The organism is Collinsella sp. HCP28S3_E9 (assembly GCF_052065455.1).
GTDB lineage: Bacteria > Actinomycetota > Coriobacteriia > Coriobacteriales > Coriobacteriaceae > Collinsella.
The window spans coordinates 1-57,430 of record NZ_JBQHTZ010000009.1; the positions used below are offsets into that span (position 1 = coordinate 1).

General features: G+C 59.4%; 51 protein-coding genes and 6 tRNA genes (1 of these 57 cut by a window edge). 43 read left to right on the forward strand and 14 right to left on the reverse strand.

Annotation, left to right across the window (positions count from 1 at the left end):
* The first annotated feature begins 395 nt into the window (after positions 1–395).
* The 16 genes from ACTNA2_RS05585 to ACTNA2_RS05660 all read left to right on the forward strand — a co-directional run bounded on the left by ACTNA2_RS05585 (position 396) and on the right by ACTNA2_RS05660 (position 17,747).
* On the forward strand, positions 396–1,913 hold the full coding sequence (locus ACTNA2_RS05585; RefSeq protein ID WP_441048838.1) for a Mur ligase family protein: 1,518 nt from the start codon (positions 396–398) through the stop codon (positions 1,911–1,913).
* 130 nt (positions 1,914–2,043) lie between these two features.
* On the forward strand, positions 2,044–2,955 hold the full coding sequence (locus ACTNA2_RS05590) for an HAD family hydrolase (RefSeq protein WP_427747684.1): 912 nt from the start codon (positions 2,044–2,046) through the stop codon (positions 2,953–2,955).
* Positions 2,956–3,008: 53 nt separating this feature from the next.
* Complete coding sequence (gene murI, locus ACTNA2_RS05595; protein WP_117769301.1) at positions 3,009–3,893, forward strand: glutamate racemase; 885 nt, start codon at positions 3,009–3,011, stop codon at positions 3,891–3,893.
* A 53-nt stretch (positions 3,894–3,946) separates the two neighbouring features.
* Positions 3,947–4,672: a ribonuclease PH gene (gene rph, locus ACTNA2_RS05600; RefSeq protein ID WP_441048839.1), complete on the forward strand. Its 726-nt coding sequence runs from the start codon at positions 3,947–3,949 to the stop codon at positions 4,670–4,672.
* Positions 4,673–4,814: 142 nt separating this feature from the next.
* On the forward strand, positions 4,815–5,456 hold the full coding sequence (gene rdgB / locus ACTNA2_RS05605) for an RdgB/HAM1 family non-canonical purine NTP pyrophosphatase (protein WP_118206636.1): 642 nt from the start codon (positions 4,815–4,817) through the stop codon (positions 5,454–5,456).
* Between the two features lie 3 nt (positions 5,457–5,459).
* The gene (dtd, locus tag ACTNA2_RS05610; protein ID WP_117797049.1) at positions 5,460–5,906 is read left to right on the forward strand and encodes a D-aminoacyl-tRNA deacylase; all 447 of its coding nucleotides are present in this window, start codon (positions 5,460–5,462) and stop codon (positions 5,904–5,906) included.
* Between the two features lie 114 nt (positions 5,907–6,020).
* Positions 6,021–6,317, forward strand: a complete 297-nt coding sequence (locus tag ACTNA2_RS05615; RefSeq protein ID WP_118206416.1) for a Veg family protein — start codon at positions 6,021–6,023, stop codon at positions 6,315–6,317.
* 2 nt (positions 6,318–6,319) lie between these two features.
* Positions 6,320–7,216, forward strand: a complete 897-nt coding sequence (gene ispE / locus ACTNA2_RS05620) for a 4-(cytidine 5'-diphospho)-2-C-methyl-D-erythritol kinase (protein ID WP_441048840.1) — start codon at positions 6,320–6,322, stop codon at positions 7,214–7,216.
* 49 nt (positions 7,217–7,265) lie between these two features.
* Positions 7,266–7,342, forward strand: a tRNA-Pro gene (locus ACTNA2_RS05625).
* Between the two features lie 112 nt (positions 7,343–7,454).
* Positions 7,455–7,730 (forward strand): twin-arginine translocase TatA/TatE family subunit, encoded by a 276-nt coding sequence (gene tatA, locus ACTNA2_RS05630; RefSeq protein WP_195838497.1) that lies wholly within the window; start codon positions 7,455–7,457, stop codon positions 7,728–7,730.
* A 106-nt stretch (positions 7,731–7,836) separates the two neighbouring features.
* On the forward strand, positions 7,837–8,307 hold the full coding sequence (gene greA, locus ACTNA2_RS05635) for a transcription elongation factor GreA (protein WP_006234960.1): 471 nt from the start codon (positions 7,837–7,839) through the stop codon (positions 8,305–8,307).
* Between the two features lie 79 nt (positions 8,308–8,386).
* A complete protein-coding gene (gene lysS / locus ACTNA2_RS05640) occupies positions 8,387–10,351 on the forward strand; it encodes a lysine--tRNA ligase (protein WP_441048841.1) in 1,965 nt (654 codons plus the stop codon).
* A 314-nt stretch (positions 10,352–10,665) separates the two neighbouring features.
* Positions 10,666–12,234, forward strand: coding sequence for a threonine/serine ThrE exporter family protein (locus ACTNA2_RS05645; protein WP_441048842.1), 1,569 nt, complete (start codon positions 10,666–10,668; stop codon positions 12,232–12,234).
* A gap of 312 nt (positions 12,235–12,546) precedes the next feature.
* Positions 12,547–13,140, forward strand: a complete 594-nt coding sequence (locus tag ACTNA2_RS05650; RefSeq protein ID WP_441048843.1) for a DUF2798 domain-containing protein — start codon at positions 12,547–12,549, stop codon at positions 13,138–13,140.
* Between the two features lie 184 nt (positions 13,141–13,324).
* On the forward strand, positions 13,325–15,967 hold the full coding sequence (locus tag ACTNA2_RS05655; protein ID WP_441048844.1) for an ATP-dependent Clp protease ATP-binding subunit: 2,643 nt from the start codon (positions 13,325–13,327) through the stop codon (positions 15,965–15,967).
* A gap of 322 nt (positions 15,968–16,289) precedes the next feature.
* Positions 16,290–17,747: an aminoacyl-histidine dipeptidase gene (locus tag ACTNA2_RS05660; protein ID WP_441048845.1), complete on the forward strand. Its 1,458-nt coding sequence runs from the start codon at positions 16,290–16,292 to the stop codon at positions 17,745–17,747.
* A gap of 80 nt (positions 17,748–17,827) precedes the next feature.
* On the opposite strand, the gene ACTNA2_RS05665 is transcribed toward ACTNA2_RS05660, so the two are convergent.
* Positions 17,828–18,412 carry a manganese efflux pump MntP gene (locus tag ACTNA2_RS05665; protein ID WP_441048846.1) on the reverse strand — a complete coding sequence of 195 codons (585 nt, stop codon included), beginning with the start codon at positions 18,410–18,412 and terminating at the stop codon, positions 17,828–17,830.
* 248 nt (positions 18,413–18,660) lie between these two features.
* Between ACTNA2_RS05665 and disA the strand changes: the two genes are divergently transcribed.
* From disA to leuB, 22 genes are all read left to right on the forward strand, one after another.
* Positions 18,661–19,701 (forward strand): DNA integrity scanning diadenylate cyclase DisA, encoded by a 1,041-nt coding sequence (disA, locus tag ACTNA2_RS05670; RefSeq protein ID WP_370450554.1) that lies wholly within the window; start codon positions 18,661–18,663, stop codon positions 19,699–19,701.
* The gene (gene ispD, locus ACTNA2_RS05675) at positions 19,701–20,429 is read left to right on the forward strand and encodes a 2-C-methyl-D-erythritol 4-phosphate cytidylyltransferase (protein WP_441048847.1); all 729 of its coding nucleotides are present in this window, start codon (positions 19,701–19,703) and stop codon (positions 20,427–20,429) included. The genes disA and ispD overlap by 1 nt, the downstream gene beginning before the upstream one ends.
* A complete protein-coding gene (gene ispF, locus ACTNA2_RS05680; RefSeq protein WP_006234975.1) occupies positions 20,419–20,913 on the forward strand; it encodes a 2-C-methyl-D-erythritol 2,4-cyclodiphosphate synthase in 495 nt (164 codons plus the stop codon). The genes ispD and ispF overlap by 11 nt, the downstream gene beginning before the upstream one ends.
* Positions 20,914–20,916: 3 nt before the next feature.
* Positions 20,917–22,383, forward strand: a complete 1,467-nt coding sequence (gene cysS, locus ACTNA2_RS05685; protein ID WP_441048848.1) for a cysteine--tRNA ligase — start codon at positions 20,917–20,919, stop codon at positions 22,381–22,383.
* A 167-nt stretch (positions 22,384–22,550) separates the two neighbouring features.
* Positions 22,551–23,465, forward strand: a complete 915-nt coding sequence (rlmB, locus tag ACTNA2_RS05690; RefSeq protein WP_441048849.1) for a 23S rRNA (guanosine(2251)-2'-O)-methyltransferase RlmB — start codon at positions 22,551–22,553, stop codon at positions 23,463–23,465.
* Between the two features lie 3 nt (positions 23,466–23,468).
* Positions 23,469–24,146 (forward strand): NYN domain-containing protein, encoded by a 678-nt coding sequence (locus ACTNA2_RS05695; protein WP_154514764.1) that lies wholly within the window; start codon positions 23,469–23,471, stop codon positions 24,144–24,146.
* A 225-nt stretch (positions 24,147–24,371) separates the two neighbouring features.
* Positions 24,372–24,446 (forward strand) — tRNA-Thr (locus ACTNA2_RS05700).
* Positions 24,447–25,411: 965 nt separating this feature from the next.
* On the forward strand, positions 25,412–26,104 hold the full coding sequence (locus ACTNA2_RS05705) for a hypothetical protein (RefSeq protein ID WP_441048850.1): 693 nt from the start codon (positions 25,412–25,414) through the stop codon (positions 26,102–26,104).
* 637 nt (positions 26,105–26,741) lie between these two features.
* Positions 26,742–26,823 (forward strand) — tRNA-Tyr (locus ACTNA2_RS05710).
* Between the two features lie 10 nt (positions 26,824–26,833).
* Positions 26,834–26,909 (forward strand) — tRNA-Thr (locus ACTNA2_RS05715).
* A gap of 3 nt (positions 26,910–26,912) precedes the next feature.
* Positions 26,913–26,989 (forward strand) — tRNA-Met (locus ACTNA2_RS05720).
* A gap of 96 nt (positions 26,990–27,085) precedes the next feature.
* Positions 27,086–28,276: an elongation factor Tu gene (gene tuf / locus ACTNA2_RS05725; RefSeq protein WP_154514756.1), complete on the forward strand. Its 1,191-nt coding sequence runs from the start codon at positions 27,086–27,088 to the stop codon at positions 28,274–28,276.
* Between the two features lie 278 nt (positions 28,277–28,554).
* Complete coding sequence (rpmG, locus tag ACTNA2_RS05730) at positions 28,555–28,704, forward strand: 50S ribosomal protein L33 (protein ID WP_102372646.1); 150 nt, start codon at positions 28,555–28,557, stop codon at positions 28,702–28,704.
* 13 nt (positions 28,705–28,717) lie between these two features.
* Positions 28,718–28,793: transfer RNA gene (locus ACTNA2_RS05735), tRNA-Trp, on the forward strand.
* A 76-nt stretch (positions 28,794–28,869) separates the two neighbouring features.
* On the forward strand, positions 28,870–29,208 hold the full coding sequence (secE, locus tag ACTNA2_RS05740; RefSeq protein ID WP_154514754.1) for a preprotein translocase subunit SecE: 339 nt from the start codon (positions 28,870–28,872) through the stop codon (positions 29,206–29,208).
* A gap of 3 nt (positions 29,209–29,211) precedes the next feature.
* A complete protein-coding gene (gene nusG, locus ACTNA2_RS05745; RefSeq protein ID WP_427718370.1) occupies positions 29,212–29,748 on the forward strand; it encodes a transcription termination/antitermination protein NusG in 537 nt (178 codons plus the stop codon).
* Between the two features lie 120 nt (positions 29,749–29,868).
* Positions 29,869–30,297 (forward strand): 50S ribosomal protein L11, encoded by a 429-nt coding sequence (rplK, locus tag ACTNA2_RS05750; RefSeq protein WP_022093893.1) that lies wholly within the window; start codon positions 29,869–29,871, stop codon positions 30,295–30,297.
* Between the two features lie 116 nt (positions 30,298–30,413).
* Positions 30,414–31,121, forward strand: a complete 708-nt coding sequence (rplA, locus tag ACTNA2_RS05755; RefSeq protein ID WP_441048851.1) for a 50S ribosomal protein L1 — start codon at positions 30,414–30,416, stop codon at positions 31,119–31,121.
* Positions 31,122–31,547: 426 nt separating this feature from the next.
* Entirely contained in the window at positions 31,548–33,083 is a 1,536-nt protein-coding gene (locus tag ACTNA2_RS05760; protein WP_441048852.1) for a 2-isopropylmalate synthase, read from the forward strand.
* A 41-nt stretch (positions 33,084–33,124) separates the two neighbouring features.
* A complete protein-coding gene (leuC, locus tag ACTNA2_RS05765) occupies positions 33,125–34,390 on the forward strand; it encodes a 3-isopropylmalate dehydratase large subunit (RefSeq protein WP_441048853.1) in 1,266 nt (421 codons plus the stop codon).
* A gap of 251 nt (positions 34,391–34,641) precedes the next feature.
* Positions 34,642–35,154, forward strand: coding sequence for a 3-isopropylmalate dehydratase small subunit (locus ACTNA2_RS05770; RefSeq protein WP_427727054.1), 513 nt, complete (start codon positions 34,642–34,644; stop codon positions 35,152–35,154).
* Between the two features lie 69 nt (positions 35,155–35,223).
* Entirely contained in the window at positions 35,224–36,333 is a 1,110-nt protein-coding gene (leuB, locus tag ACTNA2_RS05775) for a 3-isopropylmalate dehydrogenase (RefSeq protein WP_441048854.1), read from the forward strand.
* Positions 36,334–36,383: 50 nt separating this feature from the next.
* Here leuB and ACTNA2_RS05780 read toward each other — a convergent pair whose 3' ends face one another.
* From ACTNA2_RS05780 to ACTNA2_RS05820, 9 genes are all read right to left on the reverse strand, one after another.
* On the reverse strand, positions 36,384–37,094 hold the full coding sequence (locus tag ACTNA2_RS05780; RefSeq protein ID WP_441048855.1) for a metallophosphoesterase family protein: 711 nt from the start codon (positions 37,092–37,094) through the stop codon (positions 36,384–36,386).
* The gene (locus ACTNA2_RS05785) at positions 37,091–39,007 is read right to left on the reverse strand and encodes a BMP family ABC transporter substrate-binding protein (protein ID WP_441048856.1); all 1,917 of its coding nucleotides are present in this window, start codon (positions 39,005–39,007) and stop codon (positions 37,091–37,093) included. Before ACTNA2_RS05785 ends, ACTNA2_RS05780 begins: the two co-directional genes overlap by 4 nt.
* 116 nt (positions 39,008–39,123) lie before the next feature.
* Positions 39,124–39,891, reverse strand: coding sequence for a mechanosensitive ion channel family protein (locus ACTNA2_RS05790; RefSeq protein ID WP_441048857.1), 768 nt, complete (start codon positions 39,889–39,891; stop codon positions 39,124–39,126).
* Between the two features lie 334 nt (positions 39,892–40,225).
* Positions 40,226–41,020, reverse strand: coding sequence for an ABC transporter ATP-binding protein (locus ACTNA2_RS05795; RefSeq protein WP_441048858.1), 795 nt, complete (start codon positions 41,018–41,020; stop codon positions 40,226–40,228).
* Positions 41,013–41,936 carry an ABC transporter permease gene (locus ACTNA2_RS05800; RefSeq protein ID WP_427718394.1) on the reverse strand — a complete coding sequence of 308 codons (924 nt, stop codon included), beginning with the start codon at positions 41,934–41,936 and terminating at the stop codon, positions 41,013–41,015. Before ACTNA2_RS05800 ends, ACTNA2_RS05795 begins: the two co-directional genes overlap by 8 nt.
* Before the next feature lie 203 nt (positions 41,937–42,139).
* Positions 42,140–43,120 carry an ABC transporter substrate-binding protein gene (locus tag ACTNA2_RS05805; protein WP_427747699.1) on the reverse strand — a complete coding sequence of 327 codons (981 nt, stop codon included), beginning with the start codon at positions 43,118–43,120 and terminating at the stop codon, positions 42,140–42,142.
* A gap of 158 nt (positions 43,121–43,278) precedes the next feature.
* Positions 43,279–44,067: a hypothetical protein gene (locus ACTNA2_RS05810; RefSeq protein ID WP_441048859.1), complete on the reverse strand. Its 789-nt coding sequence runs from the start codon at positions 44,065–44,067 to the stop codon at positions 43,279–43,281.
* A 250-nt stretch (positions 44,068–44,317) separates the two neighbouring features.
* On the reverse strand, positions 44,318–45,721 hold the full coding sequence (asnS, locus tag ACTNA2_RS05815) for an asparagine--tRNA ligase (protein ID WP_441048860.1): 1,404 nt from the start codon (positions 45,719–45,721) through the stop codon (positions 44,318–44,320).
* 179 nt (positions 45,722–45,900) lie between these two features.
* Complete coding sequence (locus ACTNA2_RS05820) at positions 45,901–46,464, reverse strand: PTS sugar transporter subunit IIA (protein ID WP_441032162.1); 564 nt, start codon at positions 46,462–46,464, stop codon at positions 45,901–45,903.
* 247 nt (positions 46,465–46,711) lie between these two features.
* Between ACTNA2_RS05820 and ACTNA2_RS05825 the strand changes: the two genes are divergently transcribed.
* The gene (locus ACTNA2_RS05825; RefSeq protein WP_441048861.1) at positions 46,712–47,611 is read left to right on the forward strand and encodes an alpha/beta hydrolase; all 900 of its coding nucleotides are present in this window, start codon (positions 46,712–46,714) and stop codon (positions 47,609–47,611) included.
* Between the two features lie 530 nt (positions 47,612–48,141).
* Here the strand turns inward: ACTNA2_RS05825 and ACTNA2_RS05830 are convergent.
* Positions 48,142–48,771, reverse strand: a complete 630-nt coding sequence (locus ACTNA2_RS05830; protein ID WP_441048862.1) for a GntR family transcriptional regulator — start codon at positions 48,769–48,771, stop codon at positions 48,142–48,144.
* A 276-nt stretch (positions 48,772–49,047) separates the two neighbouring features.
* Here ACTNA2_RS05830 and ACTNA2_RS05835 point away from each other — a divergent pair, with 276 nt between their 5' ends.
* The 4 genes from ACTNA2_RS05835 to ACTNA2_RS05850 all read left to right on the forward strand — a co-directional run bounded on the left by ACTNA2_RS05835 (position 49,048) and on the right by ACTNA2_RS05850 (position 55,830).
* Positions 49,048–49,824, forward strand: coding sequence for a dimethylarginine dimethylaminohydrolase family protein (locus ACTNA2_RS05835; RefSeq protein WP_117583089.1), 777 nt, complete (start codon positions 49,048–49,050; stop codon positions 49,822–49,824).
* A 109-nt stretch (positions 49,825–49,933) separates the two neighbouring features.
* Complete coding sequence (locus ACTNA2_RS05840; RefSeq protein WP_441048863.1) at positions 49,934–51,397, forward strand: basic amino acid/polyamine antiporter; 1,464 nt, start codon at positions 49,934–49,936, stop codon at positions 51,395–51,397.
* A gap of 701 nt (positions 51,398–52,098) precedes the next feature.
* Positions 52,099–54,510, forward strand: a complete 2,412-nt coding sequence (feoB, locus tag ACTNA2_RS05845) for a ferrous iron transport protein B (RefSeq protein WP_441042017.1) — start codon at positions 52,099–52,101, stop codon at positions 54,508–54,510.
* A gap of 123 nt (positions 54,511–54,633) precedes the next feature.
* Positions 54,634–55,830 carry an MFS transporter gene (locus tag ACTNA2_RS05850; RefSeq protein ID WP_441048864.1) on the forward strand — a complete coding sequence of 399 codons (1,197 nt, stop codon included), beginning with the start codon at positions 54,634–54,636 and terminating at the stop codon, positions 55,828–55,830.
* Between the two features lie 220 nt (positions 55,831–56,050).
* On the opposite strand, the gene ACTNA2_RS05855 is transcribed toward ACTNA2_RS05850, so the two are convergent.
* The 3 genes in view from ACTNA2_RS05855 to ACTNA2_RS05865 are tightly spaced (each overlapping or abutting the next) and all read right to left on the reverse strand, a layout consistent with a single transcriptional unit that may run on beyond the window.
* Positions 56,051–56,419, reverse strand: coding sequence for a DUF6985 domain-containing protein (locus ACTNA2_RS05855; RefSeq protein WP_441048865.1), 369 nt, complete (start codon positions 56,417–56,419; stop codon positions 56,051–56,053).
* Complete coding sequence (locus ACTNA2_RS05860; RefSeq protein WP_441048866.1) at positions 56,412–57,116, reverse strand: HNH endonuclease signature motif containing protein; 705 nt, start codon at positions 57,114–57,116, stop codon at positions 56,412–56,414. The genes ACTNA2_RS05855 and ACTNA2_RS05860 overlap by 8 nt, the downstream gene beginning before the upstream one ends.
* Positions 57,116–57,430, reverse strand: the 3' portion of a protein-coding gene (locus tag ACTNA2_RS05865; RefSeq protein ID WP_441048867.1) for an ATP-binding protein. The gene runs 3,201 nt beyond the window's last position; only the last 315 of its 3,516 coding nucleotides appear in the window; the start codon falls outside the window, past its right edge — the gene reads right to left on this strand; it ends in the stop codon at positions 57,116–57,118. The genes ACTNA2_RS05860 and ACTNA2_RS05865 overlap by 1 nt, the downstream gene beginning before the upstream one ends.

Genomic DNA, 57,430 nt, shown 5'->3' on the forward strand with positions numbered 1-57,430 from the left:
CTGCGGCTTCTACGAGCATACGAGGCGCCAGATGATCGATCGTCCCCAGCCCTTCTGGGACTATTGGCAACGGCAGGGAGCGGCTACGTCAATGCTGGTCTAACAGAGAGTTGGAGAACAGCATGAGTTCCATGACGCCGACGCTCGAAAGCAGCGACGTGTCCTTGTAGAGCATGACAAACTCACTGGTCATCCCCGCATCGCGCGCATTTGTAGGGCGGGGGTTTTGTTATTTCGAATTAACCGTGCGCTGGTCCTTGCAAGTTTTTAGGGTGCTGAGACACTCGCAAGGTCAGGTGGCATATTAGGATGGTTGATAATACAGGGGCGCGACCGGATTCATCTGGGACGGTTTTTGCTCTTTTAAGGTTAGGTTTAGCGAGAAAGGTCGTTATATGTCGGGTACGACGAAGGAGAAGCTGGCTTTGATGCGCTATGTGGAGCTGCTCGAGGCCGAGGCCCTTGTTGTTTCCAAGCCGGATACTCTTTGCGACCAGCGCATCGAGTTTGCGACCGACGACTCGCGCCAGGTACGTCCGGGCACATTGTTTGTCTGCAAGGGCCGTGCGTTCAAGCCCGAGTATCTGGTCTCGGCGATTGCCGAAGGCGCCGTGGCGTACGTGTCCGAGGTTGATTACGACGTCGATATTCCCGCTGTGATCGTCAACGATATCCGCCGTACGCTCGCTGTGGTGGCGGACGCCTATTACGGTCATCCCTCGGGCAAGGTGAAGGTCTGCGCTTTTACGGGCACCAAGGGCAAGTCGACCTGCAGCTTTTATCTGCGTGGCATTCTCGCCAACGAGGCTAAGCTCACGGGCCGTCATCGACCAGCCCTCAACACGGGTATCGAGTTCGATGACGGTATCGAGGCCGGTCCTTCTAAGCTAACGACCCCCGAGTCCTTCCTTTTGCAGTCGCGTATCGCACATGCCGCCGAGGCGGGCGCTCCGTGGCTGGTCATGGAGGCGTCGAGCCAGGGCCTCAAATACGAGCGTACGGGCAAGATTGACTTTGAAGTGGGCGCCTTTACCAATATCGGTGAGGACCATATCTCGCCGATCGAGCACCCCACGCTCGAGGATTACTTTGCCAGCAAGCTCAAGATTTTTTCGCAGAGCCGCTTTGCCGTGGTCAACCTCGATATGGACCACGTCGACCGCGTGCTCGAGGCGGCGTCCCGCTGCGAGCGCACGGTGACGTTCTCGCTGACCGATGGACGCGCCGACGTGCGTGCGTTGGCCATTCGCAACGGCGATTGCGGCGTGATCGCCACGGTCCGCACGCCGCGCTTTACGCGTGACATCGTGATCCCCACGCCCGTCAAGTTCAACGTGTCCAATGCGCTTGCCGCTATTGCCTGCGCCGAGGCCCTCGGCATTTCCGAAGAGGGCATCGTCCATGGCTTTGAGGGCGTCTTTGTTCCCGGTCGCATGGAGCTCTATCCGTCTGCATCGGGCAAGATTTTGGGCGTCGTTGACTATGCGCACAACGGCATGAGCCTCGAGACGCTTTTGCGCGACCTGCGCGAGAACTATCCCGAGCGCGAGCTGGCGGTTGTCTTTGGTGCAACGGGAGGCAAGGGTGTCGATCGCCGTACTACGATGGGTATCGCTGCCGGCAAGTACGCCGATCGCATCGTGATTACCGAGGATGACCCGGGCCCCGAGGACGTCGAGGACATCTGCGCCGAGATCGCGCGCAATGTCCAGGCGCAGGGAAACGATAGCTGGCAGATCGTGTGCGACCGCGCCGCCGCTATCGAGACGGCCGTGCGCGAGACCGACCGCCCCGCTGTGGTTATCGTGACCGGCAAGGGCGAGGAGGAGTGCATGCTGCGCAAGAACGGACCCGAGCCCTGCGAGCGTGATGGCTCGGTTCTCAAGCGCATCCTTGCGGCGTACGACGCCTAAGCGCTGCTGCCTTTAGGATGGCGTCTACGGATCCTCGACGCCCGATGATGCGGTGCCTCCCAAGCGTGTTCACCTTAGGGAAAACGCGGTACCAAGATTAAGTCTTTTCTACGTAATAAATGGAGTGACCATGTCCCACAACACCCTGCCGACCGTTGCCGAGCTTTCGGGCGAGATGCGCGAGCGCCTTGCCAAGGTCAAGTACGTCTTTACCGATCTGGACGCCACGATGCTCGCGCCCGGCTCGTGCGTGCTGCGCGACAACGACGGCAATCCCTCGACCAAGCTCGTCGAGGCCGTCGTGGCGCTTGCCCGCGCTGGCATCCAGGTAATTCCCACCTCGGGTCGCAACCGCACCATGATCCACGAAGATGCCCGCGTGCTCGGCCTCAACTCCTACATTGGCGAGATGGGTGGCCTGGTCATGTACGACCTCAAGGCCAACGACTGGGAGTATCTGACCGGCGACATGCCTTACGACCCCGCCTGCGGCCTTACGCCGCACCAGGTGATTGAGCAGACCGGCGTGTGCGAGAAGATTCTCGCTCGCTGGCCGCACAAGATCGAGTACCACAACGACATGTCGACTGGCTATAAGTACCGCGAGGTCACCGTCGGCATGCGCGGCGATATTCCCGATGACGAGGCGCAGGCCATCCTCGACGAGGCCGGCTGCGGTCTGGTCTGGGCCTGCAACGGCCACTTGACTCATCTGTCCAAGCCGACGACCCTCGAGCTCGATCGCGTCGAGGACGGTCGTGCCTTTAACATCAATCCGTCGGGTCTCGACAAGGGCGTGGCGGTCGCGCGTTTCTGCGAGCGTCTGGGCATCGAGCGCGACGAGACGCTGGCACTCGGCGATTCCGAGTCTGATTTCTACATGGCCGACCACGTGGGCACGTTCTGCCTGGTCGAGAACGGTCTGACCAGCGCCGGCGCGTCCGAGTTTCTTGCGTCCTGCGATAACGCCTTTGTCACGCGTGGCAGGATCGTTGACGGCTGGGCGGCGACGGCGGAGCTGCTCGTCGCGGCCCGTTCATAGCGCAGTGCCGTTACGCTTGGCCATATCTTTTCGAGAGAGAATCTGGTGAGGTAATGTCCGATATCGAGAATCTGGCCGGTGATACGCGCCCCATCGGCGTGTTCGACTCGGGTCTGGGCGGCTTGACGGTTGCGCGCGCGATTGCGACGGCGCTTCCGCACGAGTCCGTCTACTACTTTGGCGATACCAAGCGCTGCCCTTACGGCACCCGCACCGAGGACGAGGTGCGCTCGTTTGCGCTACAGGCGGGGCGCTGGCTTTCGAGACACGACGTCAAGATCATGGTCATCGCCTGCAATACGGCGACGGCAGCGGCGCTTCGCCTGGCTCAGCAGGTGCTCGATGTCCCCGTGATTGGCGTAATCGCGCCGGGCGCGCGTGCCGCCATCAACAGCACCCGCACGCGCCGTGTGGGCGTGCTCGCCACCAACCTCACCATCCGCTCGGGCGCCTACACGCGCGCCATCCAGGACTTGGATGCCGGCGTGGACGTGTATGGCTGCCCTGCCTCGAGCTTTGTCGAGGTTGTCGAGCACGAGCTCGCCTCGGGCGCGCATCTGCAGGAGCAGTGGCTCGAGAACGAGGATATTTTTGATACGCCAGCCGTTCGCGCGCTGGTCAACGCCACAGTCGAGCCACTGCACGATCGTGGCATCGATACCGTGGTGCTCGGCTGTACGCACTTTCCGCTGCTGGTGGGCCCCATCCGTCATGCGTTGGGGCCCGGGGTGCGCGTGGTGAGCTCCGCCGAGGAGACCACCCGCGAGCTGACCGATATCCTCACGCGCCGTGAGCAGCTGGCGGGCAACACCGCCGAGCCGCAGCATCGCTTTGCCACCACGTCCGACAACATTGCCGAGTTTGCGGTGGCGGGCAGCTTTATCTTTGGCCAGCCGCTCAAAAGCATCGAGCATGTCGATATCGACGAACTCGGTTAGGCACGCAATGTCGCCGGAGTCCTCGCCACATCTTTTGCCGAAAGGATAGTTCCATGGAATACATGCAAGTCAACCGCGCCAACGGCCGCGCCGCAAACGAGCTGCGTCCCGTTAAGCTCACCCGCGGCGTCATGAAGCACGCCCACGGCTCGTGCCTGGCAGAGTTTGGCGACACGCGCGTGCTGTGCGCCGCCACCATCGAGGAGGGCGTTCCGGGCTGGCGCAAGGGCGCCAAGGCCGGTTGGGTAACGGCGGAATATGCGATGCTGCCGGCGTCGACCGGCAAGCGCTGCAAGCGCGAACATGCCAACCGCAAGGGCCGTTCCATGGAGATCGAGCGCTTGATCGGCCGCAGCCTGCGCACCGTCGTCAATATGAAGGCGCTCGGTGAGTACACCGTTACCGTTGACTGCGATGTGATCCAGGCCGATGGCGGCACGCGTACGGCGAGCATCACCGGCGCCTGGGTGGCGTTGCACGACGCCCTTGCCATGTGGGCCGAGGCGGGCAAGCTCGAGCGCATTCCGCTTACCGGTCAGGTTGCCGCTATCTCCATGGGCGTCGTCGACGGCAACACCCTGCTCGACTTGGATTATTCCGAGGACAGCCACGCCGAGGTCGACATGAACCTCGTTGCCACCGACTCCGGCGAGATGATCGAGCTCCAGGGTACCGGCGAGCAGGCGCCCTTCGACCGCAAGCGCCTCAACGCCCTGCTCGATCTGGGCGACAAGGGCATCGCCGAGCTCATCGAGCTTCAGCGTCAAGCCCTCGCCTAACCTGCCAAAAGGGGATGTTGATTTTGGCAGGTTTAATCTGCGAAAACGCCGAAGTATAAGACTGCCGTTGATTGAGAGGGGAGAGGCCGAGGCCCTCGTCGTCCTCTACACGGCATTGCTATAAGAGACAAGGAGGCCAGCTATGGCACTTGAGAAGATTGACATCGACACCCTCGACCCGGCGGCGACCATTGTTGTGGCCACGGGTAACGCCCATAAGCTCACCGAGATCGAGGCCATTTTGGGCAAGGTCATGCCCGAGGTGCGCTTTGTGGCGCTCGGCCAGCTGGGCGATTTTGAGGACCCCGAGGAAAACGGCACGACGTTTTTGGAGAACGCCATCATCAAGGCGCAGGCTGCAGTCGAGGAGACGGGCCTTATGGCCATCGCCGACGATTCCGGCTTGGTCGTCGACGCGCTGGACGGCGAGCCGGGTGTGTATAGCGCGCGTTATGCGGGCGTACACGGCGATGATGCCGCCAACAATGCCAAACTTCTCGTTAATCTGGAAGGCGTGGCAGACGAGGATCGCACCGCACGCTTTATGAGTGTCGTTGCGCTCATCGACCAAGACGGCCTGGTCACCTATGGCGAGGGCGCCTGCGAGGGCGTTATCGCACACGAGGGCCGCGGCGACCACGGCTTTGGCTACGACCCGCTGTTCCTGCCGGTCGATACGCCGGGCAAAACTATGGCCGAGCTCACAGCGGACGAGAAGAACGCCATCAGCCATCGTTTCCATGCACTCGAGCACCTGTCCGCCAAACTCACGGGCGAGGAGTAGGCCGTGCGTGCGGTGGTGCAGCGCGTGCTCAACGCCGGTGTGACGGTCGACGGCGAGTGCGTGGGCCGCATTGGGCGCGGCTATCTGGTATTGCTGGGCGTGGGCCATGGCGATACGCGTGCCGAGGCCGATAAACTATGGGGCAAGCTCCGCGGGCTGCGTATCAACGAGGACGAGAACGGCAAGACTAACTTGGCGCTTGCCGATGTCGACGGCGAGGTGCTCGTGGTGTCGCAGTTTACGCTGTTTGCCGATTGCCGCCACGGCCGTCGTCCGTCGTTTACGGATGCTGGCGCGCCCGATGTTGCCAACGAGCTTTACGAGTACTTTCTGACGCTCGTCGCCCAGGACGTCGACCACGTGGCGCACGGCATCTTTGGCGCCGACATGAAAGTCGACCTGGTCAACGACGGCCCGTTCACCATTGTCCTCGATACCGACAATCTGTAAGTAGTCTAATTAGCTACTTGCGTGGGGTTGTAACAGGGTGCTATAGTATTAGAGTTTTGTCTATCTTAGGGGTATTATCCCCTTTTTGAATTGCACCTTCTGGAGGCCCTGTTCATGGAAGAGATGGAAGTCAATTACGTCGACGACATCCACGAGAAGCTGACCGATATGGTGGGCGATCGCGTCAAGGTGAAGGCCAACATGGGCCGTACCCGCGTTGTCGAGCGCATGGGTACCATCAAGAGCGTCCACCCGGCTGTCTTTATCGTCGAGGTTGACGAGCGCCGCGGCCGCAAGTCGCGTCAGTCCTACCAGTACATCGACGTCCTTACCGGTCAGGTTGAACTGTTCGACCCCGAGAGCGGCGAGCACATCTTTACTCCGCTCGGCAACCAGCTCGAGGAGCATTAACGGTGACCGATCGGTCCCTCATCCTTACTGCGCCGGCAAAGATTAACCTCTACCTGGGGGTTCATACCGAGCGCGATGCCCGCGGCTACCACAAAGTCGATTCCCTGATGGCAGCTGTCGGCCTAGCCGATACCGTGACGGTCACGCCGGCGCAGGCGTTGACCGTCCAGACGGTTCCGGCATCAGATTTTCCCATGCAAAAGAATACTGCCTACCGCGCCGCCGTCGCCATGGCCGATCATTTCGGGCGCGAGGCAAACGTGTGCGTGACGATTGAGAAGCGCATTCCGCTGTGCGCCGGCCTGGGCGGCCCCTCGACGGATGCCGCGGCGGTTATCGTTGCCCTGGCTGAGCTGTGGGGCATCGACCGCACTGATCCTGCGCTGGACGAGATTGCGCGTGGCATCGGCGCCGACGTGCCGTTCTTTTTGCATGCGAGCCCCGCATTCTACGTGGGTGGGGGAGACGTTCTGGCAACTGAGTACCCCGCGCTTCCTGTGACGCCCGTTGTGCTGGTCAAGCCGCGGGAGGCGAGCGTTTCGACAATTGAGGCCTATCGACGTTTTGACGAGGCCCCGGTGTCCGCGACTGCGCCCGGTGCCATTGCATCGGCTCTTAGCGTGAGTGATGCGAAGATGGCGTATTCGCTCATCCATAACAACTTGGGCGTCATTTCTGCTTTGATGGAGCCGCAGATCCAGGCGGTTCTCGACTGGCTGCGCGCACAGGAGGGAACCGTTGCCGTGGACGTGTGCGGGTCGGGTGCCTGCTCGTTTGCCATTTGCGACACCGCCGCCACGGCCGAAAGGCTTGCCGGGGCTGCCCAGCAAAATGGCTGGTGGTCCTGCGCGACTGAGCTTATTCCCAACACGGTACAAATCGACGCGCCAAAGAAATAAAAATTTCTCTAGCACGCGGCGAAAAACTTTGTTACTATAGTCGAGCTAACGGGTTGTGGCTCAGTTTGGTAGAGCACTGCGTTCGGGACGCAGGGGTCGCTGGTTCAAATCCAGTCAACCCGACCAGAGCATGAGAAGGGACCGCTTCTTGCGGTCCCTTTTTTTAGCTATTGTTGTGATACCGCGATACCCGCGGTATACTCATTCGAGCTTGTCTCGCTGTTTTGTGGAGGTCTACATGTTTGGACTGAGGGCTCCTGAGCTCATCATCATTCTCGTCGTTGTCCTGATTATCTTCGGGCCCAAGAACCTGCCGAAGCTCGGCAAGTCCCTCGGCTCTACCGTCAAGAATATCCGCGAGGGTATGGAGGGCGACGATAAGGACGAGACCAAGCAGGCCGAGGACGTTGTGGTCGAGGAGTCCGAGGAGGACAAGAAGATCGCAGAGCTCGAGGCCCAGCTCGCCGCCGCCAAGAAAAAGAAGGCAGAGGACGGCGACGCGGACGCAGAGTAGTCCCATCCCTTTGGGGTGAGCACCTGACCGGCTTGCCCGCAGGCTAGCCGGTCTTTTTCGTTATGTTGACAGTTGATTGTTACATCATAGTTGGGGAGATATCCGTATGGACGCAAGCCAGATCGTACTGACCGCTGAGGGCCGCCAGAAGCTCGTCGAGGAGCTCGCTTGGCGTGAGGGCGATTACGCCAAGGAGATCGTCGAGGACATCAAGGAAGCCCGCGCGTTTGGCGACCTTTCGGAGAACTCCGAGTACGATGCCGCCAAGGACAAGCAGGCTCAGAATGCTGCTCGCATTGCCGAGATCCAGGCTATTCTCGCCAACGCTCAGGTTGCTGCCACCACGGGCGATCTGACCGTCTCTATCGGTTCCACCGTTTCGCTGATTGATCCCAACGGTGAGGTCATGGAAGTCACGCTCGTCGGTACCACCGAGACCAACTCGCTCGAGCACAAGATCTCCAACGAGTCCCCGGTCGGCCACGCCATCATCGGCCACGGCGAGGGCGACTCCGTCGAGGTCGTTACGCCTTCCGGCAAGACTCGCGTCTACACCATCGCCAAGATCGCACGCTAGACCACGGTCCCGCGTAAAGGTATGTTTTCGCTCCCTGGGACCGAATCCTGGGGAGCGTTTTAGTTTGAGGAGCTAACTTATGGCAGAGAACCAAAACGCCGCCGAGCAGGCATCGACGCTCAACGACGAGCGCGCCACGCGCCTGGCCAAGCGCGCCGCCCTGTTCGAGGCGGGCCAGAACCCCTATCCCGAGCACTCCGAGATCGAGGGCTACGTTGCCGACATCGAGGCTAAGTATGCCGATCTTGCCGATGGCGAAGACACCGAGGACGTCGTGAAGATCGGCGGCCGCGTGGTCGCCAAGCGTGGTCAGGGCAAGATCATGTTCATCGTCGTGCGCGACGCAACGGCCGAGATTCAGCTGTTCTGCCGCATCAACGACATGGATGAGGCAGCCTGGAATACGCTCAAGGCCCTCGACCTTGGCGATATCCTGGGTGTGACCGGTGTGGTTGTGCGTACTCAGCGCGGCCAGCTCTCCGTCGCCCCTAAGAGCGCGACCCTGCTCTCCAAGGCCGTTCGCCCGCTGCCCGAGAAGTTCCACGGTCTCTCCGACAAGGAGACCCGCTATCGTCAGCGCTATGTCGACCTGATCGCCAACGACGATGTCCGCGAGACCTTCCGCAAGCGCTCGCAGATCCTCTCCACCTTCCGTCGCTTTATGGAGTCCGACGGCTACATGGAGGTCGAGACCCCCATCCTGCAGACCATTCAGGGTGGCGCTACGGCTAAGCCGTTCATCACGCACTTTAACGCTCTCGATCAGGAGTGCTACCTGCGCATTGCTACCGAGCTGCACCTCAAGCGCTGCATCGTCGGTGGCTTTGAGCGCGTCTTCGAGATCGGCCGTATCTTCCGTAACGAGGGCATGGACCTCACCCACAACCCCGAGTTCACCACGATGGAGGCCTACCGTGCCTTCTCCGATCTCGAGGGTATGAAGGCGCTCGCCCAGGGCGTCATCAAGGCTGCCAACAAGGCCATCGGCAACCCCGAGGTCATCGAGTACCAGGGCCAGACCATCGATCTTTCCGGTGAGTGGGCAAGCCGCCCCATGACTGATATTGTCTCTGACGTGCTCGGCAAGAAGGTCACCATCGACACGCCTGTCGAGGAGCTTGCTGCCGCCGCGCGCGAGAAGGGCCTGGAGATCAAGCCCGAGTGGACTGCCGGCAAGATCATCGCCGAGATTTACGATGAGCTGGGCGAAGACACCATCGTCAACCCGACCTTCGTGTGCGATTACCCCATCGAGGTCAGCCCGCTCGCCAAGCGTTTTGAGGACGACCCGCGTCTGACCCACCGCTTTGAGCTGGTCATCGCCGGCCACGAGTACGCCAACGCATTCTCCGAGCTCAACGACCCGGTCGACCAGGCTGAGCGCTTTGCCGCCCAGATGGCCGAGAAGGCCGGCGGCGACGATGAGGCCATGGAGTATGACGAGGACTACGTGCGCGCCCTCGAGTACGGTATGCCTCCCGCGGGCGGCATTGGCATCGGTATCGACCGTGTGGTCATGCTGCTCACCAACCAGGCTTCCATCCGCGATGTCCTGCTGTTCCCGCACATGAAGCCCGAGAAGGGTTTCCAGTCCGGTGCCGCTGCCGCCAAGGCTGCCGAGGCCGACAACGCCGCGAGCCCGTTCGTTAAGTCGCTCAAGCCCACGCTCGATTACTCCAAGATCGCCGTTGAGCCGCTGTTTGAGGAGTTCGTCGATTTCGATACCTTCTCCAAGAGCGATTTCCGCGCTGTGAAGGTCAAGGCATGCGAGGCCGTCAAGAAGTCCAAGAAGCTGCTGAACTTTACGCTCGACGACGGTACCGGTGCCGACCGCACCATCCTCTCCGGCATCCACGAATACTATGAGCCCGAGGACCTGGTCGGCAAGACCCTGCTTGCCATCACCAACCTGCCTCCGCGCAAGATGATGGGCATCCCCAGCTGCGGCATGCTCATCAGTGCCATCCACGAGGAGGAGGGCGAGGAGCGCCTCAACCTGATCCAGCTCGACGCCTCCATTCCCGCCGGCGCAAAGATGTACTAATTGGTTCCGCCGTTCTACCGAACGGCGGACCAGCCGACGCTGCGCGCCGCCCAGGGCGACAATTTGTCATTCAAAAGGCAAGGCATGACCAGAAGGTCTATGCCTTGCCTTTTTCATGCCAACTTGTTCGCCCTGGACGTCGCTCGCTGTCGTTGCCAAAACATCGGCGTTGCCGGAGTAGTCGTTGGGGACGTTCTTAAACGACTACCCAATGGCTATTGCACGCATGGCTCGCATGACAGCCGTCTCTTTTATGTTTCCTTTAGCCGTCGCTGTCTAGGATGGGGGTTAGTCGGCAGGAAGGGAGCGCCTATATGGACGATGCGAGCGAGCGCGCAATCGAAGAGGACATGCTCGATCAGTTCAATTACTTTGATGATGAGGACGAGGAGCTGATCGACCGTCGCGAGCCAGCGCCGCTTGATTCCTTTGATCTGGTCGATGAAGAGACTGATGAGGTTGAGGGCGAATCAACGGAGTCCCCACAGTCTTCGCGCCTTAACTCGCTGCTTTCGAGAGCCCCCATGCACCACGGCGTTCGTGCCGGCGCGCTCCATATGAAAACTGACTGGCACCAGATCGTGACGGCAGGCGATGAGCTTGCCGTCGATGCACCGCTTACCGACAAATCATCCATCGTCTGCCGCACCGGTATGCTTATGCTCGCGAGTGGAACGGGTGCCTGGCGCGTACGCGATACCATGAATCGCGTCGCCGCCGTACTCGGTGTCACCATCCATGTTGACTTAAGTCTCCTGTCGTTTGAGTGTACTTGCATCGAAGATGGCCACTGCTTTAACGAGGTCGTCAGTCTGCCGACAACCGGCGTCAACACCCATCGCATTTGGATGATGGAGAGTTTCCTCAAGGAAATCGAGACCTATGGTCGTCGCTTCACGGTGCACGAGTATCACGAGATGCTCAAGACCGTTGAGAGTTCAAAACCTGATTACGCGCCCTGGCAACAGGGCCTTGCGGCAGCCTGCGCCTGTGGCGCCTTTGTCTTTTTACTTGGTGGCGGTCCCATTGAGATGGCATGCGCGTTCGTGGGCGCGGGTGTCGGCAACTTTGCCCGCTCCCATATTCTCAAGCAAGGCCTTGGTCAGTTCAGCGCTTTGACGCTCGGTGTCGCACTGGCCTGTATCTCATATTTGCTGGCATTGCTCGGCCTCGCCCAGGTTGTTCCGGGTGCAATGTCGCACCAAGAAGGCTATATCGGCGCCATGCTCTTTGTGATTCCTGGCTTTCCGCTCATTACGGCAGGTCTCGACATCGCTAAGCTCGACATGCGAAGCGGTATCGAGCGTCTTTCGTATGCTGTGTCGATTATTGTGATGGCGACCCTCGTAGGTTGGATGGTTGCCGAGTGTGTGGGACTGGCGCCGGACGACTTTGCCCCATTGGGCCTTTCGCCGCTTGCCCTTACGCTCCTGCGCGTGGTGATGAGCTTCGTTGGCGTATTCGGCTTCTCGGTGATGTTCAACAGCCCGGTAAAGATGGCCGCGGCAGCTGGGTTGATCGGCGCCGTGTCCAATACCCTGCGTCTGACCCTTGTCGATGCGCCGACGATGATTCCCTTCCTGGGCCTCAGCACGGGAATGCCTCCCGAGGCAGCAGCGTTTATCGGCGCGCTGGTATCGGGTCTGCTGGCAAGCTTGGCCGAAGTCAAGCTCACCTACCCGCGCATCGCCCTCACGGTGCCTTCGATTGTCATTATGGTGCCCGGCCTGTATCTCTATCGCTCTATGTATTACATGTGCACCTTCGACACAGTCAATATGCTCGGCTGGTTTGTGCGCGCAGTGCTCATCGTAGCGTTTCTGCCCGTTGGGCTGGGTGTGGCGCGTACGCTCACCGACCCTCGCTGGCGCTACACCAGCTAATTGGTACAAGGGGGACAGGTTACTTTGCACCAAATGAGTTGCGGTGAAATAGGGACTGAATTGCTGCTTAAAGGGTCAAAACAGTCCGTATTCCACTGCAACTTATGGGGTCGGGGGATTATCGGTGCCCTGCATCTTCATAAACTCAACGCTTACGAAGCGCGCGCCGTTCGTGTTAGGGTAGTTCCACCACATAAGTAGTCGCAGACGCACGTACCACGGGCGGGCGAGATGAAGCCCCAGTAGCTCCATCTCGCCCGCCCGTTTTTGTTGGCGGCGCCGCGACGCAACACAGAAAGGACCATGCCCTTTATGCCTATCAATAAACGAGAGAGCTTGCTGTTCACCTGTATCATGTGCTTTTGCATGGTGCTCTGGATGAGCATCTACAACGTTGCCCTGCAGCATGGGGCCATCAACGGCGAGGTCATTGCCGCCGCGTGGCTCGGCTTCCCCGTTGCCTATATTTTTACCATGTGCTGCGACTGGTTTGTTGCCAGTCCCCTTGCCAAGGGTTTCGCTTTTAAATTCCTGGTCACGCCGGGTAAGAGCTCACCGCTTGCCATGACGCTCGCCGTCAGCTCCTGCATGGTCGTTCCCATGGTTATCACCATGTCGCTCTACGGCGCGTGCGAAGGCCTGCTCCATATGCCCGGCGGTCCGCTTGCCAATCTGCGGGTGCTGCCGATGATGTGGCTCGTCAACATTCCGCGCAACTTTATCATGGCCCTGCCCTGGAACCTGCTGGTGGCTGGTCCGGTTGCTCGCTTTATCTTCCGCCATGCCTTCCCCATGGGAACCGTCTTTGAAGAGCAGCATATGGAGCTCGTGCGCATGCCGGGCGCTTCCGTTGCCGATGTCGACGATGACGTTGCCGAGAGCATGGACGCCGAGCCCGCCTGCTAGGCAAGAGCCTCTAACCTAGAGCGCCCGCCGCCCCCGCGATTCCTTTTTTGTAGACGTTGTCGTATGGCTGCACGCGGAAAAGGCCACAGCGGTTAACATATACTCCATATGGGTAAAGAGACCAAAGCGCCGCCACGAGTGGCGCTTTGCGTTTGAAAAACTAGCTCGTCTAAGAGGAACTAGCATGTTGGACCGTTTTACCGATCGCGCGCGCAAGGTCATGTCCATGGCCAAGCAGGAGGCGCTCGATCTTCACTCAAATAAGGTGGGTACCGAGCATCTGCTGCTCGCGCTCGCCAAGGAGGACGAAGGCATTGCCGCCGAGGCACTGCGCTCACTCGATATCTCCTACGATGACATCATGGACACGCTCAAGGAGGTCCAGACCACCGTTCCCGAGCCCAGCGAGGAGACCGAGGCCGCTAAGCTCGCCTTTACGCCGCTCGTCATCAGCGTGATGGAGCGTTCCTTCCGCGTGGCGCGCGAGAACAACCAGACCTATGTGTCGACCGAGCACCTGCTCATCGGTATCGTCGAAGAGGGCAACGGCATGGCCATGGACATTCTCATGCGCCTGGGTGTTTCGTCCGCTTCCATTAAAAAAGCCATCGAGAAGCTTACCGCCAAGGATCAAGACAAGAAGCGCCCGCTCGCCGGTGCCGGTGCCGGGCGTCCCGGTACAGGCCTGCCGTTCTTTAGCGGCTCGGACGCCTCGCAGCAAAAGGGGAGCGGCACCGACACGCTCAAGCAGTTCGCCACCAACCTTACGCAGAAGGCGCGCGACGGCGAGCTCGACCCGGTGATCGGTCGCGAAAAGGAAGTCCAGCGCATGATGGAGATCCTTTCGCGCCGCACCAAGAACAACCCGCTTATCTTGGGTGACCCCGGCGTGGGCAAGACGGCCATCGTCGAGGGCCTGGCGCAGCAGATCGCTGCCGGCAACGTGCCCGAGAACCTTATGAACCAGAACATCTGGACGCTCGACCTGCCGGGTCTTGTCGCGGGCGCCAAATATCGCGGTGAGTTTGAGGAGCGTCTCAAGAACGTAATCCAGGAGGCAACCGAAGCCGACGACGTCATCCTGTTTATCGACGAGATGCACACCATCATCGGTGCCGGTTCTGCCGAGGGATCCATCGATGCAAGCTCCATGCTCAAGCCCGTGCTCGCGCGCGGCGCTTTCCAGATTATCGGTGCCACCACGGCCGAGGAGTTCCGCAAGTACCTCACCAAGGACCCGGCCTTCGAGCGCCGCTTCCAGACCATCGATGTTGAGGAGCCAAGCGTCGAGGACACGGTCAAGATCCTGACCGCGCTCAAGCCGCGCTACGAGGAGCACCACCACGTGCGCTATACGCAGGGTGCCATCGAGGCCGCCGCGAACCTCTCCAACCGCTACATCCAGGATCGCTTCCTGCCCGATAAGGCCATCGACCTCATCGACGAGGCCGGCGCCCGCGCCCGCATTGCCGCCAACCGTGCGCCTGAGCCGGTGCGCGAGGCCGAGCATCGCGTGGAGGAGCTCAAGGCTGCCGCGCAGGAGGCCACCGAGGGCGACGACATGAACAAGGCCGCCGAGATTACCGAGCAGCAGAAGGCTGCCGAGATTGAGCTCGCCGAGGCCAAGGCAGCTTGGACGGCCGAGCTCGACGCCAGCCCGCTCACCATCGATGTCGCCCAGGTTGCCGACATCGTGTCCGTGACCTCGGGCGTGCCGGTGTCTTCGCTCACCGAGAGCGAAAGCCGTCGTCTGTTGCAGACCGAAAGCGTGCTCAAGACCCGCATTATCGGCCAGGATGAAGCTGTCGAGGCCGTGGCCAAGGCAGTGCGCCGCAGCCGCTCGCCGCTCAAGGACCCGCGTCGTCCCGGCGGCAGCTTTATCTTCTTGGGTCCTACCGGCACAGGCAAGACCGAGCTCGCCAAGACGCTCGCCGAGTACCTCTTTGGCAGCAAGGACGCGCTTATCAGCTTCGACATGTCTGAGTTTGGCAGCGAGTTCGAGGTCTCCAAGCTCATCGGTAGCCCCCCGGGCTACGTGGGCCACGACGAGGGCGGTCAGCTCACCAAGGCCGTTCGCCGTCACCCGTACTCGGTCGTGCTGTTCGACGAGATCGAGAAGGCGCACCCCGATATCTTCAACATCTTGCTGCAGGTGCTTGAGGAGGGTCGCCTGACCGATAGCCAGGGCAAGACGGTCGATTTCCGCAACACCGTGATCATCATGACGTCCAACGTGGGCGCCCGCGAGATTGCGCAGGATGCGAGCGTTGGCTTTGGCACCACCGGTGAGCAGGGTCTTACCTCGAGCGAGATTAAGGGCCGTGCGATGGGCGAACTCAAGCGCCTGTTCCGCCCCGAGCTGCTCAACCGTATCGATGACATCGTGGTGTTTCAGAAGCTTTCGGGCGAGAACTTGATCAAGATCGCTCACCTGCTGGTGGACGACCTGCGCCAGCGCCTGATTGCCAACGGCATGAACATCAAACTCACCGATGCGGCCTACGACAAGATCGTAGCCGAGGGTACCGACCTCACCAACGGCGCACGTCCGCTGCGCCGCGCCATCCAAAAGCTCATCGAGGATCCGCTGTCCGAGGAGCTGCTGGCCGGCGAGTGGGGTAGTGGCGATACCGTCCTATGCGACGTGGCCGACGGCAAGTTCGTCTTTAGCCACGGTACGGGCGAGATCCCAGCGCCGCGTCCGGCAGGTGCGCTTGGGGGCGATACCGCTCCGGAAGCGCCGCACACCGGAAACGCCGCGCCTGTGAGCAGTGGCGTAAGCTCGGGCCCCGGCGGCATGATGCAAGCCGGTTCCGGCGCGCTGTAGGGCGTAACAAAACCTTGTGTCCACGAGGGCGTTCCAAAGGAGCGCCCTTTTTTGTTGGAAAGGCCCCTCGTTCAAAGTACATCTCATTAAACATACCAACGGTGTATGCATAAGCGTTGATCAAGCGTTGAGGTTGGTTGAAGGGCCCAACGTCCCTTCGGCGCGGTCCGTCTACCTGCTTTATCTTAATAAAGTGGCGTTTCTCCGCCGTTAGCCGATGATGCGAGAGCGCTCGGCGTTTTCGACTGGTTTATGCAAACGAAGTCTGGGAATATACAAGGCGCATGTCTTATTGTCTAACCAGTTGCGCCAAGGAGGCACCATGGACTACAAGATCACCGGCTATGAGCCCGCCCAGCTGTTCCATTTCTTTGAGGAGGTCAGCGCGATCCCCCGTGGGTCTGGCAACGAGAAGGGCATCAGCGATTTCCTGGTTGCGTTTGCCAAGGAGCGCGGCCTCGATGTGTATCAGGACGAGGTCTACAACGTCATCATTCGCAAGCCCGCATCTGCCGGTGCCGAGAATGCCCCGACCGTGATGCTTCAGGGCCACATCGATATGGTGTGCGACAAATTGGGCTCCGTTGAGCACGACTTTACGACCGATGGTATCGACCTGCTCGTCAAGGACGGCGTTCTCACCGCTAACGGCACCACGCTGGGCGCCGACAACGGCATCGCCGTCGCTCTGATGCTCACTGTTCTCGATGACGATTCGATTGTTCACCCCGCCCTCGAGTGCGTATTCACCACCGACGAGGAGACTGGCCTGGTCGGCGCCGAGACGCTCGACAAGTCTCAGATTAGCGCCCGCACCATGATCAACCTTGACTCCGAGGAAGAGGGCGTTGCCACCGTCAGCTGCGCCGGCGGCGTCGTCGTTACCTACACCTGCCCGATCGCGCGCGAGCACAAGACCGGTAGCACCCTCACGTTCGACATCTCCGGCCTGCTGGGCGGTCACTCCGGCAGCGATATCCACCTGGAGCGCGGCAACGGCAACCTCATCATGGCCCGCATCATCGACCGCCTGATGGTTGCCGGCGAGCCCGCCATCGTTAGCTTTAACGGCGGCACCAAGGACAACGCCATCAACCGTGAGTGCAAGGCTGTTCTGGTCTACGCCGACCACGCTGCCGCCGAGGCCGCGGCCCAGATCGCAAAGGGCATTATCGCCGACGTCACTGCCGAGCTCGAGGTCTTCGACCCCGGCTTTACCTGCACTGTCGAGATTGCCGACGACGCCGAGGTCGAGGCCATGGACGAGAGGTCCGCGCTTGCCCTCATCCGCGCCCTGCGTCTTGCCCCCAATGGCGTGATCCGCCGCAACGTTGCTACCGACGGCTCCGTCGAGGTTTCCTCCAACATCGGTGTGGTTGCCACTTCTGACGACGAGGTCAAGATCATGCTGTCCCCGCGCTCCTCGATCACCTCGCTGCAGAACGAGTTCAAGGACCGCCTGCAGACGCTGGCCGATGTCCTGGGCTTCGACGCCAAGTTTGAGTTCGAGTATCCCGGCTGGAGCTATGCCGAGCATTCGCCGGTCCGCGACGTCTTTGTCGAGAGCTATCGCGAGCTCTTTGGCTCCGAGCTGCGCATCGAGTCCATTCACGCCGGCCTTGAGTGCGGCCTGTTTGCCGAGGCCCTGCACGGCCTGGACGCCATCGCCGTGGGCCCGACGCTCTCCGATGTCCACACCCCGGACGAGAGCATGGAGCTCGCTTCTGCCGAGCGCTTCTACGAGCTGCTCATCGACGTCCTCAAGCGCCTTGCCGCGTAAAGGTCGCCTTGGTTAAGCCGCTCTAAAACGGCTGGCTATGAAAACGGCCGCCTGGCGTAATGCCGGGCGGCCGTTATTCGTCACAGTGCGAGGATCCCAAGGTGCTCAAGCAGGATCTTAAGCCCGATGAGGACGAGTACGACGCCACCCACGATGGTGGCGGGTTTTTCGTAGCGCGCGCCAAAGGTGTGGCCGATCGCTACGCCGGCGACGGAGAAGATAAACGTTGTGACGCCGATAAGTGATACAGAGGGCACGATATCGACCGAGAGCGCGGCAAACGAGATGCCCACGGCGAGCGCGTCAATCGAGGTGGCGATGGCAAGGATTAGGTACTCGCCCAGGTCGATCTTTTCGGCATCCTTGCCGTCGTCTTCGTCCTCATCCTCGTCTTCGGTAAAGGTTTCCCACAGCATCTTGCCGCCGATAAAGGCCAAAAGGATAAAGGCGATCCAATGGTCTATGGGACCGATGATGCCCATGAACTGGCTGCCGAGTGCCCAACCGATTACGGGCATGCCGGCCTGAAAGCCGCCAAAGAACAGGCCGAGCACAACGGCGACTTTAAGGTTGATCTTTTTCATGCCGAGACCCTTGCAGATGGAAACGGCAAAGGCGTCCATCGAAAGGCCAACGGCGAGCAACACGAGCTCTGCGAGTCCCATAGTCTGGCCCCCTCTCTGCGGGCGAACCCGATTACACGACCACTCCCTCATTTATATGAGACCCGATGCTACCACATGAGCAGCCAAAAGAGCCCCGTCCCAAATGAGCTACCTAAGCGGTGTTCGCTCATTCTGTAAGCATCGGAATTTGCGGGCGTCACAGGGGCAAACCGTGAGAAACTTATTGACGTTTATGGAGCGTATACGATGGGAGCGATGCCTTGGATAAGAACGAGCTGCAAAAGCGTATGGAACAGGCCATCCGCCTGACGGCACCTGGTCAGCCGATCCGCACCGCCCTTGACATGATCATCGCCGGTCACCTGGGCGCGCTTATCTGCGTCGGCGATACCGAAAACGTGCTCGCTGCCGGTAACGACGGCTTCCCGCTCAACATTTCGTTTACCTCGAACCGCCTGTTCGAGCTTTCCAAGATGGACGGCGCCATCGTCATCGACGGCGACCTTACCCAGATCCTGCGCGCCAATTTCCACCTCAATCCCGATCCCTCGCTCGCCACGAGCGAGACGGGCATGCGTCACCGTACTGCCGCTCGCATGTCGGTGCTCACCGACGCCATCGTGATCTCGGTCTCGGCCCGTCGTGCCGTCGTCAACGTGTATGTGCACGGCAAGAGCTATGAGATTCAGCCCGTCACCACCATCATGAGCTCGGTCAACCAGCTCGTCGCTACGCTTCAGACCACCCGTCAGTCGCTCGACCGCTCCCTGCTGCGTCTGACGGCCCTCGAGCTGGACGACTACGTCACGCTCGCCGACATCACCGGCATTTTCTCGAGTTTCGAGATTATGCAGCAGGCAAAGACCGAGCTTAAGGATTGCATTGTCAAGCTGGGCAACCAGGGCAAGCTCGTGCAGATGCAGCTCGAGCAGCTCGCCGGCTCCAGCATGGATACCGAGTACGACTTGATGATTCGCGACTACGCAAGCGATTCCTCCGAGGCAAACGCCGAGAAGATCCGTGCCGAGCTTAGCCGCATGACGCCCAAGGACTTGTCCGACCCGCAGCATGTGGCGGCGGTTCTGGGCTACGACGACTTGGACGAGGACTCCGTCATGACGCCGCTGGGCCTGCGCACGCTTTCGCGCGTGTCCGTCGTGCGCGACGGCGTGGCCGAGAAGATTGTCGACGAGTATGGCTCGCTGCAGGAGCTCATGGACGACATCAGCAAGGATCCGGAGCGCCTGGGCGACTTTGGCGTTAACAACCCTGCCATTCTTGCGGACTCCCTGTACCGCATGAAGGGCACCAAACAGGGGAACGCATAATGGCGCCCGTATGCGCCGTGGTCGTTGCCGGTGGCAGCGGCCAGCGCTTTGGTAATCCCGGTGGCAAGCAGCTCGTCAATGTAGCGGGCCGTCCGCTTATGAGCTGGTCCATCCGCGCGTTTGACCGTAGCGATAAGGTCGGCCATATCGTCGTGGTTTGCCCTGCCGAGCGTCGTGCCGAGATGCGCCGCCTGGCCATCAGCCCGTATTCGTATGACACGCCCATCAGCTTCGCCGATGCCGGCGATACCCGCCAGGACTCCACTCGTGCCGGCGTGCATGCGGTGCCGGCAGGCTTTGAATACGTCGCCATTCACGACGGCGCTCGTCCGCTTATTACTACCGAGGTCATCGATCACGCTATCGACGTGCTCGTGAGTGACCGCTCGCTCGACGGTGTCGTGTGTGGCCAGCCCGCGATCGACACGCTCAAGATCGTCGATGGGGACAACATCGTCGAGACGCCGCCACGCGAACTCTATTGGGCCGCGCAGACGCCGCAGATCTTTAGTGTCGACGCCATGAAACGCGCCCATGCCGCGGCGATTGCCGAGGGCTTTATCGGTACGGACGATTCGTCACTGGTCGAGCGCATGGGTGGGCGCGTCCGCTGCGTCCAGAGCCCGCGCGACAACCTTAAGGTGACGGTGCCCGAGGACTTGCGTCCCGTAACCGCGATTTTGCTCGGTCGCATGGCCGAGGGAGAGGACCTTCCCCATGTTCAGTAACCTGCGCATTGGCCACGGCTACGACGTCCACCGTTTGGTGGAGGGGCGTCGATGTATCATCGGCGGGGTCGACATTCCCTACGAGCGCGGCCTGCTGGGCCACTCGGATGCCGATGTGCTCGCGCACGCGCTGGCCGACGCTATTCTGGGCGCCTGCCGCGGGGGAGACATTGGCAAGCTGTTCCCCGACACCGACCCCGCCTACGAGGGTGCCGACTCGATGGTGTTGCTTGCCCGCGTAATGGACTATGCGCGCGAGCTGGGCTTTGAGTTTGTCGATGCCGACTGCACCATTGCCTGCCAGCAGCCTAAGATCACCCCGCACCGCGATGCCATGCGTGCCAACTTGGCCCATGCCCTGGGCGTTGACGTCGAAAACGTGGGCGTCGCCGCCACCACGACCGAAAAGCTCGGTTGGGAAGGTCAAGGCGAGGGAATTGGCGCCTGGGCCGTCTGCCTGCTACAGAAAACCGTTAAGGAGTAACGAATGCGTATCTACAACAGCGCTACCCATAAAAAGGAAGAGTTCCAGCCCATCGAGCCCGGCAAGGTCCGTATGTACGTGTGCGGACCCACGGTTTACGACAACATCCACATCGGCAACGCCCGCACGTTCATCAGCTTCGATGTGATTCGACGCTGGCTCATCGCGAGCGGCTACGAGGTCACGTTCGCCCAGAACCTTACCGATGTCGACGACAAGATCATCAAGCGCGCTAACGAGCAGGGCTGTACGGCCGCCGAGGTCGCGACGGAGTTCTCGGATAAGTTTATTGGCGTCATGCGCGCTGCCAACGTGCTCGATCCCGATGTGCGCCCCCGCGCCACCAAGGAGATCGGCCCCATGATTGCCATGATCAAGGCGCTCATCGAGCAGGGCCACGCTTACGCCGCCGATAACGGCGACGTGTACTTTTCCGTGCGCAGCGATCCCAACTACGGTCAGGTCTCGGGCCGCAACATCGACGACCTTATGGTGGGTGCGCGCATCGAGGAGAACGAGGACAAGAACGACCCGCTCGACTTTGCGCTGTGGAAGGCCGCCAAGCCCGGCGAGCCCAGCTGGCCGAGCCCCTGGGGCGAGGGCCGTCCCGGTTGGCACACCGAGTGCGCCGCCATGGTGCACCGCTACCTGGGTACCCCGATCGACATTCACGGCGGTGGCTCCGACCTTGCCTTCCCGCATCACGAGAACGAGTGCGCCCAGGCTGCCTGCGCCTGGCACCAGGGCTTCTCCAACACCTGGATGCACACGGGCATGCTGCTGGTCGACGGCGAGAAGATGTCCAAATCGCTTGGTAACTTCTTTACGCTGGCCGAGGTGCTCGAGCAGCACTCCGCTGCCGCCCTGCGCCTGCTGATGCTGCAGACGAGCTATCGCTCGCCGCTCGACTTCTCCTGGGAGCGCCTGGAGGGTGCCGAGAATTCGCTCACGCGTATCGCCGGTACGGTCGAGAACCTGCGCTGGGCCGCGAACCATGCGACGGCCGATGCCGATGAGGCAGCATCTGAGGCGTTTGCCGCCAAGGCTGCCGAGACCCGTGCCACCTTTAAGGAGTGCATGGACGACGACTTTAACACCGCCGGTGCCATGGGCGCCGTCTTTGGTTTTGTCACCGAGTGCAATCAGTATCTGGAGCAGGCGGGCGACGCTGCCGACAAGGCCGCGGCTCTTGCTGCCGCCGATACGCTGGTCGAGCTGCTCGATACGTTTGGCGTTGAGCTTCCCGAGCCCAAGGTCGAGCTGCCGCTGGGCCTTTTGGGCGTTGCCGCCGGCTTGGTCGCCTACACTGGTGACGACGTGGACGAGGCCGCTGCCAAGATTCTCGAGGCTCGCGCCGAGGCCCGTGCCGCCAAGAACTGGGACTTGGCAGACGCCATCCGCGATCAACTCAAGGACCTGGGCCTGACGATTGAAGATACCGCCGCCGGCACCCGTATCAAATCCCTCTAACCCCCGCGGGTTTCCCAAGCACCCGACCGCCCGAGCCACGGCACCTTGCCTTTCAATCGTCGGGCATGACCTCAAGGTCTATGCCCTCTTCTTTCAAGGCAATCTGCCGCACCTCGGGCGGTCGGTCTATTTGTTTCGTTTGATAGTTGTATTTAGGAGGCCGTCCTATGGCCGACAATCGCAAGCGTGCGCCTCGTGGCGGCAAGCAGGCCGCTTCTGGCTCGCGTCCGATTCGCCGAAATGACCGCGCTGCCGCTTCCAAGGGCCAGCGCGATCGTACCCAAGCTGCGCGTCCGCAGCGCGATCGCAACCGCGACGCTGTCCAGGCTCCCAAGGGCGAGTTTATCGAAGGTCGTCGCGCTGCCGTCGAGGCCCTGCGCACCGGTTTTCCCATCAAGTGCGCACTTATTGCCGAGGGCGGGGAGCGCGATGCCGCCTTGTCTCGTCTGGTCGATGACCTCAACGCCGCGGGTGTCCGCATTAAGTACGTGCCGCGCGCGCAGCTCGATGCGCTGTCGAGCCATGGCGCTCACCAGGGTATTGCACTCGAGGTGGGCAACTTCCCTTATGCGGATGTCGCCGATATCCTCGACCGTGCAGGCGAGGGTCCGGCACTTGTCGTGGTGCTCGATCACGTGACCGATGACGGCAACTTTGGCGCCATCGTGCGCTCCGCCGAGGTCGTGGGCGCGGCGGGCGTCATCATCGCCAACAAGCGCGCTGCCGGCGTGACCGTGGGCAGCTACAAGACCTCAGCCGGCGCCGTCATGCATCTGCCTATCGTGCAGGTCCCCAACATTGCCCGTGCGCTCGACGATCTTAAGGCCGCTGGCTTTTGGGTGGGCGGTGCCTCCGAGCACGCCGAGGGCAGTTGCTGGGATGCTCCCTTCGAGGGCCGCGTGGCGCTCGTCATGGGCTCCGAGGGCGACGGCATCTCGCGCCTGGTGCTCGGGAAATGCGACTTTTTGACCAAGCTTCCTCAGCGTGGCATGACCGAGAGCCTCAACGTTGCCCAGGCAACGACGGCACTGTGCTTTGAGTGGCTACGTCGCAACGCCGGCGAGCTCATGGGGGAGGAGTAGCGCATGTCCAAGAAGAACCGCGCCAAGTCTAAGGCCAAGCGCTTTGGCGAAGGCTCGGCCAAGCCGATTGTCTCGGCCGCGACCTACGGCGTGGGCGGCAATGCGTTTGCGCAGGCTATCGCCGACCCGGTCTCGACGGTTCACTCCAATAAGCCCGAGCTGCTGGTGGTCGACGGCTACAACGTGATCCACTGCACGCCGCGCTACGAAAAGCTCGTGTACGACCATTCCGACGATCCGTATTCCAGCGACGTTCACGATATGGCGCGCACCGCCCTTATCAACGACGTCGCCGCCTTTGCCCAGGGCCGCTACGAGGCCGTAATTGTGTTTGACGGTGCAGGCAATATCTCTAGCGAGCGTCCCAACTTGCCGGCTCGCGGCGTGCGCATCGAGTTTTCGCCGACGGGCGTATCGGCCGATACCGTGGTACAAAAGCTCTGCATCGAGGCGCGCGAGGAAGGCCGCGCGTGCTCCGTGGTATCGAGTGACGGCACAATTCAAGCCGTCGTCATGGGCAAGGGCGTTACGCGCATCTCGAGCCGCATGCTGGTGGACGAGATCAAACAGATCGATAACGACGTCCGCGAGGCAGAGGAAGCTCCGCAGATCAAGATGACTCTGGGCAGTCGCCTGAGCCCCGAGGCACTGGCAAAGCTCAAGGCCCTGCGCGGGAGGTAGGTAAACCTTCTATGGGGAGCTGCTTTCTCGATTGATCAACCAACTGGTTTGTAATCAATGGGTTGCGGCTTGGCATCGCCAAAACGAATAGTTATTGGTTCTGGCGAACAGATAAAACTATTCGTTCTGACGAATAGTTTTGAGATATGGTCGATCAAAGGGCCTGTTGCGCCCCGTCCGCAATTCCTTTATTCTTAATTGGCTTCGCGCGAAAGCGCCAAGTGTGCCAGTGTGGCGCAACGGTAGCGCAACTGATTTGTAATCAGTGGGTTGCGGGTTCGATTCCTGTCACTGGCTCCATGAGAGTTTCGGGCTCTGTTCCCTAGTGGGACAGGGCCCGTTTCTTGTGGGCAGCTAGATTCGACTGTCCGCCGTCAGTTTAAAAGCTTTCAGGTACAAGATGCCGCCGATAACGTACATGCAGGCATCAAGCGGATCTGGGGTACTAAACTCGAGCACCATGGGCGCAAGTACTTCCCAGCAGATTGAGCATCCCACCGATAATGCCAAGCTACTTGCAAAGTTGCATATCGGCGTTTTCCCACTCACCGCTTCGCAGAGGACGTTTACGTAGGCGGGAAAAATGATTCCTCCGCACAGATCTCCGAGCTGATAATGGGCGAAGTCGTAGGGGAGGAAAAAGTCGAAGCTCGCAATGTATCTGTTAACGAGATACACGATGCCGGCAAGCAGCGGCAGAAGATTTGTGCTGGAAATAAGCGCAGATCTGAATCGTTTAGCCACAGACCGCAAACATAGTCAGGCCAAGGCAAATGCCCAAAGCAATGATGATGATCTGGCTGCAGCCGTTACCCGAAGGGACCATGACACTCTCTTTCTCGATACATTGGTAAATTAAAGTATGCCACAGTCAACAGCGTATTTGTTGAGCAACAACCTGTGGCCGATACCGTGTTATAGGGCCTTGCGTCGGCTGAGGCATCAGCCGAATGACCTGGCACCTGTCGTGATGGCGCTCGACAATGGCGTGAGCACCGTCTACGCCCGTGACGGGCTATCGGTAGAACACATCATCTGGCTTCGAATAATGGGGGGAGTGCGAGTCGTTGGCGTTTCTCGAAACGCTCGTTGCGCTCGCCGATTAATAGGCAACCCGTTGGGACTCATTACGCAGCCCGATTTAAACTGCTGACTTGGGTACCGCATGCATTTCGCATAGCCGCGGGAGGCTGCGGCAACCGCCTGACGCTATTTATGAGTCATGAGCTGTTTTGGTTATGCGAGATATCGAAAGGAATTCTAGGATGTCTGTAGATCTGAAAACAGTAAAAGATGCGATGAGCCTTGCGGCGAAGGTCCTGGTTGCGGCCGCGGACGTCATTGATGGCGCAAAGCAGCTCGGCGTCGATGTCGAAGCTGTCGGCGGCGCTGTAAAGGATGCTGCGGATGGTGCTGCTAACGGCGCACGTGTCGTTGCCGATGGCATTGGCAAGGGGCTCGGTGTCGCGGCCGATGGCTTTGGCGCGGCAGTTGGCGCGCTGGGCGGCGCCGCGAAAGCGTTCCAGGACTCAAGAGAAGCTGCCGAGGCTCGCAAGAAGATCAACGCCGCAAGGCAGTCGATTTTCGAAAGTGCGTCGACGGCGATGCCCCTGCACAAGTTTGTCTGCCAGCAGGAAAAGGCTGCCGATGCCGCGTTTAACGGCTTTGATATGCCTGGCTGCTACCTTATCGCAAAGTATCAAAAGGGCGATCACGATAAGAACTACAGTGACTATCTGGGAATTTATGTGGGCTCAAGCGAGCACATGTCGGAGGATATCGTTTCCACGCCCACGCGCTTGGGCGATCCGGATGTCTATGCCGATTACAAGTATCATCAAAACGTGATGCTGTTCGTGTTCCCCTGCGAGCTAAAGGACCTCGATGAACGTCGCGAACTCCTGCTGCGCTCGTTTGAAGGCAGTAGGCTCTACAACGGATCTGAGGTACTGGCTTAAGAGCTTGGTTGGGGTTAGTCGACAATCTCGATCTGTAACACGAGGACGAGCATTCAGCTCCCAGCTGTTACAGATATAGACAATCTGGGGGCGAGCTGAGAAGTGTCTCAATCTGTAACAACTAGGGAAGGAAAACCGTTCTAACTGTTACAGAATGAGACGTAAGCTAGGGTCTCTGCGAAACATCTCAATCTGTAACAACTAGGGAAGGAAAACCGTTCTTGCTGTTACAGATTTAGATAAACAGGAGACCGCCAGGGAAACATCTCGATCTGTAACAGATAGGGGAGAAAATGTTCTCTAAATGTTACAGATCGAGACAAAGGCCGGACCGGTCCCAGTCATCCTGGTTGAGCGAGGATATTCGGACGCACGAGGATCGTTATCGAAAGTCGATGCCGCAAGCGTACTCCACCACACCAAAGTGTTCCCTCGGGAAATGTCGCCAGCGCGGCCAAATCCGCCGTCCTTCATATCTAAATTCAGCAAAACAGCAGGTCAAAGGTATATAGATACGCCCGGTACCGTGTATTTAGAGGTTTTCGTTGACAGCCCCCAAGGTTGCATCGTATTATCTTTTTCGTTCGCGGGGGCGGAGGCCCAAAAGACCAAAGAACCTGCGGATACTTGAACGATTGGGAGTTTGCCCGAGTGGTTAATGGGGACGGGCTGTAAACCCGTTGGCTCTGCCTACATAGGTTCGAATCCTATAGCTCCCACCCGTCAAGTGCCTGTATAGCTCAGTCGGTAGAGCACTTCGTTGGTAACGAAGAGGTCACCAGTTCAAGTCTGGTTGCAGGCTCCATCCGGCGGTGTAGCTCAGTTGGTTAGAGCACACGGTTCATACCCGTGGCGTCACTGGTTCGAATCCAGTCACCGCTACCATAGGTAACACGGTGGCTTCTCAATAGTATGTTGAGAGGCCACTATGGTATAAAGGCATAGTCCCGTCCGGGGACGACCTGTTTAGAGGAGGGCTTTATGGCCAAAGAGAAGTTTGAGCGCACTAAGCCGCATGTTAACATCGGCACCATTGGTCACGTCGACCACGGCAAGACCACGCTGACCGCTGCCATCACCAAGGTTCTCTCCGAGACCGAGGGCTGCAAGGCTGACTTCACTGCGTTCGAGAACATCGACAAGGCTCCCGAGGAGCGCGAGCGCGGCATTACGATCTCCGTCTCCCACGTCGAGTACGAGACTGCTGCCCGTCACTACGCTCACGTTGACTGCCCGGGCCACGCTGACTACGTCAAGAACATGATCTCCGGTGCTGCTCAGATGGACGGCGCTATCCTGGTCATCGCCGCTACCGACGGCCCCATGGCTCAGACCCGCGAGCACATCCTGCTCGCCCGTCAGGTCGGCGTTCCCTACATCGTCGTCTTCCTGAACAAGTGCGACATGGTCGACGATGACGAGCTCATCGACCTCGTCGAGATGGAGACCCGTGAGCTCCTTTCCGAGTACGAATTCCCCGGCGACGACATCCCCGTCATCCGTGGTTCCGCTCTGGGCGCTCTCGAGGGCGACGCCAAGTGGATGGACGCCATTCGCGAGCTCATGTCTGCCGTCGACGAGTACATCCCGACGCCTGCTCGTGACAACGACCTCCCGTTCCTGATGGCCGTTGAGGACGTTATGACCATCTCCGGCCGTGGTACCGTTGCTACCGGCCGTGTCGAGCGCGGTGAGCTCAAGCTCAACGAGCCCGTCGAGATCGTCGGCATCAAGGATACCCAGAACACCGTCGTTACCGGTATCGAGATGTTCCGTAAGTCCATGGACTTCTGCGAGGCTGGCGACAACGTCGGTCTGCTGCTCCGCGGCATCAAGCGCGAGGACATCGAGCGCGGCCAGGTTCTCTGCAAGCCCGGTTCGGTTACCCCGCACACCAAGTTCACCGGTGAGATCTACGTTCTGACCAAGGAGGAGGGCGGCCGTCACACCCCGTTCTTCGATGGTTATCGTCCTCAGTTCTACTTCCGTACCACCGACGTTACCGGTACGGTCAAGCTCCCCGAGGGCACCGAGATGGCTATGCCTGGTGACCACATCACCATCGAGGGCGACCTCATTCACCCGATCGCTATGGAGGAGGGCCTGCGCTTCGCTATCCGCGAGGGTGGCCACACCGTCGGTTCGGGCATCGTCTCCACGATCATTGAGTAAATTAGCTCTCTGATACAGCTGACTTAGAGAACCCGGCACTTATATGGGTGCCGGGTTCTTTTCTACGCTGGTCTTTTTGCCTGATGATTACGCTTAGCTCGCTCTTAAGTTGAGCGTGAGGGATCGATTAGATCTCGTTGGCTCCATTGATGTGTTCCAAATATGAATGGATCTACCGAGAACCAATTGATTCGAGGTTTTCGTTGACAGCACTTACGTAGAGCTGATAAAGTACCAACTCGTGCCCGTACGGGGCGGATATGAAAGGTTCAGGATACATGCGTACTCTAGTTACTCTTGCGTGCACTGAGTGCAAGCGCCGCAACTATACGACCACTAAGAACAAGGCGAACATGCCTGATCGTATGGAGATCAAGAAGTATTGCCCCTGGTGCCGTCACCATACGCTGCACAAAGAGACTCGCTAGTCTCTAGTCACATACGCCAGTAGTTCAATTGGTAGAGCATCGGTCTCCAAAACCGAGTGTTGAGGGTTCGAGTCCTTCCTGGCGTGCCAGTCATTATTCCGTAAGCTCCCATTTGGGGGCTTACGGTTTACTCATGTATAAGCGCATTGCGCGGAGGTAACCCAAATGGCCAACAAGAAGAACAAGAAGAAGGCACAGCAGCAGGCGCCTGCCAACAAAGCTGCCGCCAACTCCAAGGTTGAGGCCAAGAAGGCCGTTGCCAAGAAGAGCGAGAAGGCTGCGAAGTCCAAGAAGAACGAGAAGCCCGGTTTCTTCGCCCGCACCAAGAAGTATTTTGCTTCGGTGAAGTCCGAGATGAAGCGTGTCACGTGGCCCGATAAGAAGGAGCTCGTGAACTACTCGGTCGTCGTTTGCGCTTCTCTGATCGTCGTCGGCGTCGTCATCGCTCTGCTCGATGCTGGCTTTGGCGAGGCTCTTGCTCTGTTCTCTGGATTGAGGGGCTAAACCATGTCTAAGCGTTGGTACGTCGTCCACACTTACTCTGGATACGAGAACCGCGTTAAGTCCGATCTCGAGCATCGCATCGAGACCATGGGCATGCAGGATCGTATCTTTGATATTGAGATTCCTATGGAGCGCGTCACCGAGATCAAAGAGGGTGGCAAGCGCGAGACCAAGGATTCTAAGATCTTCCCGGGTTATGTCCTGGTTCGCATGGAGATGGATGACGATGCATGGACGTGTGTTCGCAACACGCCCGGCGTCACCGGTTTCCTCGGCGGCAACGGCAAGCCCGCTCCGCTTTCCCGCGACGAGTACAATAAGATGACTCGTCGTCCCGGTAAGGGCGATTCGCCCAAGCGTACGTCGGTTGATATTGAGGTCGGTACGTCCGTCCGCGTCACCGATGGCCCGCTTACCGACTTTGATGGCAAGGTCTCCGAGGTTAACGCCGAGGCAGGCAAGCTCAAGGTCACGCTGATGATCTTTGGCCGCGAGACGCCGGTCGAGCTTGACTTTAACCAGGTCGCTGTCATCGCTTAAGTTTTCGTCCGTTCGCGCGAGCGTGCTTCTTCTGTGACTGCTCATCTCAGGAGTGCTTCTAACACGTGCGTGCTTACGATATAGCAAGTACTTCACACTCGTGATTCGAAAGGAATGACCATGGCTGAGAAGAAGGTTGCCAACGTCATTAAGCTCCAGATTCCTGCTGGTGCCGCTAACCCCGCTCCTCCCGTCGGCCCCGCCCTGGGCGCTGCTGGCGTGAACATCATGCAGTTCTGCCAGGCCTTTAACGCCGAGACGCAGGACAAGAAGGGCGACATTATCCCCGTTGAGATTTCTGTCTACGAGGATAAGTCCTTCTCCTTCATCACCAAGACTCCGCCGGCGGCTCACCTCATCAAGAAGGAGCTGAACCTCAAGTCTGGTTCCGCTAAACCCCAGGCCGACAAGGTTGGTCAGCTCTCCCAGGAGCAGCTCACCAAGATCGCCGAGATCAAGATGCCGGACCTCAATGCCAACGACATTGACGCCGCCAAGAAGATCATCGCCGGTACCGCCCGTTCCATGGGCGTCACCATCGCTGAGTAGCGTTTTTCTAGGTAACGACGGGTGCTCCGACCGGGGCGCCCGTTAAATGTGTGCAATAGGGCACACGATACGATGTGGGAGGGCTCACGCCCGTTTAACCACAGGAGGTAATGCACATGGCTAAGCATGGTAAGAGCTATAACGCCGCTGCCGAGAAGGTCGACCGCGCCACGCTCTACACCCCCCTTCAGGCTGCCAAGCTCATCAAGGAGCTCGACACCGCCAAGTTCGACGAGACCGTCGAGGCCCACTTCCGTCTGGGCATCGATACTCGTAAGGCTGACCAGAACATCCGTGGTTCCATCTCCCTGCCCCACGGCACCGGCAAGACCGTTCGTGTTGCCGTCTTCGCCGAGGGCGAGAAGGCCCGTGAGGCCGAGGCTGCCGGTGCCGACATCATCGGTTCCGACGAGCTCGTCGCCCAGATCCAGAAGGGCGAGATCAACTTCGACGCCGCTATCGCTACGCCGAACATGATGGCCAAGGTTGGCCGCATCGGTAAGATCCTTGGTCCCCGTGGCCTCATGCCGAACCCCAAGCTCGGCACCGTGACCATGGACGTCGCCAAGATGGTCTCCGAGCTCAAGGCCGGCCGCGTTGAGTATCGCGCCGACCGTTATGGCATCTGCCACGTGCCCCTGGGCAAGAAGTCCTTCTCTGAGCAGCAGCTCGTTGAGAACTACGCTGCCCTGTACACCGAGATCCTGCGCGTCAAGCCCTCTTCTGCTAAGGGCAAGTACGTCAAGTCCATCTCTGTGTCTTCCACCATGGGCCCTGGCGTCAAGGTCGACCCCACTGTCCAGCGTGACTTCCTGGCTGAGTAACTTCTAGTTACTGCCTGAGCAAAGCAAGCATTGCTAAAGGAACCCGGTTCTGTCTTGTGCAGGACCGGGTTCCTTGCTATTTCCGGCCAAAACCAACACGAAGGAGATAGGCGCCTTTGTGGTGGTTTTGGTTCAAAATCCCCGTTGCGCGTCGTTTTGCCTGTGTTACACTTTAGCCTAATGTAGTGAATACCCGAGGCTGAAAGGAGCCAGACATGTTCTATAACAAACAGCAGCTCCTAGGCCTAGCGCTACTAGATTGGATAGCGCGCTAGGGTTGTAATTTCGCTATAACGATTAGTTGTACCCGGGTGCGCTATCTTCCGCCGCTTTTGGGCGTGATGAGCGACACGGGTATTATTCTATCTTGAGGCACTCCATCTCTCCTGAAAGCCATCTGTATCTTTAGCCTGTCAGGAGGAAATCATGAGCCGCAAAATCGCAATCTTTGACACAACGCTTCGTGACGGGGAGCAGTCTCCCGGCGCCAGTATGAATACCGAGGAAAAGCTCGTTATTGCACGCCAGCTGGTACGTATGAATGTCGACGTGATCGAGGCGGGATTTCCTATTTCGAGCCCCGGTGATTATCGTTCCGTACAGGAGATTGGCAAGATCGCGGGTGACCGGTGCACGGTATGCGGTCTCACCCGTGCGGTCGATAAGGATATCGAAGTGGCCGCAGAAGCCCTCAAGACGGCTCAGAGGCCCCGTATCCACACCGGTCTGGGTGTGAGCCCCAGCCATTTGCGCGACAAGCTCCATATGACCGAGGATGAGGCTATCGAGCGCGCTATTCACGCCGTAAAGCACGCTCGTAAGTTTGTCGACGATGTCGAGTTTTATGCCGAGGATGCGGGCCGCTCCGATCAGGAGTTCCTGGTCCGCATTATCGAGGCAGCGATCAAGGCCGGCGCTACGGTCGTGAATATTCCGGACACCACGGGCTATAACATGCCCTGGGAGTTTGGCGCCCGTATTCGCGATCTGCGTGAGCGCGTGGCCGGCATCGAGGACGTTACGATTTCGGTCCACACGCATAACGATCTGGGCATGGCCACAGCCCTTGCACTCGAGGCCGTCCGCAATGGCGCGACGCAGATCGAGTGCACCATCAACGGCTTGGGCGAGCGCGCGGGCAACACGGCGCTCGAGGAGGTCGTCATGGCCATGAGGATGCACGAGCAGGATCTGGATGCACATACCGATATCGTGACGACCGAGCTCACGCGCGCATCTAAGCTCGTCAGTTCAATTACTGGTATTAACGTGCAGCCCAATAAGTCCATTGTGGGCGCTAATGCGTTTGCCCACAGCTCGGGCATTCACCAGGATGGCGTGCTCAAGGCGCGTGACACCTACGAGATTATCGATCCCAAGGACGTGGGTGCAGCGGGATCCGAGATTATCCTTTCGGCACGTTCGGGCCATGCGGCGCTGCGCCATCGTCTCGCTGAGCTGGGTTATACGTTTGGCGATGAGGAATTCGAGTCGATCTATCAGCGCTTCTTGGAGATTGCAGATCAAAAGAAGGAAGTATTTGACGAGGACCTGGAGTCGATGATTCAGGAGCGCCAGCGCGAGGTCAAGGCGATCTACACCCTCGACGCGCTTCAAGTTTCCTGCGGCGACCCGCTTATTCCTACGGCCACGGCAACCATCACGGACGAGGACGGCGCGACACGGGTGGTTTGCTCGACGGGTACTGGTCCGGTTGATGCGGCCTACAAGGCGGTCGACAAGGCCATCTCTGCCCATGGCGAGCTGACGGAGTTCAACGTTAAAGCCATCACGCGTGGCATCGACGCCATCGGTGAGGTGACGGTGCGCATCACCGCCGAGGATGGAAAGATTTACACCGGCCGCGGCGCGGATACCGACATTATCGTGAGCTCGGCCAAGGCTTACATCAACGCTATTAACCGCATGATTCAGACCAACCGTTCCAAGGCGGGCAAGTAACGATATTCGGCAGGGCAAAGCCCGCTTGAGAGGGGAATCACATGGCACGTCCCATGACCGTAGCAGAGAAGATTTTGGCGGCACACGCCGGGCTCGAAGAGGTAAAGCCGGGCCAGCTGGTCGAATGCGACCTGGACATTGTGCTCGCCAACGATATTACCGCACCTATCGCGATCGATGTCTTTCGCGAGCTGGGTGCCACCGAGGTGTTCGATCGCGACCGCATTTGCCTGGTGCCCGATCACTATGCGCCCAACAAGGACATCAAGAGCGCCGAGCAGACCAAAAAGATGCGAGATTTTGCGCACGAGCAGCATGTGACGCACTATTACGAGCAAGGCTGCGCGGGCATTGAGCATGCCCTGCTGCCCGAGCGCGGCGTGGTGGTGCCGGGCGATCTGATTATCGGTGCCGACTCGCATACCTGCACGTATGGCGCCTTGGGTGCGTTTTCGACCGGTGTGGGCTCAACAGACGCCGGCGTGGGCATTGCCACGGGGCACGCATGGTTTAAGGTGCCGCCGACGATTCGCTTTGAGATTAATGGCGAGCTTGAGGACGGCGCCACTGCCAAGGACATCATCTTGCACATTATCGGCATGATCGGCGTGGACGGTGCCCTGTACCAGGCCATGGAGTTTGCCGGCAGCACCATCGAGGGCCTGTCGATGGAAGGTCGCATGACAATTTCGAACATGGCGATCGAAGCGGGCGGCAAGGCGGGCATTATCGAGGTCGATGATGTTGCCCGCGCCTGGCTCAAGGGGCGCTGCGAACGTGATTACGTTGAGTATCACGCCGATCCAGACGCCGAGTATGCCCAGGTTATTGCCATTGACGCGGCCGACATTAAGCCGTGTGTATCGTGGCCGCATCTGCCCAGCAACACCCATCCGGTGAGCGAGAGCCGTCACATCATGATCGACCAGGCGGTAATCGGCTCGTGCACCAACGGACGTATCGAGGATATGCGTGCTGCGGCCGAAGTCATGCGCGGCCATAAGGTTGCCGACGGGGTGCGTTGCATCGTGATTCCGGCGACCCAGGCGGTCTTCCGCCAGTGCATGAAGGAGGGATTGACCGACATTTTCCTAGATGCCAACTGTGTGTTCTCCACGCCCACGTGCGGTCCGTGCCTGGGCGGCTACATGGGCATCTTGGCGGCGGGGGAGCGTTGCGTTTCTACGACCAACCGCAACTTTGTCGGCCGTATGGGCGACCCCACGTCCGAGGTCTATCTGGCCTCGCCGGCCGTGGCGGCTGCTTCTGCCGTGGCGGGGCACATATGCTTGCCGTCTGACCTGTAGGGGCTACGGGGTCCTTCGACCTTTGCTCGCTACTGCGGACAGTCCTGGCACTTTTTTGTTCGCCGAAGGCGAACGCTAACTTTCCATTAGCTTTTTTGTAGCCGAAACGCGAACGAGGGATTTGATATTTGCTTGCGTCGAGTTCCGCACGAGCCGGAGAGCACTTAATGTGCTCTCCGTGCGAGCAGGACTGTCCGAGTAAGTAAGTAAATATCAAATCCCCCGCATTCCATGTTTGAACGGAGAATGATATGAACTTTGAAGGTTCGGTTTTTCGATATGGTCGTGACGTTGATACTGATGTGATTATTCCTGCTCGGTATCTGAACTCGTCCGACCATGCGCACTTGGCGGCGCATGCTATGGAGGATATTGATCCCGCGTTTGCCTCTGCCGTGAGGCCCGGTGACATCATTGTGGCTGAGGAGAACTTTGGTTGCGGTTCTTCGCGTGAGCATGCCCCGGTTGCCATTAAGGCTGCAGGGGTGTCGTGTGTTATTGCCAAGAGCTTCGCACGCATCTTCTATCGCAATGCCATTAACGTGGGCCTGCCCATTATGGAGTGCCCCGAAGCTGTCGATGCGATTTGTGCCGGCGATACCGTGAAGGTCGATACCGATGCGGGTGTCATCACCAACGAGCGTACTGGCGAGACTTTTACAGCTGAGCCGTTCCCGCCATTTATTGCCGAGATTATCGAGGCCGGCGGTTTGGTTGCGCGCACGCGTGCCAAGATTGTCGCGGCAAAGGCTCAGGAGGCGTAAGCGATTATGACGGTCAAGCTGGATAATCCGTTTGCAAACGGGCCGAGTAGCGAGAGCTGGAGCTGCAACGTGAAGAAGACCTATAAGATCTGCTGTCTTCCTGGTGACGGCATTGGGCCCGAGGTCATTGCCGAGGGTAAGAAGGTGCTGGCTGCCGTGGGCAAGCGCGCTGGCGTAGAGTTTGCCTTTGAGGATCACCTGATTGGTGGCGCGGCGATCGATGCGTGCGGCAATCCGCTGCCCGATGAAACCCTTGCGGCGGCAAAGGCGTCGGACGCCGTGCTGTTGGCATCCGTCGGTGGCCCAAAGTGGGATTCGACCGATCCGGCGGTCCCGCGCCCCGAGCAAGGCTTGCTGCGTATCCGCAAAGAACTCGGCCTCTATACCAACCTTCGCCCTGTAAAAATCTACGACGCACTTGCCAGCGCATCGACGCTTCGTCCCGAAGTCATCAAGGGCGTTGACATGGTACTCGTCCGCGAACTTACCGGTGGCATTTACTTTGGCAAGCACGAGCGCTTTTATGACGAGGGCGGTGCGGGCACCGACGGTGTGGCTGGCCAGCGCGCGGTTGACGTAATGGAGTACCGCGAGTACGAAGTTGAGCGCATCGCCCGCCAGGCGTTCGAGGCAGCTCGCAAGCGCCGCGGCAAGGTGACAAGCGTGGACAAGCGCAATGTATTGGAGACGAGCCGCATGTGGCGTGAGGTCGTGCATCGCGTGCATGACGAGGAGTATCCAGATGTAGAGCTTGAGGACCTGCTCGTCGACAACGCCGCCATGCAGCTCATTAACCGACCGGCCGACTTTGACGTCGTAGTTACGGAGAACATGTTCGGCGACATTCTCTCCGACGAGGCGGCGCAGATTACCGGATCGCTCGGCATGCTTGCCTCGGCTTCGCTGGGCGATGGTGTGTCGCTGTTTGAGCCGAGCGCCGGCAGCGCGCCCGACATCGCGGGGCTCGGTATCGCTAACCCGCTCGCGCAGATCCTGTCGGCGGCAATGCTGCTCACGTACGCGCTCGACATGGGTGAGCAGGCTGCTTGGATCGAAAATGCCGTGGCACGTGTGCTTGACGAAGGCTGGCGTACCCGCGACATTGCCGATGCCAGTACCCCTGCCGATAAGATCCTCGGCACGACCCAGATGGGCGATAAGGTCATCGCCGCGCTGTAGCGTCGAGATGTCCGGAACCACCACAAAGGTGCCTGTCCCCTTTGTGGTGGTTACCAGGGGGTTCTGGCGGTTGAGGACTCTATTGCCTCGTGGCGCTTGAGTTCGCGGCGCATGGTTTGCGAATTGAGCCAGGCTGCCTGCCAGCCACGGATGGGGTAGCGCGCCTCGTCAAGCTCAAACTGCGTATAGCCGCAGGCGTTGATAATCGTCGTCCCGCATGCGTGCTGGCGTTCGCGTTGAAAGTCGCGAACATAGCATTGGTGCACATGCCCGTGCACCATGTAGTCGGGATTCCATGTCTCGAGCGCTGTGTTAAAGCATTCGAATCCCCGATGCGGCAGATCGTCCAGATCGCCCATGCCGGCGGCGGGCGCATGGGTGAGCAAGATGTCGCAGCCGCCGACCATCCTCACTTTGCGGGACAGCTTGCGCACGCGCTTGGCCATCTCGCGCTCGGTGTACATGTTAGCGCCATCTCGATAGCGCATGGAGCCGCCAAGCCCCGCAATGCGGACGCCGCGATACACGTACACGGTGTCTTCGACACAGATGCAGCCGCCCGGTGCATGACGCGCGTAGCGGTCATCGTGATTGCCACGCACGTAGATGAGTGGTCTGTTGATGACCGTGACCAAAAACTCAAGATAGTCCGGGTCTAGATCGCCAGCGGACAAAATTAGGTCGACACCCTCAAAGCGTTCCTTGCGAAAGCACTCCCACAGGCATCGCTCTTCGGTATCGGCTATGGCAAGGATTTTCATAGAGCACGGACCTTCGGCTCATCGTCAGGCTGCGGAATGGTGCCCACCACGTTGTCTGCCAGCCAGTCCATCTCGATGATTTGCGTGCTCGGCAGTGGGGGAAAGCCCTCAATCTGCACCACGCCGTCTTGGCTATGGAGCTCGCCGCCAAATGGATTGATGGAGCCCTCGACGATGCCATTGCGGAGGAGCTGAACAAGCTTGCGCGTCTGATAGGGCAGGCCCGGAGCGTAGCGAATGTCGATAACGCCCGAGCTCATGCCATACCAGTAGTTGACGGCGCGGACCTGGCTGTCGTCACTGGTCTCGTCCCAGGTGCCATGCAGCAGACTTCGCACGATAAGCTCGTAGTATCGGCCCCAGTTCCATACCGGCATGGCGATGCCGACGACCTTGCCATCGACCAGGCGGTGGAGTCCGTAGGCCGTGGGGTCTTCGAGCGACTTTGACATGTCGGCGCCGGTCATGACGCTCACGCCTTCGCGGCACATGGCCTCGGCAAGGCCTCCGGCGGGCACATCGCCCCAGGTCAGGATAATTTGCGCACGGGGGTCGAGCAGCGAGGCGCCAATCGCAAAGGCGTTGATCTCGCTGAGTGCGCCCGAGGCGAAGACCGACGCGTGGTAACCGATGCGGTGGTTGTCCGCCATGCTGGCGGCAAGGGCGCCCAGGAGAAACTTGGCTTCGTACATCTTGCCAAAGTACGAACGGACGCTTTGGTGGGGAAGGCCGATGGAGCAGTTAAGGAACCGAACCCGGGGATATTCAACGGCAGCCCTGAGCGTGTATTCCATCAGGCGGTGTGAGGTCGAGAAGATGACGTTTGCTCCATGTTTGACAGCCGTTTCCACGGCGGCGTAGAACACGTCCGGATCGTGACAGTCCTCAAACGCCTCGGTGCGCACGATACCGCCAAAGTGCTCATCGAGATACCGACGCCCTTGGTCGTGCAGGCTATCCCAGCTCGACGTCGCACAGGTGAATTCATGGATAAAGGCGATGCGCAGGGGGTTGGCCGCCGAATAGACGGTCTTGCCCATAAAGAAGTTGAGCATGCCGGAGGTGGACTTGGCGGGCGACTCCTCCTCATCGACGTTCGGCGCTTCGACAAGATCGACCTTGTCCTCGTCACTTTTCCCGGCGATGACCAGTTCGCGCCAGATCTTGCACAGGCGGTTTACGACGATATCCGTCGGCGTATCCAGCAGGCGGTCCTGGTTGTACACATTGAGGTAGACGAGCATGGCGTCGGCGGGCGTAATGTCCAGGTGGTTGCCGCCCGCGCGAAGGTAGGCGCGCTTAAAGAGTAGGAAGGTGTGGCGCAGGTAGTCGACCTTTTTCTGGGGCCATTTTTCGATAAGGTTCTGACCGAGCATCTTGGCGAGCGTTTCGTAGCTTCCTTCGCGCGAGAACTCGATCTCGTATAGGGGGCAGACACGCCAAAACGCGCAGAACTCACCGTACAGGCGGCTTTCGACGGAATCCCATTTGCCGGGGTAGAGGCGGGTGACCTTGGCCGAAACCGTCGGGGCGTCCAGGAATTTGAGGACGCTGACGCGTTTGTTGCCTTCCTGGACATAGAACCTATGCATGAACTCGGTGACGATGATGGGGTCGCGATAGCCCTCGGTTACCTGAATGTCGTAGAGGTTGGACCACTTGCGGGCGAACTCGGTGCTAAACGGCAGCAGGGGCATAAAGTTGCATGAAAAGGCGGACTGACGGCCCTTGGTAACCGTGCCGACAACCATTTCGAGCGGAATATCCCGCAGGCCGACATTCTCTCGCTGACCTAGGGGGAGCTGGGCAACCAAACTGTCGAGGTCCGTAAGGTATGGATGCTCGCTTTGGCTAATGGCGCGTCGACGTCCTTGCTCGCCGCGCTTGCGTGCTTGACGGTAGGCCTCTTCCATAGTTTGCTCCCTTAGTCGTTTAAACAACTGTATGAACTATGGTACCACGAATGAAAACCTCCCATTTCCCGATGTCAAAGAAATGGGAGGCAGTTCACTGTCCCCTTTGTGGTGCTTTAGGCGATGATGGGAGCGATAGCGCGGATGCAGGCGTCGGCAGCGGTGAGTGTGGTGCTGTCGTCACTGACGATAAAGATGATCTTGCCCTTGATGCCAAAGTCGCCGATTTCGCTAAAGAGCACGTAGGGCTCCTGGTCAAAGCCCGAGATGGGCGAGACGGCCGTTTTGGTGGCGCTGGTCAGCTCGTCTGCCAGCGCGTCAAGGGAAGCCCATTTAGACGTATCCTTTACGACAACGGGCACGGCCACACGTCCAAAGGGCATCAGATGCACGAGCGTGTCCTTGGAGATGTTGGAGTTGGGCACAATGATGGTCTGCCCGTAGGCATCCTCGATGGTCGTGTGGCGCCAGGTGATGTCCTGGACCACGCCCGAAACGCCGCCAACCTCGATATTGTCGCCGGGCTTGATGATGCCCATAAAGGTCACCTGCATGCCGCCGATAAGGTTCGACAGCGTGTCCTGAAAGCCGAGCGAGATGGCAATGCCGCCGACGCCAAGAGCGGCGACGAGCGCGTTTGCGTTAATGCCAAAGCAGTTGTCGAGGATAAAGCTGCCGCCGATCATCCAGATGACGGCGCGCGCAATGTTGATGAAGATACTCGATGCCGGAAGCGGGTTATCGTCGCGGTTGAGCAGGTGACGCAGCGTCTTGGAAACGACTTTGGCGGCAACGGCGGTGCCTATCGCCAAGATACCAGCCCAGATGATGTTGTGGACCCACCACTGCTCAAAGAAATGAAGAATCGGCTCAAACAATTCCATGTAGGGAAAACCTCCTCATGATCGTTCAACCATGATACCCACCAAAAAGCCCGTCCGATCACAACGGACGGGCCGATAGCTTGAGATGGGGCGTCCGCGGTGGCGTAAGCTGGGGCGCCGGCGAGTACGCTGGCAAGGAGTGCGGCGGTCAAGCAAGACGAGGAAGAGATCCTCTCATGGCAGTTTCCTTAGTTCTTAACCAGTGGTCCCTGCTGACGCTGGATTATCGACATAATATGCGAAAACCGCCGCAAAGGTGCCTGTCCCTTTGCGGCGGTTTTGACGTCTGCGCAGATAAAACCTGCCAAAATCAACCTGTCCCTTTTTGGTAGGTTTAGCTCAGCAGCATGCGGTCGTTGGCGAGCTCGCCGCCCGAGACCTCCTCGAACTTCTGAAGCAAGTCGGTCACGGTGAGCGATTTCTTCTCATCGCCCGCCACGTCGTAGATTACGTGGCCCTCGTGCATCATGATCAGGCGATTGCCCAGACGGATAGCGTCGTTCATGTTATGCGTGACCATGAGCGTGGTCAGGTGGTTCTCGTCGACGATCTCCTCGGTCAGATTGAGCACCTTAGAGGCCGTCTTGGGGTCGAGTGCCGCGGTATGCTCGTCGAGCAGCAGCAGGCGCGGCTTGGTGAGCGTGGCCATGAGCAGGGTGAGTGCCTGGCGCTGGCCGCCCGAGAGCAGGCCGACCTTGGCGTTGAGGCGCGTGTCCAGACCAAGGTCCAGACGCTTGAGCAGCTTGACGTACTCGTCCTTCTCGGCCTTGGTGACGCCCCACGAAAGGCCGCGACGCTGGCCGCGACGCTTGGCGAGTGCCAGGTTCTCGGCAATTTGCATGTCGGCTGCGGTGCCGCGCATGGGGTCCTGGAACACGCGGCCCAGGTACTTGGCACGCTGCGACTCGCTCAGACGCGAGATGTCGGTGCCGTCGAGCTCGATAACGCCCGAATCGAGCGGATACACGCCGGCGATCATGTTGAGCAGCGTGGACTTGCCGGCGCCGTTGCCGCCAATCACGGTTACAAAGTCACCGTCGTTGAGGGTAAGGTCGACGCCGGTAAGAGCGCGCTTTTCGGTGACGGTGCCCTTGTTAAAGGTCTTCTTGACGTGCGAGAGCTTAAGCATCTGCCTCATCCCCCTTCGTGTAGGAGCTGCGGAGCTTATAGCGCTCCCAAACCACGGGCACGCATAGGGCCACGGCGACAATCACGGCGGAGAGCAGCTTCATGTCGTTGGCGTCCATGCCCAGCTGCAGCACGATGGCGCGGATGAGGAAGTACACTACGGAGCCAAAGACGGCGGAGGCAAGACGGACGCTAAACTGCGTGAGACCGCCGGGCAGCAGGCGGCCGAGCACCTCGCCGATAACAATGGCGGCGAGACCGATAACGATGGCGCCGGTGCCCATGCCAATGTCGGCGTACTTCTGGCTCTGGCAGATGAGCGCGCCCGAAAGGCCAATGAGGGCGTTGGAGAGCACGAGGGCGATCATCTTAGTGGAGTTGGTGTTGACGCCCAGGGCACGGATCATGTACTCGTTGTTGCCGGTGGCGCGCAGCGCCGAGCCGATCTCGGTGCCAAAGAACCAATACAGGATGGCAACGATAGCCACGGCGAGCAAGATGCCCAGGATGATGGCAACGGTGGACTGCGGCAGGCCCGTCATATTGCTGACGGCCGAGAACACGGTGCCCTTGGCAAGGATGGGCGTGTTGGATTTGCCCATGATGCGCAGGTTGATGGACCACAGGCTGATCTGGGTGAGGATTCCGGCGAGGATCGCGGGAATCTCAAAGACGGTGGTCAGAATGCCCGTGACCGCGCCCGCAATGGCGCCGGCGCACATGCCGGCCAAAACGGCGAGCAACGGGTCGGCATTGTTGTTGACGATGAGCACGGCGCAGACGCAGCCGCCGAGGGCAAAGCTGCCGTCGCAGGTCATATCGGGGATGTCGAGCAGGCGGAACGTGATAAACACGCCAAGCACCATAATGCCCCAGAGGACACCCTGCGAAACGGCGCCCTGCAATGCAATGAGCATGCTTCATACCTCCTAGGATAGGGTGGACACGTGATTTTCCATAATAGCGGTACCAATGCATAAAAGAGCAGCGGACGGACATTTTGTTTTACCAAAAACAAGCAGGGCGAACGCCGGTCTTTAGCGTTCGCCCCAATGACTCAGATATTGAATAACGCAGCTATGGCGCAAGCGCGTGCCTAGCTGCGTTACCGCGCATGGCGCTACTCGTCTAGAGCGGAAAGGTCGATGCCCAGGGCCTCGGCCATCTCGTCGTTCTTGATGACGACCAGATCCTTGCTCGGGAGGTGCTTGATCGGCATATCCTCGGGCTTGGCCTCGCCCTTCAGAATCTTAACGGCCATCTCGCCCGCGGCGTAGCCCAGGTCCTCATAGTTGATGGAAAGGGTGAACAGGCCGCCGGCCATGCACATGCCCTCCTCGCCGGTCACAAAGGGAAGCTTGTTCTCCTTGCAGATCTGACCGACCTGCGAAGCGCCCGCGGCGATAGTGTTGTCAGTGGGAGAGTAGAGCGCGTCGACCTTGCCCACGGCAGACTCGACGACGGACTGGATCTCGTTGGAGCTCGAGACGGTGAAATCGGTGTACTCCAGGCCCAGCTTGTCGAGTTCCTTCTTGGCGGCCTTGATCTGGACGTCGGAGTTGGACTCGGCGGTGCAGTAGAGCAGACCGACCTTTTTAACGTCGGGCAGGACCTTCTGCATCATCTCGAGCTGCTCGGCGACCGGGGTGAGGTCGGAGGCGCCAGTGACGTTGGTGCCGGGCTTGTCGTTGTCCTGGACCAGGCCGGAGGCGGCGTAGTCGGTGATGGCGCAGCCCACGATGGGGATATCGGCCGTGGCGCCGGCGGCAGCCTGTGCGGCAGGCGTGGCGATGGCGTAGATCAAGTTGACGTTGTCGCCCACAAACTTGTCGGCGATGGACTTACACGTGGACTGGTCGTTCTGGGCGTTCTTCTGGTCGATCTTGACCTTGAGTCCGCTCTTCTTGATGGCCTTGACAAAGCCGTCGTTGGCGGCGTCGAGCGCGGAGTGCTCAGTGAGCTGCAGAACGCCGATGGTGTAGTCGGAACCGGCGGCTGCAGAGCCGGAACCAGAGTTGCCGCCGCATCCGGCGAGCGGGGCCAGTGCGAGCAGGCCGGCGGAGACCAGAAGGCTCCTGCGGCTGATGGTGATGTCGTTCATGTCATTACCCCCAGTATAGAAATTGCTGGAAACACTGCACTCAAACAAAGTGCAAGTGGGTCTATAGTAGCGCCGATGCCCATTTTTTCAACAACCTGTCGGGTTTTTTAATACTGAACCGGATGGACGGCGGGGGATTTGGCGGGCAACGGCAAGACTTAGGCGGCGGGCGCGGGCCGCTCCCCCTCGTCCAGCGCGGCAAAGAGCTTCTTGCCGTCGAGCAGGCGCGTGCTAACGTTTCTCATGCGGCTGACCTCGACGGTGCGTAGGGTGTCGTCGGAGCCGTGCCCGTCGACGACCGTTCCCAGCAGATACGAGACACCGTCTCGCTGTTTGATGGCAAAAGGCCGAACGGTCATCCTCGTCACTTCGATCTTGTCATGTGTCGTGACGCTTGAAATGTCAAAGCTCACCGTGGTTCCGTGGTCGATGGCCCGCTCGATGAGCTCGCAGGTATCGATGCGTTTGGCGGGCGGTCGCGTGGTCTTGGCGGGTTTGCCTTCTGCGCTTGGTGCCGGCTCGGACGTATCGAGGTAGCCGCGAACGTCGGCGCTTGCCATGGCGACCAGATGGCGCGCTATGCTTTTCCTGGTCGCGATGGGTGTGGAGCGGTTGCGCATGACCATGCCATGGAGTCGAATGATTTCCTCGTCGGAGAGCGGTCGGGTGAGAAGTCGGTAACCCGCGCCGCGCTTGTACTCAATCTCGTATCCGGCATGTCGCAGGGCGGAAATCGCGGTATGGATACTGCGCCGCGCTGCCGAGATGGGCATGCGAGCGGGGTCGTCGGGATGGGCGAGACGCTCGATCAGCTCATCGGGAGGAAGCGCTTTGTCCTCACCGGTATGCTCGCTTAAGAGTTGCAGGATGCGCACAGCGCGATAGGCTGCCATGGAAGCAGCACCCCTGGTCGTGGCCTCGTAGTTCTCAACAGCGGGTTTGGCCATTGCGTTCACGTCCTTTCCGTTTTTGGGTGATGACGGTACGGAGCCTAGGACACGGGGTTTGCTGAGGGGCGCAGGGCACTCTGGGTGGTCGGTAGTCGTCGGCAAGCGGCGGATCGAGTTTTCAACAGCCCTGATCAGCTGACCAAAAGCTTGACAAAAGCCTGACGGATGCTGTTGAAAAAAGCGCCCCTCGGCTTGCCGAGAGGCGCTGGTGCGACACGCTGTAACGCGCGGGACGGAGCTGTGGCGATTAGAAATCGGCGTTGCCCACGGTGCGGGGGTGCGGAAGGACGTCGCGGATGTTGCCCACGCCGGTCAGATACATGACCAAGCGCTCGAAGCCCAGGCCGTAGCCGGCGTGTTTGCAGGAACCGTAGCGGCGCAGGTCAAGGTAGTACTTGTACTGCTCGGGGGCCATGCCAAGGTCCTTGATGCGGGCCTCGAGAAGATCCAGGCGCTCCTCGCGCTGGGAGCCGCCGATAATCTCGCCGATACCGGGAACCAGGCAGTCGGCGGCGGCGACGGTCTTGCCGTCGTCGTTCATGCGCATGTAGAAGGCCTTGATCTCGGCCGGGTAGTCGGTCACGAAGGTCGGGCGCTTAAAGTGCTCCTCGGTCAGGAAGCGCTCGTGCTCGGTCTGCAGGTCAATGCCCCAGCTGACAGGATAGTCAAACTTGTGACCGGCGGCGACGGCCTGCTCCAGGATCTCGACGGCCTCGGTGTAGGTGACGCGGGCAAAGTCGGAGTTGGCTACGTGGTTCAGGCGCTCGATCAGGCCCTTGTCCACAAACTTGTTGAGCATGTTGAGCTCGTCGGGGCAAGTGGCCATAACGTCCTTAAGAACGTACTTGAGCATGGCCTCGGCGTTATCCATGTAGTCGTTCAGGTCGGCAAAGGCCATCTCGGGCTCGATCATCCAAAACTCGGCGGCGTGGCGCGTGGTATTGGAGTTTTCGGCGCGGAAGGTGGGGCCAAAGGTGTACACGTCGCCAAAGGCCATGGCAAAGTTCTCGGCATTGAGCTGGCCGGACACGGTAAGGCTTGCATGCTTGCCAAAGAAGTCCTGGCTCCAGTCGACCTCTCCGGACTCGGTGAGAGGCGGATTTTTGGGGTCGAGCGTGGTCACGCGGAACATCTCGCCGGCGCCCTCGCAGTCACTCGTGGTGATGATGGGGGTGTTGACGTAGACAAAGCCCTGCTCCTGGAAGAAGCGGTGGATGGCGGCAGCCGCGACAGAGCGGATGCGGAACACAGCGCGGAACAGGTTGGTGCGCGGGCGCAGGTGCTGCTGGGTACGCAGGAACTCGACGGTTGCGCGCTTCTTCTGCAGCGGGTAGTCCGGGGCGCTCGTGCCCTCTACCTCGATGGAGGTGGCAGAAAGCTCGAAAGGCTGGGGCGCATCGGGGGTCAGCCTGACGGTGCCGGTGCAAATGAGTGCAGCCGAGACGTTTTGGTGGGCGATCTCGTCGTAGTTGCCGAGCGTCTCGCGGTTCATGACGACCTGCAGGTCGCGGAAGCAGCTGCCGTCGTTGAGCGTGACGAAGCCAAAGTTCTTCATGTCGCGGACGGACTTGACCCAGCCGGCGACAGTGACGGCCTTGCCGCCGAGCGACTCGGAATCGGCATAGAGCTGCGCGATTTTGGTGCGGTTCACGTATCCTCCCATAGCGGTTGAATGATAGTTATCCATACAGTTCGATATTCTAGCAGCTCGGCTCATTTGGGCTATACAGATAAGGTATTGACGGGACGGTTTTCAAACGAAAAGCGCCCGCGGCCAGATGGTCGTGGGCGCTTGGCGTGTTGCCTATTGGCTGTACGGCGCAGGACTCGTTACTTGGTCTTAGCCACCAGCAGCGGGTCGCCCAGCTTGACGAGCGGGTTGCCGCCGATAAGCGTTCCAGACTCGCCGACATGGTCGATGCTCTTAAGACGATCGAGCTCGGAGATGATGACGGTCACGATGTCCTCGTGGCCAGCGGCCTTAATGGCATCGCGGTCGAAACTGATGAGCGGCTGGCCTGCCTTGACCACATCGCCCATCTCGACAAAGCGGGCAAAACCCTTGCCGTTCATTTGTACGGTGCCCAGGCCGACATGGATGAACACGCGAAGGCCGTCCTCGGTGATCATGCCAATAGAGTGGTTGGTGACGGTGGTGGCGCCGATGCGGCCGTTAGCGGGCGCATAGATGGTGCCGGTGATGGGCTCGATGCCGTAGCCCTGGCCGAGCATACCCGAGGCGATGGTCTCGTCGGGAACCTCGTTTAGATTGACGAGTACACCGTTAACGGGAGCGTAGATGACGCCTTCGCGGGTGGCGAAGCTTGCCGCGGGCGGTACGGACGCCTCGCCCGACGAGTTGAACGTGGACTTGAGCGAATCGAGCAGACCCATAGATGCCTCCAACGTATCAAGTGCGCATGTGGCGCACGCGTAGTTTTGCCGGAAACGTTTCGTGTGTGTTTACCGGCTCGGTCAGCGTCTCTATTTTACGCTGCTCAACGACGGCCCTGAGCTGGGATTATGTGATATATCAGTTGAAGGGAACTTATTGCGGATACGTTTCGATGCCGTGCGTCCAAGTGGGGTACGCTTGAAGGCGATACATAACGTGCGCATGAATCGCGCGAAGGGAGCATATATGATCGTCGAGAGCCATGCGCTGTGGGGCGAGGAGCCGACCGAGGAATATCCGGCGACGTTTACCTATATGGGGGCCGAACCGCTGCCCGGCAAGCCCAATGGTCGTCGCCCGGCAGTGATCATCTGCGGCGGAGGCGCGTTTACGCACATCGCCCCGCATGAGCAAGATCCGGTGGCGTTTGCCTTTTTGGATCACGGGTACCAGACCTTTGTTCTCAACTATGTCACGAGTGGCACGGGTGACGTGAGCTTTCCGCACCCCCAGGCAGATCTTGCCAAGATGGTCGCCACGGTTCGTGCGAATGCCGACGAGTGGCATGTCGATCCCAAGCGCGTGTGCGTTGTGGGCTTTTCGGCGGGCGGCATGATTTGCGCCTCGCTGGCAACGCAGTGGAAGACCGGTCCCTTCGCGGCACTTGCCGGGGCGCGTCCGGACGACATTCGTCCCGATGCCGTGGTGCTGGGCTATCCATTGCTCGACTTTGCCTATGTCCGCGACATGCAGACGCGCGATCCGCGCATCGACTTGCGCGTGCCCAAGACAGGCGGCAAGACGGGGCGCGATTTGCTCAACGACTACCTGTCGATGGTGACCGGCGGCGAGGCCACCGAAGAGCACCTGGCCGATATCTGCCCTACCACGCATGTTTCGCGTCAGATGCCGCCGACCTTTGTGTGGGGCGTGTCCGATGACAAAACAGCGCCGATCGCGCAGGTCTATCCGTTTGCTCAGCGCATGGCCGAGGAGGGCGTCGCTTGCGAGATGCACGTCTTTGACCAAGGCGGTCACGGCCTTTCGCTCGGCAATGCCAATACCGCGGTCGACAACGAGGGCAAGCAGGTGGCGGTTCGCCCTTGGATTCGCCTAGCCTTCCGCTTCCTGGAGCGCCATCTGTAAGAGTAAGAGGGCCAGCCCCATCCCGTCCCTCATAACTTGCGGTGAAATAGTTCCTGTTTTTGCTGGTTAAAGCCCCAAGCAGGAACTATTCCACCGCAACTTCGTTTTGATGCCCGGGCCGGAAACCGCGTCCCAGTTTTGCCCCTCAAGGTGGGATACAGTTTCCCGCAGAGGGTCGATCGGGAAAATGCGTCCCGGTCTGAGCGACGATTCCGGGATGCATTTTCCGCAAGATGCCTCAACTGGAAAACGCATCCCGTTTCGGGCGTGAATTCCGGGATGCGATTTCCCCAAGGGGCCCCATTGGGAAGCTGCATCCCAGAATTCGCCCGGATAGTGGGACACGGTTTCCGGAAGGGTGTCGTTTGAGAAGCTGCGGCCCGGAGTCCCGCCGTTCGGTTGCTCCGCATCCTACTTATTGGCGCAAAGTAACCTGCTCCCATTGCACCAATGATCCCTTGGTGACGGAGGGAAATGAATCATTTTGAGCGGCGGTGCCAAGAATTGGTCCGCTACCGCCCGCTGCTTTCCTACCAAACGGTGAACTGGGCGTTCTCCGTGTTCCAATGGACATCGCGTACGTAATCGCGCACGCCCGCCGCGTCCCGCGCTTCGAACAGTTCAAGAATATGGGCATGTTCGGCATTGGCTTTATCGAGCAGCTTGCACGCCGTCTCTTGATCGACAGTCTCGTAATCGCGTTTGATAAAGCAGCGCTCGAGCTGCGCAATCATATCGCGTAGACGATCGTTGCCGCAGCGGTTGAAGTACGTCAGATGAAAGTCTCGCTGAATGTCGTCGTACTTTCGGATAAGACCGCCTTGGATCGCAAGGTCCATGGACCCAACCAAAAACTTCAGCTGCATGATGTCCTCTTTGGTCAGGAGGGGACAGGCGAGGTATGCCGCCTGCCCATCGAGCGGCCCCATAATCTCAAAGACTTCAACGGCGTTTTGTTGATCGAACCCACGGACACGGAATCCGCGACGGGGGAGATTGTCCAGGTAGCCATCGCTTGCCAGCTGAATGAGCGCCTCGCGAACCGGCGTGCGCGACACGCCCATGGCATCGCAGATCGCTTGCTCGCTCACGCGGTCGCCAGCCGAAAGCTCGCCGGCATCTATGCGGCTCGAAATATAGTCGTATACATGATCCTTCAAGGGTCTTCTGAGCGTTTCCATGAGCTTGTGTTCCTCAACTGTATATTTTCAAAATTAAATACGTTTCGCTTGAATAGCTCAGTTGAATTATAGAACGACCAGTTAAATCGCGCTACTTTGCGCCGATAGGTGAGAATACGCTTACCGATGAATACCTACCGTTCAGGATTGTATACAATATACAAAATAGGAAAACCGCCTTAAGATAAAGCCATCGAAAGGAAGGCGGGCGCAAAGAAGTCCCGCTCTCTGCTAAGAGATCCAAGGAGGATCATCATGACCAAGTTCAGCCACGTCATCATCCGTCGTCCCGGCAAGTCCCTGAGCAATGGCATCACGAGTGCCCCCGAGCTTGGCCAGCCCATCTACGAGCGTGCCATCGAGGAGCACTACGATTACGAGCATGCGCTCGAGCAGTGCGGCGTTGACGTGTCGGTGCTGCCGGCGCTCGAGCAGTATCCCGACAGCTGCTTTGTCGAGGATCCGGCCGTCATCACTCGCTGCGGCGCCATCATTACCAACCCCGGTGCCGACAGCCGCAACGGCGAGAAGGACGAGATCGAACCAGCCGTCCGTCGCTTCTTTGACGACGAGCATGTCAAGCACATCGTTTCTCCGGGTACGCTCGACGGCGGCGACGTCATGATGGTCGGCGACCATTTCTACGTCGGTCGCTCCGCTCGCACCAACGAAGAGGGCATCCGCCAGTTCTGTGAGATTCTCGAGGGCTGGGGTCTCGAGGGTTCCGAGGTTCCGCTGGAGGAGGTCCTACACCTCAAGACGGGCGTCAACTACATCGAGGACAACAACATGCTCGTTTCCGGTGAGTTTATCGATAAACCCGACTTTGCCCAGTACAACAAGATCGTCGTGCCCGAGGACGAGGCTTACGGCGCCAACTGCATCTGGGTCAACGGTACGGTCATCGTCGCCGAGGGCTATCCGACCGTGCTCAAGGCCGTGCAGGATCTGGGCTACAAGACGCTCGTCGTCGATACCTCCGAGTATCGCAAGGTCGACGGCGGCCTTTCTTGCCTGTCGCTGCGCTTCTAACGCGATAGCTGTAACAGTCTGATGATCGCTTGACCGATGGCCCGGCACCCGATTCGGGACGTCCGGGTCATCTTTCGTTCGATCACATGATGAAGGGGGTGCACATACAATGGCCTCTAAAGTTCAAAACGACGAGATTATCGACCCTAATGGCCTCGATCTCTTTCGTCTGACCATGATGGTCATTACCGCCAGTATTTGTGGCGGTATCTTTTCGCTTGCCGGCGATATGGCAGCAGGCGGGGCAAATACCGGTGCGGTTATCGTCTCGTGGGGAATTTGCTTTATCGGCGTCTTTGCGCTGATGATGGTGTTCAACGGTTTGTCTCAGGCTCGTCCCGACCTGACCGGCGGCATCTATGCATACGCTGCGGCTGGTTTTGGCGATTACATTGGATTCAACTCCGCCTGGGGCTACTGGATCAGCGCATGTCTTTCCAACGTGAGCTTTGCGCTCTTGCTGTTTAGCGCGCTGGGCTATTTCTTCCCTGCGTTTGGCGCGGGCAACAACCTGCTTTCCATCGTCTGCGCCAGCGCGTTTTTGTGGTTCCTTACCGTCCTTGTGCTTCGTGGCGTTAAGGAGGCTGCGGGCATTAACACTATCGTCACGTTGGCGAAGCTGGTGCCGCTGGGGCTCTTTGTGCTGAGCATCGTGCTCCTGGGTAAGTTCAACGTCGATATCTTTATGGACAACTTCTGGGGAGAGCCGGCTGGTCCTGGCTTTGGCGAGCAGGTTGTCTCGACCATGATCGCCCTTGTCTGGGTCTTCACGGGCATCGAGGGCGCTGTCGTTATCTCGGGCCGTGCAAAGTACGTGCGTGACGTCGGCCGCTCGACGGCGCTCGGATTTGCGGCTGTATTTACGCTGTATCTGATCATCTCGATGCTGTCACTCGGCATTATGCCGCGCGAGGAGATGGCGCAGCTCGCAACGCCCTCCATGGCGGGAATTCTCGAGTGCGCAATCGGTCCGGTTGGCGCTGCCATCGTAAACCTTGGCGTTATCCTTTCGCTGGTCGGCGCGCTGCTGGGCTATGTCATCATTGCGTCCGAGACGCCGTTCGAGGCGGCGCGCCAGGGATCCTTCCCTCTGGCGTTTGCCAAGACGAACAAGCACGACGCCCCGGTGGTAACGGTTCTTGTGAGCTCCGGCATCACGCAGCTCTTCTTGATCGTGTCGTATGTGGCGGCGAGCACCTACCAGTTCTTCTATAGCTGCGCAGTCAACACGATTCTGGTTCCGTATGTCTGCTCGGCTGCCTATTACATGGTGATTGGCTGGAAGAACGAGCATCTGGACGGGCCGCATGCGCCCAGCGTCGGCAAAGCCCGCTTCTTCGGTACGCTCGGCTTCATCTACACATTGTTCCTGGTGTGGTCGACGGGTCTTCAGGGCGTTATGATCACGACGATTCTTTTTGCTCCGGCCATTCCCGTCTATATGTTGGGCGAGCGAGGTCGCGGTAAGCCGGTGCTTCCGCATCTGCACGACAAGCTGATCGCAGCGGTGGTCATTATCGTAGCAATCATTTCGCTGTATCTGCACTTTGCCGGCATTGCGCCGATTGTCTAGGACTTCGGTAAGCTTCATCGCTTGGCAAGCCGGCTGAGGCATCGCGTGCCGGTGCCGTTCGGTAATCCATAACTGACGTGGGCCTCTGTAACGTACCTTTGTGAGCGCCCACTAAACCCGCGCAGGTGACTACTGTTGCCTGCGCGGGTTTTTGCAGTTGTGGTGAAATGCTGCCGGCAGCTGGGGACGTTCCTATTGCTGGCACTCTGGGACACTCCTTGGATGATCCGCATACAACGGAGGAAAGCGGATGATTTTGACGAGGGGCGGGCGGCTGTTTCGGTCCTCGGGGAAACCACGTCCCGTTTCGGGCACAGATTCCGGGTCGCAGTTTCCTCGAGGGGCTCGATCGGGAAAATACGTCCCAGTCTGAGCGCCTATTCCGGGACGCAGTTTCCGCTAGAGACCTCAGTCGGAAAGCCCATCCCGTTTTAGCGTTTCGGAGTGGGATGCAGTTTCCCCAGGAGCCCCCATCGGGAAACTGCATCCCGGAATTCGCCTGAATAGTGGGGTGCGGTTTCCGAAAGGGTGCCGTCTGGGAAACCGTGTCCCGGAATCCCCTCCCGCGCCTGGTTGTTCCGCATCGCATCTATTGGGCAAAGCGATCTGTCCCCATTGCAACAATCTGTTGATTGAACGTCGCTGTATGTTCGCGCTATCATGCATGGTTAAAATTGGTTAGCCATGGCAAACGGTTAGCAATGGTGAACATAAATGCAACGCCCTGTGGGCGTCGGGGGAGGAACACGGACGTGAAGCTCGATACACTCGAGATTGGGAAGGACGCCGTTGTCGCATCGGTGGCATCGGACGATCAGGCACTCCGACAGCATATTTTGGACATGGGCTTAACGCCGGGCACCGAAGTCACCATGATGAAGTACGCCCCCATGGGCGACCCGCTCGAGATTCGCCTGCGTGGCTACGAGTTGACGCTGCGCAAAGACGATGCTGCTCGCATTGAGCTCGTGGGTATTCACGACACCGATACGAGCCCGCGCGTTAACGCCGCAATCGGCACGACGGAGCACCCGGCGCTCGGTGAGGGGACGTATTCGCCCCGCGCGGCAAAAACGGCCGTGCCCGAGGGCGCGCCGCTGCACTTTGCCCTCGCCGGCAACCAAAATTGCGGTAAGACCACGCTGTTCAACCAGCTGACGGGTTCCAACCAACATGTTGGTAACTTTCCCGGCGTGACGGTCGACCGCAAGGACGGTACTGTCCGTAACCACCCCGAGGCGAGCGTTACCGACCTGCCCGGTATTTATTCGTTGTCGCCGTACACGGGCGAGGAGATTGTCAGCCGTCAATTCATCCTTGACGAGCATCCCGACGCCATCATCGACATCATCGATGCCACCAATATCGAGCGCAACCTCTACCTGACGCTGCAGCTTATGGAGCTCGACTGCCCCATGGTCATCGCGCTCAACATGATGGACGAGGTGACGGCCAACGGCGGCGCCGTGGACGTCAACCTGCTCGAGAGCCTGTTGGGCGTGCCTGTTGTCCCCATTAGCGCTGCCCGCAACGAGGGTATCGGCGAGCTGGTGGATCACGCTCTGCATGTGGCGCGGTTCCGCGAGCGCCCGGGTCGCCTGGACTTCTGCGCGCCCGATGGCCCGGACGGCGGTGCGCTGCATCGCTGCATCCACGGCATTGCCAACCTGATCGAGGACCATGCCGTGACGGCCCGCATTCCGGTGCGTTTTGCGGCGACCAAGCTGGTTGAGGGCGACGAGCTGGTGACCGAGGCACTTCACCTGGATCGCAACGAACTTGACGCTATCGAGCACATCATTACCCAGATGGAGGGCGAGGCTGGCACCGACCGCCTGTCCGCGCTGGCCGATATGCGCTTTAGCTTTATCGGCGACGTGTGCGGGCGCTGCGTGGTGAAGCCGCACGAGAGCCGCGAGCACGTGCGCTCCGTTAAGATCGACCGCATCCTGACGGGTCGCTACACGGCCATCCCGGCGTTTCTGGTGATCATGGGCCTCGTCTTTTGGCTGACGTTTGGCGTGATCGGCGCGGCGTTGCAGGGACTTATGGAGGACGGCATCGCTGTCATCATCGCCTCGGCCGATGCGGGTCTCAAGGCGTTCGGAACCAACGACGTGGTGCGCTCGCTGGCTGTCGACGGCGTGCTTACGGGCGTGGGCAGCGTGCTGACCTTCCTGCCGATTATCGTCGTGCTCTTCTTGTTCCTCTCCATTCTGGAAGACTCCGGCTACATGGCGCGCGTGGCCTTTGTCATGGATAAGGTGCTGCGTCGCTTTGGCCTGTCGGGCCGCAGCTTTGTGCCCATGCTCGTCGGTTTTGGCTGCACCGTGCCGGCTATCATGTCGACCCGTACACTCCCATCCGAGCATGATCGCAAGATGACGGTCATGCTCACACCGTTCATGAGCTGCTCGGCCAAGTTGCCGGTTTACGGCTTGCTGTGCGGAGCATTCTTCCCGCAGGCGACGGTCCCAGCCATGGTCTCGCTCTATCTGATTGGCATTGCGGTCGGTTGCATCGCGGCTTTGGTGCTCAACCGCACGGCATTTAAGGGCGACCCGGTGCCGTTTATCATGGAGCTTCCCAATTACCGCCTGCCGAGCATCAAGACGACGGTGATGCTGGCGTGGGATAAGGCCAAGGACTTTATTACCAAGGCCTTTACCATCATCTTTGCCGCCACTGTGGTCATCTGGTTCCTCCAGACGTTTGACATCCGCTTTAATGTGGTCGCCGATCAGTCGCAGAGTCTACTTGCCGGTCTGGGTAGCATCATCGCGCCGGCGTTGGCGCCGCTTGGCTTTGGCGACTGGCGTGCATCCACGGCGCTCGTCACCGGACTTATCGCCAAGGAGAGCGTCATCTCGACCCTCACCGTGCTTTTGGATGCAACGTCACCCGCGGCGCTGTCGACCATGTTTTCGCCGTTTACCGCCTACGTGTTCTTGGTCTTTACGCTGCTGTACCCGCCCTGCGTGGCGGCAATCGGTGCCGTCAAGAGCGAGTTGGGCGCGCGCTATGCCGTTGCCGTGTTCGCGTTTCAGGTGACGGTCGCCTGGATCGTGGCGTTTGTCGTGCATTCGGCGGGCATATTGCTGGGGTTGGCTTAGCTATTTATTGACGGCGCAACCTCTGTGTATTGAGTTGATTGCGGCCCCGCATCTGTGCTGACGGATGCGGGGCCGTTGCTATATAATCGCCCACCGCCCAAGACAATCGGAGAGGTTTCCTACATGACTCAGGCAAGACAAGATGGCATCTCGCTCAAGCAGTGGCTCCCGCTTATCGGGCTCGCCTGCTGCGCGTTCGTGTTCAACACATCGGAGTTCATGCCCATCGGCCTTCTGACTGATATCGCCGCGTCGTTCTCGCTCACCGAGGCCCAGGCAGGCATCATGATTTCGGTCTACGCCTGGGGCGTCATGCTGCTGTCGCTGCCGCTTATGGTGTTTGCCTCGCGCTTTGAGTTCAAGCGTATGCTGCTCGGCGTGCTCGCCGTGTTCTCTCTGGGTCAGTTCCTGTCCGCCGTGGCGCCCACCTATCCTATTTTAGTCTGCGCACGCCTGGTGGTCGCTTGCGCACATGCCGTGTTCTGGTCGGTCGCCTCGATTATGGCCTCGCGCCTGGTCGACGCCCGTCACGGGGCGCTCGCCATCAGCATGATCGCCACGGGCTCGTCCATCGCACAGATCTTTGGCCTGCCGATCGGCCGCGCCATCGGCCTGGCCGTGGGCTGGCGCATGACGTTTGCCGTGGTCGGGGCCTTTTCTGCCGCCGCGGTGGTGTACCAGGCCGCGGTGTTCCCGGCCATGCCGGCGGGAGAGCGCTTTGCCGTCAAACAGCTGCCCGAGCTGCTCAAGAGCCCGTTCCTCATCGCGCTCTACGCGGTCACGGTTTTTATGGCGACCGGCTATTACACAGGCTACAGCTATATCGAGCCCTTCCTGGCGCAGGTCGCGCACGTCGACGCGGGCGCCATTACCATGACGCTGACGGCGTTTGGCTGCTCCGGTCTGGTGGGCAGCTGGCTGTTTGGCCGCCTGTTCGACGGGCACCGCTTCCCGTTTTTGGCTATCACGCTCTCCGGCGTGCCAGCGGCCCTGCTGCTCATAGGTTCGGCCGCATCGTCGCTCGCAGCAGTGCTTGCCGTCTGCGTGCTGTGGGGCTGCTGCGCCACGGCCTTTAACGTGGCATTCCAGGCCGAGCTTATCAAGTACACGCCCGCGGATTCGTCGGCTGTCGCCATGTCGATCTTCTCGGGCCTGTTTAATCTGGGTATCGGCACGGGCACCGCGATCGGCGGCGCCGTGGTTTCGGGCCCCGGTATCGCCTGGATCGGCTTCGTGGGCGGGGCGATTGCCGTCGTGGGCGTCATCCTCGCCATCACGGTGATGTTCCCAGCTATCCGCCGCGCCAAGCCCGTCGCCTAATCACGTTTCCTCATCAGTTGCGGTGGAATACGGACTGCTGGGCCCAATAAACCAGGCAAACAGTCCCTATTTCACCGCAACTTAGAAAGGGGCTGGGGTAGCTAATTTGGGACGGGGCTATTTTAGCTACCTCGCGGAGCATACGTAAAAGAGGCCGAGGCCGCTCCGGTATGTACTGGAGTGGCCTCGGTTTTCGTTTTTCTGTCTGCGTATGATCGACCTAGAGCTCGTCTTGGGGGACGACGGCTGTAAGTTTTTCGTTCTCAAATACCGCAGCAAGTCCGTGTTCGGGGTCAAAGCGATAGTTGCACATGAGCGCTGCTTTGCGAGCATCATCGCTTCGAAGTACCACGATGCTGGCCGGAATAACGTATCTAAAGATGTTTGTAATGGGGCCCTCAATCTGATCGCCGTCTCTTTCGAGACAATAATCTTCGATCGCTTCCTTGCTGTCCTCAACGATATCCCAGCTTGCAAGCAGGGCGTCCTTTGCTTCCTTTTGAATGTCGAGGACGCCTTGGTCCGAGTCGCACTCGTAATAGACGGGGAGCGAGAAATCCCTGCCCCACAGATTTATGCTGTTAGTCATCGAAGCCGCCAATCTGATTCAGTATATTTTTGATTTCGCTTACGCCGCCGAGATGCCTGCATACGTCGTGAACTTCGGTCGGAACAAGGTAGCACGTTTTCATGTCATTGTGCTCGTGCCAGGTGTACCCGTTTGCCACGCGCCATTTTTTGACGTCTTTATTGGTCCAGTCTTCTTTGCCATCGCGTTGCTCAAGGTTCCAAGCTTTTGCGCATTCAATGTCTGCCTTTTCATAGTTGCCGACAATGCGCTCGCCGTTCTCGCCAATCTGCGAAAGCCTATGCTGGCTCATGCCTTGTATGGTTACTTTCGCCTCAGAGATAGGGTTGAAGTCAGGAATTCCATCCCTGTAATTGATGCCCTCAAGACCTTTGTTTCGAAGAATCTCGCAAACCCTATCGACTGTGGGAACAAACATCGACTCCCCTCGATCGCCCGACCATTTGCCATTGGGATTCTCCATGGTCGGTGTACGGTCCAGCCGTTCCTCATAAGTAGAAGGGTAGTCACACGATTCCACTGAGGATTCAATCAATTTGTCAGGATTGATGTGGTCCGCTCGGTCGATATCGCTAACTTCTGTTTTGGTTTCCTTTGATTCGGGGCCAATGAGTTTATCGGGATTGAACCCAAGTTTATCGCCTGGTTTGGGTTCGTCGATTTTCATTTGCGTGAACTCCATTAGCTTAAATGTCATTAGCTCACCTCGCTATTCTCGTTCCAGTTGTGCCAATCGGAATATGCTTGGGTATCTTGCATTTGCAGACACAAGACATCGGTCATGATGCCCTGAATGATGACCTGCCTGGTGCGGCTGTCGATATCGCGGTTGATGGAAGCCCCGAGCGCCGCTTCTGCCGCTCTTGTCAATTGCTCGGCTTCATTGCTGCTCTTGAGCTCACGTTCGACCGTTTTGACGACATCGGGGAACAGCGCGCTCATAATGGGCGCCAGCTTGGTCATGTGCGGTTCGTTGGGCGGGTTTTGAGCGGTGCGCAGAATACTGACCTT

Coding starts and splice junctions, on each gene's coding strand:
- disA (WP_370450554.1), top strand. CDS start 18,661: ATGGAACAGGCCATCCGCCTGACGGCACCTGGTCAGCCGATCCGCACC.
- ACTNA2_RS05585 (WP_441048838.1), top strand. CDS start 396: ATGTCGGGTACGACGAAGGAGAAGCTGGCTTTGATGCGCTATGTGGAG.
- ispF (WP_006234975.1), top strand. CDS start 20,419: ATGTTCAGTAACCTGCGCATTGGCCACGGCTACGACGTCCACCGTTTG.
- ACTNA2_RS05615 (WP_118206416.1), top strand. CDS start 6,021: ATGGAAGAGATGGAAGTCAATTACGTCGACGACATCCACGAGAAGCTG.
- rpmG (WP_102372646.1), top strand. CDS start 28,555: ATGCGTACTCTAGTTACTCTTGCGTGCACTGAGTGCAAGCGCCGCAAC.
- ACTNA2_RS05800 (WP_427718394.1), bottom strand. CDS start 41,936: ATGCTCATTGCATTGCAGGGCGCCGTTTCGCAGGGTGTCCTCTGGGGC.
- ACTNA2_RS05650 (WP_441048843.1), top strand. CDS start 12,547: ATGCCTATCAATAAACGAGAGAGCTTGCTGTTCACCTGTATCATGTGC.
- ACTNA2_RS05825 (WP_441048861.1), top strand. CDS start 46,712: ATGATCGTCGAGAGCCATGCGCTGTGGGGCGAGGAGCCGACCGAGGAA.
- ACTNA2_RS05785 (WP_441048856.1), bottom strand. CDS start 39,007: ATGGAAGAGGCCTACCGTCAAGCACGCAAGCGCGGCGAGCAAGGACGT.
- rplA (WP_441048851.1), top strand. CDS start 30,414: ATGGCTAAGCATGGTAAGAGCTATAACGCCGCTGCCGAGAAGGTCGAC.
- rlmB (WP_441048849.1), top strand. CDS start 22,551: ATGGCCGACAATCGCAAGCGTGCGCCTCGTGGCGGCAAGCAGGCCGCT.
- rph (WP_441048839.1), top strand. CDS start 3,947: ATGGAATACATGCAAGTCAACCGCGCCAACGGCCGCGCCGCAAACGAG.
- ACTNA2_RS05805 (WP_427747699.1), bottom strand. CDS start 43,120: ATGAACGACATCACCATCAGCCGCAGGAGCCTTCTGGTCTCCGCCGGC.
- ACTNA2_RS05840 (WP_441048863.1), top strand. CDS start 49,934: ATGGCCTCTAAAGTTCAAAACGACGAGATTATCGACCCTAATGGCCTC.
- ACTNA2_RS05850 (WP_441048864.1), top strand. CDS start 54,634: ATGACTCAGGCAAGACAAGATGGCATCTCGCTCAAGCAGTGGCTCCCG.
- ACTNA2_RS05855 (WP_441048865.1), bottom strand. CDS start 56,419: ATGACTAACAGCATAAATCTGTGGGGCAGGGATTTCTCGCTCCCCGTC.
- tuf (WP_154514756.1), top strand. CDS start 27,086: ATGGCCAAAGAGAAGTTTGAGCGCACTAAGCCGCATGTTAACATCGGC.
- ACTNA2_RS05835 (WP_117583089.1), top strand. CDS start 49,048: ATGACCAAGTTCAGCCACGTCATCATCCGTCGTCCCGGCAAGTCCCTG.
- ACTNA2_RS05590 (WP_427747684.1), top strand. CDS start 2,044: ATGTCCCACAACACCCTGCCGACCGTTGCCGAGCTTTCGGGCGAGATG.
- ACTNA2_RS05790 (WP_441048857.1), bottom strand. CDS start 39,891: ATGGAATTGTTTGAGCCGATTCTTCATTTCTTTGAGCAGTGGTGGGTC.
- ACTNA2_RS05660 (WP_441048845.1), top strand. CDS start 16,290: ATGGACTACAAGATCACCGGCTATGAGCCCGCCCAGCTGTTCCATTTC.
- ACTNA2_RS05770 (WP_427727054.1), top strand. CDS start 34,642: ATGAACTTTGAAGGTTCGGTTTTTCGATATGGTCGTGACGTTGATACT.
- secE (WP_154514754.1), top strand. CDS start 28,870: ATGGCCAACAAGAAGAACAAGAAGAAGGCACAGCAGCAGGCGCCTGCC.
- ACTNA2_RS05695 (WP_154514764.1), top strand. CDS start 23,469: ATGTCCAAGAAGAACCGCGCCAAGTCTAAGGCCAAGCGCTTTGGCGAA.
- nusG (WP_427718370.1), top strand. CDS start 29,212: ATGTCTAAGCGTTGGTACGTCGTCCACACTTACTCTGGATACGAGAAC.
- lysS (WP_441048841.1), top strand. CDS start 8,387: ATGGCAGAGAACCAAAACGCCGCCGAGCAGGCATCGACGCTCAACGAC.
- rdgB (WP_118206636.1), top strand. CDS start 4,815: ATGGCACTTGAGAAGATTGACATCGACACCCTCGACCCGGCGGCGACC.
- ACTNA2_RS05820 (WP_441032162.1), bottom strand. CDS start 46,464: ATGGGTCTGCTCGATTCGCTCAAGTCCACGTTCAACTCGTCGGGCGAG.
- ACTNA2_RS05705 (WP_441048850.1), top strand. CDS start 25,412: ATGTCTGTAGATCTGAAAACAGTAAAAGATGCGATGAGCCTTGCGGCG.
- rplK (WP_022093893.1), top strand. CDS start 29,869: ATGGCTGAGAAGAAGGTTGCCAACGTCATTAAGCTCCAGATTCCTGCT.
- ACTNA2_RS05795 (WP_441048858.1), bottom strand. CDS start 41,020: ATGCTTAAGCTCTCGCACGTCAAGAAGACCTTTAACAAGGGCACCGTC.
- ACTNA2_RS05655 (WP_441048844.1), top strand. CDS start 13,325: ATGTTGGACCGTTTTACCGATCGCGCGCGCAAGGTCATGTCCATGGCC.
- ACTNA2_RS05645 (WP_441048842.1), top strand. CDS start 10,666: ATGGACGATGCGAGCGAGCGCGCAATCGAAGAGGACATGCTCGATCAG.
- ACTNA2_RS05665 (WP_441048846.1), bottom strand. CDS start 18,412: ATGGGACTCGCAGAGCTCGTGTTGCTCGCCGTTGGCCTTTCGATGGAC.
- tatA (WP_195838497.1), top strand. CDS start 7,455: ATGTTTGGACTGAGGGCTCCTGAGCTCATCATCATTCTCGTCGTTGTC.
- feoB (WP_441042017.1), top strand. CDS start 52,099: ATGGTGAACATAAATGCAACGCCCTGTGGGCGTCGGGGGAGGAACACG.
- ACTNA2_RS05780 (WP_441048855.1), bottom strand. CDS start 37,094: ATGAAAATCCTTGCCATAGCCGATACCGAAGAGCGATGCCTGTGGGAG.
- cysS (WP_441048848.1), top strand. CDS start 20,917: ATGCGTATCTACAACAGCGCTACCCATAAAAAGGAAGAGTTCCAGCCC.
- ACTNA2_RS05760 (WP_441048852.1), top strand. CDS start 31,548: ATGAGCCGCAAAATCGCAATCTTTGACACAACGCTTCGTGACGGGGAG.
- leuC (WP_441048853.1), top strand. CDS start 33,125: ATGGCACGTCCCATGACCGTAGCAGAGAAGATTTTGGCGGCACACGCC.
- ACTNA2_RS05860 (WP_441048866.1), bottom strand. CDS start 57,116: ATGACATTTAAGCTAATGGAGTTCACGCAAATGAAAATCGACGAACCC.
- murI (WP_117769301.1), top strand. CDS start 3,009: ATGTCCGATATCGAGAATCTGGCCGGTGATACGCGCCCCATCGGCGTG.
- ispD (WP_441048847.1), top strand. CDS start 19,701: ATGGCGCCCGTATGCGCCGTGGTCGTTGCCGGTGGCAGCGGCCAGCGC.
- greA (WP_006234960.1), top strand. CDS start 7,837: ATGGACGCAAGCCAGATCGTACTGACCGCTGAGGGCCGCCAGAAGCTC.
- ACTNA2_RS05810 (WP_441048859.1), bottom strand. CDS start 44,067: ATGGCCAAACCCGCTGTTGAGAACTACGAGGCCACGACCAGGGGTGCT.